General features: G+C 30.6%; 56 protein-coding genes, 1 other RNA gene, 1 pseudogene and 1 riboswitch (1 of these 59 running past the window's edge). Of the genes and pseudogenes, 4 read left to right on the forward strand and 54 right to left on the reverse strand.

The window, feature by feature from the left end; genetic code table 11:
* Positions 1 to 98: 98 nt before the first annotated feature.
* The 5 genes from B3J31_RS05965 to B3J31_RS05985 all read right to left on the reverse strand — a co-directional run bounded on the left by B3J31_RS05965 (position 99) and on the right by B3J31_RS05985 (position 4,770).
* Entirely contained in the window at positions 99 to 593 is a 495-nt protein-coding gene (locus B3J31_RS05965; protein WP_346873766.1) for a S8 family serine peptidase, read from the reverse strand.
* A 40-nt stretch (positions 594 to 633) separates the two neighbouring features.
* Positions 634 to 1,239: a S8 family serine peptidase gene (locus B3J31_RS05970; RefSeq protein ID WP_346873767.1), complete on the reverse strand. Its 606-nt coding sequence runs from the start codon at positions 1,237 to 1,239 to the stop codon at positions 634 to 636.
* 203 nt (positions 1,240 to 1,442) lie between these two features.
* Positions 1,443 to 2,843, reverse strand: a complete 1,401-nt coding sequence (locus tag B3J31_RS05975; protein ID WP_346873768.1) for an AraC family transcriptional regulator — start codon at positions 2,841 to 2,843, stop codon at positions 1,443 to 1,445.
* Between the two features lie 114 nt (positions 2,844 to 2,957).
* A complete protein-coding gene (locus B3J31_RS05980) occupies positions 2,958 to 3,116 on the reverse strand; it encodes a hypothetical protein (protein WP_346873769.1) in 159 nt (52 codons plus the stop codon).
* A 202-nt stretch (positions 3,117 to 3,318) separates the two neighbouring features.
* Positions 3,319 to 4,770 (reverse strand): IS1182 family transposase, encoded by a 1,452-nt coding sequence (locus B3J31_RS05985; RefSeq protein ID WP_346873770.1) that lies wholly within the window; start codon positions 4,768 to 4,770, stop codon positions 3,319 to 3,321.
* A gap of 235 nt (positions 4,771 to 5,005) precedes the next feature.
* Here B3J31_RS05985 and B3J31_RS05990 point away from each other — a divergent pair, with 235 nt between their 5' ends.
* Both B3J31_RS05990 and B3J31_RS16985 read left to right on the forward strand, forming a co-directional pair.
* Positions 5,006 to 5,497, forward strand: coding sequence for a hypothetical protein (locus tag B3J31_RS05990; RefSeq protein ID WP_346873771.1), 492 nt, complete (start codon positions 5,006 to 5,008; stop codon positions 5,495 to 5,497).
* 207 nt (positions 5,498 to 5,704) lie between these two features.
* Positions 5,705 to 6,043: a DUF5658 family protein gene (locus B3J31_RS16985; RefSeq protein WP_414632865.1), complete on the forward strand. Its 339-nt coding sequence runs from the start codon at positions 5,705 to 5,707 to the stop codon at positions 6,041 to 6,043.
* A 102-nt stretch (positions 6,044 to 6,145) separates the two neighbouring features.
* Here B3J31_RS16985 and B3J31_RS06000 read toward each other — a convergent pair whose 3' ends face one another.
* The 22 genes and pseudogenes from B3J31_RS06000 to B3J31_RS06100 form a co-directional block, all read right to left on the reverse strand.
* Positions 6,146 to 6,508: a hypothetical protein gene (locus tag B3J31_RS06000; RefSeq protein WP_035291725.1), complete on the reverse strand. Its 363-nt coding sequence runs from the start codon at positions 6,506 to 6,508 to the stop codon at positions 6,146 to 6,148.
* 13 nt (positions 6,509 to 6,521) lie between these two features.
* Positions 6,522 to 6,653: pseudogene (locus tag B3J31_RS16990) on the reverse strand (UDP-glucose 4-epimerase GalE); the annotation flags it as partial.
* Positions 6,652 to 8,070: a hypothetical protein gene (locus B3J31_RS06005; RefSeq protein ID WP_346873773.1), complete on the reverse strand. Its 1,419-nt coding sequence runs from the start codon at positions 8,068 to 8,070 to the stop codon at positions 6,652 to 6,654. The pseudogene B3J31_RS16990 and the gene B3J31_RS06005, both read right to left, overlap by 2 nt.
* A gap of 49 nt (positions 8,071 to 8,119) precedes the next feature.
* Positions 8,120 to 9,184, reverse strand: a complete 1,065-nt coding sequence (locus tag B3J31_RS06010; protein ID WP_346873774.1) for an NAD/NADP-dependent octopine/nopaline dehydrogenase family protein — start codon at positions 9,182 to 9,184, stop codon at positions 8,120 to 8,122.
* A gap of 87 nt (positions 9,185 to 9,271) precedes the next feature.
* Positions 9,272 to 10,951 (reverse strand): cobalamin B12-binding domain-containing protein, encoded by a 1,680-nt coding sequence (locus tag B3J31_RS06015; protein WP_346873775.1) that lies wholly within the window; start codon positions 10,949 to 10,951, stop codon positions 9,272 to 9,274.
* Complete coding sequence (locus B3J31_RS06020) at positions 10,944 to 12,221, reverse strand: glycosyltransferase (RefSeq protein ID WP_346873776.1); 1,278 nt, start codon at positions 12,219 to 12,221, stop codon at positions 10,944 to 10,946. The genes B3J31_RS06015 and B3J31_RS06020 overlap by 8 nt, the downstream gene beginning before the upstream one ends.
* 17 nt (positions 12,222 to 12,238) lie before the next feature.
* Positions 12,239 to 13,453, reverse strand: coding sequence for a hypothetical protein (locus tag B3J31_RS06025; protein WP_346873777.1), 1,215 nt, complete (start codon positions 13,451 to 13,453; stop codon positions 12,239 to 12,241).
* Between the two features lie 27 nt (positions 13,454 to 13,480).
* Complete coding sequence (locus B3J31_RS06030) at positions 13,481 to 14,269, reverse strand: polysaccharide deacetylase family protein (RefSeq protein ID WP_346873778.1); 789 nt, start codon at positions 14,267 to 14,269, stop codon at positions 13,481 to 13,483.
* A 4-nt stretch (positions 14,270 to 14,273) separates the two neighbouring features.
* Positions 14,274 to 15,776, reverse strand: coding sequence for an O-antigen polysaccharide polymerase Wzy (wzy, locus tag B3J31_RS06035; protein ID WP_346873796.1), 1,503 nt, complete (start codon positions 15,774 to 15,776; stop codon positions 14,274 to 14,276).
* Between the two features lie 97 nt (positions 15,777 to 15,873).
* Positions 15,874 to 16,950, reverse strand: coding sequence for a glycosyltransferase (locus B3J31_RS06040; protein ID WP_346873779.1), 1,077 nt, complete (start codon positions 16,948 to 16,950; stop codon positions 15,874 to 15,876).
* Positions 16,947 to 18,074: a non-hydrolyzing UDP-N-acetylglucosamine 2-epimerase gene (wecB, locus tag B3J31_RS06045; protein ID WP_346873780.1), complete on the reverse strand. Its 1,128-nt coding sequence runs from the start codon at positions 18,072 to 18,074 to the stop codon at positions 16,947 to 16,949. Before wecB ends, B3J31_RS06040 begins: the two co-directional genes overlap by 4 nt.
* Before the next feature lie 15 nt (positions 18,075 to 18,089).
* Entirely contained in the window at positions 18,090 to 18,944 is an 855-nt protein-coding gene (locus B3J31_RS06050) for an SDR family oxidoreductase (protein WP_346873781.1), read from the reverse strand.
* Positions 18,945 to 18,969: 25 nt separating this feature from the next.
* Positions 18,970 to 20,025, reverse strand: a complete 1,056-nt coding sequence (locus tag B3J31_RS06055; protein WP_346873782.1) for a polysaccharide biosynthesis protein — start codon at positions 20,023 to 20,025, stop codon at positions 18,970 to 18,972.
* On the reverse strand, positions 20,001 to 21,227 hold the full coding sequence (locus tag B3J31_RS06060; RefSeq protein WP_346873783.1) for a glycosyltransferase family 4 protein: 1,227 nt from the start codon (positions 21,225 to 21,227) through the stop codon (positions 20,001 to 20,003). The genes B3J31_RS06055 and B3J31_RS06060 overlap by 25 nt, the downstream gene beginning before the upstream one ends.
* Positions 21,228 to 21,248: 21 nt before the next feature.
* Complete coding sequence (locus B3J31_RS06065) at positions 21,249 to 22,196, reverse strand: NAD-dependent epimerase/dehydratase family protein (RefSeq protein ID WP_346873784.1); 948 nt, start codon at positions 22,194 to 22,196, stop codon at positions 21,249 to 21,251.
* A 51-nt stretch (positions 22,197 to 22,247) separates the two neighbouring features.
* On the reverse strand, positions 22,248 to 22,619 hold the full coding sequence (locus tag B3J31_RS06070; protein WP_346873785.1) for a prepilin-type N-terminal cleavage/methylation domain-containing protein: 372 nt from the start codon (positions 22,617 to 22,619) through the stop codon (positions 22,248 to 22,250).
* Between the two features lie 168 nt (positions 22,620 to 22,787).
* Positions 22,788 to 23,426: a sugar transferase gene (locus B3J31_RS06075; RefSeq protein ID WP_346873786.1), complete on the reverse strand. Its 639-nt coding sequence runs from the start codon at positions 23,424 to 23,426 to the stop codon at positions 22,788 to 22,790.
* Between the two features lie 44 nt (positions 23,427 to 23,470).
* A complete protein-coding gene (locus B3J31_RS06080) occupies positions 23,471 to 23,998 on the reverse strand; it encodes a PglB (protein WP_346873787.1) in 528 nt (175 codons plus the stop codon).
* 163 nt (positions 23,999 to 24,161) lie between these two features.
* Positions 24,162 to 24,245: riboswitch (cyclic di-GMP riboswitch) on the reverse strand.
* 120 nt (positions 24,246 to 24,365) lie between these two features.
* Positions 24,366 to 25,136, reverse strand: coding sequence for a tyrosine-protein phosphatase (locus B3J31_RS06085; protein ID WP_346873788.1), 771 nt, complete (start codon positions 25,134 to 25,136; stop codon positions 24,366 to 24,368).
* A gap of 36 nt (positions 25,137 to 25,172) precedes the next feature.
* Positions 25,173 to 25,826, reverse strand: a complete 654-nt coding sequence (locus B3J31_RS06090; RefSeq protein WP_346873789.1) for a CpsD/CapB family tyrosine-protein kinase — start codon at positions 25,824 to 25,826, stop codon at positions 25,173 to 25,175.
* Between the two features lie 50 nt (positions 25,827 to 25,876).
* The gene (locus tag B3J31_RS06095; RefSeq protein ID WP_346873790.1) at positions 25,877 to 26,557 is read right to left on the reverse strand and encodes a YveK family protein; all 681 of its coding nucleotides are present in this window, start codon (positions 26,555 to 26,557) and stop codon (positions 25,877 to 25,879) included.
* A gap of 50 nt (positions 26,558 to 26,607) precedes the next feature.
* Positions 26,608 to 27,282, reverse strand: a complete 675-nt coding sequence (locus B3J31_RS06100) for a YveK family protein (protein ID WP_346873791.1) — start codon at positions 27,280 to 27,282, stop codon at positions 26,608 to 26,610.
* A gap of 431 nt (positions 27,283 to 27,713) precedes the next feature.
* Here B3J31_RS06100 and B3J31_RS06105 point away from each other — a divergent pair, with 431 nt between their 5' ends.
* Positions 27,714 to 28,673 carry an LCP family protein gene (locus tag B3J31_RS06105; RefSeq protein WP_346867920.1) on the forward strand — a complete coding sequence of 320 codons (960 nt, stop codon included), beginning with the start codon at positions 27,714 to 27,716 and terminating at the stop codon, positions 28,671 to 28,673.
* A gap of 67 nt (positions 28,674 to 28,740) precedes the next feature.
* Here the strand turns inward: B3J31_RS06105 and B3J31_RS06110 are convergent, their stop codons facing one another.
* The 11 genes from B3J31_RS06110 to B3J31_RS06160 form a co-directional block, all read right to left on the reverse strand.
* Positions 28,741 to 30,117 (reverse strand): mannose-1-phosphate guanylyltransferase/mannose-6-phosphate isomerase, encoded by a 1,377-nt coding sequence (locus tag B3J31_RS06110; protein ID WP_346867921.1) that lies wholly within the window; start codon positions 30,115 to 30,117, stop codon positions 28,741 to 28,743.
* Between the two features lie 57 nt (positions 30,118 to 30,174).
* Entirely contained in the window at positions 30,175 to 31,500 is a 1,326-nt protein-coding gene (locus B3J31_RS06115; RefSeq protein ID WP_346867922.1) for a nucleotide sugar dehydrogenase, read from the reverse strand.
* Between the two features lie 118 nt (positions 31,501 to 31,618).
* On the reverse strand, positions 31,619 to 32,743 hold the full coding sequence (locus B3J31_RS06120) for a DegT/DnrJ/EryC1/StrS family aminotransferase (RefSeq protein WP_346867923.1): 1,125 nt from the start codon (positions 32,741 to 32,743) through the stop codon (positions 31,619 to 31,621).
* Between the two features lie 417 nt (positions 32,744 to 33,160).
* Entirely contained in the window at positions 33,161 to 33,790 is a 630-nt protein-coding gene (locus B3J31_RS06125; protein WP_346867924.1) for a sugar transferase, read from the reverse strand.
* 385 nt (positions 33,791 to 34,175) lie between these two features.
* Positions 34,176 to 34,515: RNase P RNA component class A (gene rnpB, locus B3J31_RS06130), an RNA gene on the reverse strand.
* A 299-nt stretch (positions 34,516 to 34,814) separates the two neighbouring features.
* Complete coding sequence (locus tag B3J31_RS06135; protein ID WP_150844406.1) at positions 34,815 to 35,609, reverse strand: Nif3-like dinuclear metal center hexameric protein; 795 nt, start codon at positions 35,607 to 35,609, stop codon at positions 34,815 to 34,817.
* Between the two features lie 20 nt (positions 35,610 to 35,629).
* Positions 35,630 to 36,316 carry a class I SAM-dependent methyltransferase gene (locus B3J31_RS06140; protein WP_346867925.1) on the reverse strand — a complete coding sequence of 229 codons (687 nt, stop codon included), beginning with the start codon at positions 36,314 to 36,316 and terminating at the stop codon, positions 35,630 to 35,632.
* A gap of 20 nt (positions 36,317 to 36,336) precedes the next feature.
* Complete coding sequence (locus B3J31_RS06145) at positions 36,337 to 37,224, reverse strand: PH domain-containing protein (protein WP_346867926.1); 888 nt, start codon at positions 37,222 to 37,224, stop codon at positions 36,337 to 36,339.
* 112 nt (positions 37,225 to 37,336) lie between these two features.
* Positions 37,337 to 38,410 carry an RNA polymerase sigma factor RpoD gene (gene rpoD, locus B3J31_RS06150; RefSeq protein WP_150844403.1) on the reverse strand — a complete coding sequence of 358 codons (1,074 nt, stop codon included), beginning with the start codon at positions 38,408 to 38,410 and terminating at the stop codon, positions 37,337 to 37,339.
* Between the two features lie 18 nt (positions 38,411 to 38,428).
* Positions 38,429 to 40,204: a DNA primase gene (gene dnaG, locus B3J31_RS06155; RefSeq protein ID WP_346867927.1), complete on the reverse strand. Its 1,776-nt coding sequence runs from the start codon at positions 40,202 to 40,204 to the stop codon at positions 38,429 to 38,431.
* Positions 40,205 to 40,551: 347 nt separating this feature from the next.
* Entirely contained in the window at positions 40,552 to 41,568 is a 1,017-nt protein-coding gene (locus B3J31_RS06160; RefSeq protein WP_346867935.1) for a deoxyguanosinetriphosphate triphosphohydrolase, read from the reverse strand.
* 367 nt (positions 41,569 to 41,935) lie between these two features.
* On the opposite strand from B3J31_RS06160, the gene B3J31_RS06165 reads away from it, so the two are divergent.
* On the forward strand, positions 41,936 to 43,012 hold the full coding sequence (locus B3J31_RS06165) for a CotS family spore coat protein (RefSeq protein ID WP_150844401.1): 1,077 nt from the start codon (positions 41,936 to 41,938) through the stop codon (positions 43,010 to 43,012).
* Between the two features lie 90 nt (positions 43,013 to 43,102).
* Here B3J31_RS06165 and ppdK read toward each other — a convergent pair whose 3' ends face one another.
* The 16 genes from ppdK to B3J31_RS06245 form a co-directional block, all read right to left on the reverse strand.
* Positions 43,103 to 45,757 (reverse strand): pyruvate, phosphate dikinase, encoded by a 2,655-nt coding sequence (gene ppdK / locus B3J31_RS06170; RefSeq protein WP_346867928.1) that lies wholly within the window; start codon positions 45,755 to 45,757, stop codon positions 43,103 to 43,105.
* Between the two features lie 53 nt (positions 45,758 to 45,810).
* Complete coding sequence (locus B3J31_RS06175; protein WP_346867936.1) at positions 45,811 to 46,443, reverse strand: helix-turn-helix transcriptional regulator; 633 nt, start codon at positions 46,441 to 46,443, stop codon at positions 45,811 to 45,813.
* Between the two features lie 273 nt (positions 46,444 to 46,716).
* The gene (locus tag B3J31_RS06180; protein ID WP_346867929.1) at positions 46,717 to 47,259 is read right to left on the reverse strand and encodes a DUF4342 domain-containing protein; all 543 of its coding nucleotides are present in this window, start codon (positions 47,257 to 47,259) and stop codon (positions 46,717 to 46,719) included.
* Positions 47,260 to 47,314: 55 nt separating this feature from the next.
* The gene (recO, locus tag B3J31_RS06185; RefSeq protein ID WP_346867930.1) at positions 47,315 to 48,046 is read right to left on the reverse strand and encodes a DNA repair protein RecO; all 732 of its coding nucleotides are present in this window, start codon (positions 48,044 to 48,046) and stop codon (positions 47,315 to 47,317) included.
* Positions 48,047 to 48,064: 18 nt separating this feature from the next.
* Positions 48,065 to 48,946 (reverse strand): GTPase Era, encoded by an 882-nt coding sequence (era, locus tag B3J31_RS06190; protein WP_150844396.1) that lies wholly within the window; start codon positions 48,944 to 48,946, stop codon positions 48,065 to 48,067.
* Positions 48,947 to 48,956: 10 nt separating this feature from the next.
* Positions 48,957 to 49,355, reverse strand: coding sequence for a cytidine deaminase (locus tag B3J31_RS06195; RefSeq protein WP_150844395.1), 399 nt, complete (start codon positions 49,353 to 49,355; stop codon positions 48,957 to 48,959).
* A gap of 165 nt (positions 49,356 to 49,520) precedes the next feature.
* Positions 49,521 to 50,219 (reverse strand): diacylglycerol kinase, encoded by a 699-nt coding sequence (locus B3J31_RS06200; RefSeq protein ID WP_035128900.1) that lies wholly within the window; start codon positions 50,217 to 50,219, stop codon positions 49,521 to 49,523.
* Between the two features lie 46 nt (positions 50,220 to 50,265).
* The gene (gene ybeY / locus B3J31_RS06205; RefSeq protein WP_346867931.1) at positions 50,266 to 50,766 is read right to left on the reverse strand and encodes an rRNA maturation RNase YbeY; all 501 of its coding nucleotides are present in this window, start codon (positions 50,764 to 50,766) and stop codon (positions 50,266 to 50,268) included.
* Positions 50,767 to 50,785: 19 nt separating this feature from the next.
* The gene (locus B3J31_RS06210) at positions 50,786 to 53,035 is read right to left on the reverse strand and encodes an HDIG domain-containing metalloprotein (protein ID WP_346867932.1); all 2,250 of its coding nucleotides are present in this window, start codon (positions 53,033 to 53,035) and stop codon (positions 50,786 to 50,788) included.
* A gap of 14 nt (positions 53,036 to 53,049) precedes the next feature.
* Complete coding sequence (gene yqfD / locus B3J31_RS06215; RefSeq protein ID WP_346873792.1) at positions 53,050 to 54,231, reverse strand: sporulation protein YqfD; 1,182 nt, start codon at positions 54,229 to 54,231, stop codon at positions 53,050 to 53,052.
* Positions 54,218 to 54,508: a sporulation protein YqfC gene (gene yqfC, locus B3J31_RS06220; RefSeq protein WP_150844391.1), complete on the reverse strand. Its 291-nt coding sequence runs from the start codon at positions 54,506 to 54,508 to the stop codon at positions 54,218 to 54,220. The genes yqfD and yqfC overlap by 14 nt, the downstream gene beginning before the upstream one ends.
* Positions 54,509 to 54,620: 112 nt before the next feature.
* Positions 54,621 to 55,070, reverse strand: a complete 450-nt coding sequence (locus B3J31_RS06225) for a GatB/YqeY domain-containing protein (RefSeq protein ID WP_150844390.1) — start codon at positions 55,068 to 55,070, stop codon at positions 54,621 to 54,623.
* 21 nt (positions 55,071 to 55,091) lie between these two features.
* Positions 55,092 to 55,268 carry a 30S ribosomal protein S21 gene (gene rpsU, locus B3J31_RS06230; protein WP_035128888.1) on the reverse strand — a complete coding sequence of 59 codons (177 nt, stop codon included), beginning with the start codon at positions 55,266 to 55,268 and terminating at the stop codon, positions 55,092 to 55,094.
* 160 nt (positions 55,269 to 55,428) lie between these two features.
* A complete protein-coding gene (locus tag B3J31_RS06235) occupies positions 55,429 to 55,773 on the reverse strand; it encodes a histidine triad nucleotide-binding protein (protein ID WP_035128885.1) in 345 nt (114 codons plus the stop codon).
* Between the two features lie 121 nt (positions 55,774 to 55,894).
* On the reverse strand, positions 55,895 to 57,196 hold the full coding sequence (mtaB, locus tag B3J31_RS06240; RefSeq protein ID WP_346867875.1) for a tRNA (N(6)-L-threonylcarbamoyladenosine(37)-C(2))-methylthiotransferase MtaB: 1,302 nt from the start codon (positions 57,194 to 57,196) through the stop codon (positions 55,895 to 55,897).
* A gap of 1 nt (position 57,197) precedes the next feature.
* Positions 57,198 to 57,671: the 3' portion of a 16S rRNA (uracil(1498)-N(3))-methyltransferase gene (locus B3J31_RS06245; RefSeq protein ID WP_150844389.1), read on the reverse strand. It continues 279 nt past the right edge of the window; 474 of the gene's 753 nt are visible here — the last part of the coding sequence; its start codon lies off the right edge, out of view; it ends in the stop codon at positions 57,198 to 57,200.

Raw genomic sequence — 57,671 nt, forward strand, 5'->3', positions numbered from 1 at the left:
CATATAATAATTTCAAACCCCGGTGGGGAAACTCAAACCTTTCTCAGCCTACCAACTCACCACAAATGCTGATTGCAGAAAAAAAGAGTTCCTGGAATTTAATGTAATGGGGTCAGACCCCGTGACATACCTGTTCTATCATTAAATAATGTGCCATCCCATGCCCAGTTTTCCTTTAATGTAAATTTATTTTCATTTTTCAATTCACCTAATGCTATTGCTGCACCTCCCTTTTGGTCTACAGCAGAAACGTTAGTTTTAATGGCATCATATATTTGAACGAGGCCTGCACCCTGTCTTCTAGTAAGATATGATAGGTTTGTCTCCTTTTCAATTTGGGGCTTTGCAGTATTTATAAGAAGTGTCTTAGCAAGATTTACAAACTCTCTTCCTTTAAGTTCAACCTTCTTACTCTTTAAATACTGAACTACAAGTGCAACCCCACCAGCTGCATGTGGTGCTGCCATTGATGTACCACTCATTGATTCATATCTATTATCATTTACGGTTGAGTAAATCTGTCCTCCTGGAGCAGTAACTTCTGGCTTAAATCTCAAGTCTGGTGAAGTTCCCCATGAAGTAAAATCAGACATTTCTAAACTATTTGGGTTTACTGATTCTTTTATTTTCCCTCTAAAGAAAAGCTACAACTCCAGCCTCTGTTGCATGTTTTATTACTATTTGTTCAGGATCTTCCTCGTTTGTAAACCCAGCTGAAGAACCTAAACTCATATTTATAACATCGGCACCCATTTTCCATGCCTCTTCAACTGCTGCTGCAACGTCATCGTTAAAAGCTGACCTTTGCTTAGGGTTATTAGAGAAAACCTTCATTGCTAAAAGCTGTGCTTCTGGGGCAACTCCTGAAATCCCTCCATTTGCTGCAACAATTCCTCCAACGTGCATACCATGCATGCTGCCTGATTTATCTATTACTTCTTGATTACGATCTGCAAAGTTGTAACCATAAGGAACTTTATCAGTAAAAAATTTACCCTTAGCTCCTTTATCCACTACTAGTTTATCAACTTTATCTTTACTTAACATTTCCTTAGATGTGTCTGTAATCTTCATATCCTTATGTGTATAGTCTATTCCTGTATCTATTATTGCAACTACAATACCTTCACCTTTTAAACCAGCTTTTTCCCAAACTGTTTTAGTCTGTGTAAGATTAACTGCAGTTTTCATATCAGGATAATACTGTTTTGCTACACTTACATTTTTAACTCCTGGCAACTTCCTTACAACATCAATATCTTTGAATTTAATAACGGCACTGAATCCATTGAAAAGATTTTGATAAATGAGATTATTCGATTCTTTTTCATTCGACTATTTTGACTAATATATTTAATAGTGAGTATGCTAAATTTTGTAGACAAATATAAAAGTAACTATAAATAAAAAAACCTCCTTAGGAGGGTTGACTGGAAGTTTTACTATAAAACATACATTATTACTATTTGTTTAAATATTGAGGTTTTTTCCTTGAACCTATGTATTATATCTTCGGATTCACAATAAGAATAAAACTTTTTAACCAATATGGTACAGTTAAAGGATGACTCCAGTGTTTCGCCCCAAAATTTATTTACTTCCTCTTGGAATTTAATTAGTATATTAAGCCATAAGAATTCTTCCATAATCGCATAATCAATTATAATAGTAATATCAAATTCACATCTTACCATATATTCAATAGAATTATACACGTATTCCCAGTTTACTTTATACTTATCACAATCAAAATAGATTCCCTTATGTTCAAATAGTAAAATAATACCTCTTCTTTGATTGGATTGTGGTACCTTTTGTATGACATATGATTGATTTTTTTGCATTGTTTCAAATAAATTTGATAGTGCTTTTTCTTTCAAGGTTTCTTCTTCAGCTATAGTATTTGGAGGAAGTTCATTATTTACTTTATAGTATTGTATTACATATTGACTAACATATGTTTCTGCCTCTTGTTTAGATAATATCCTATTCTTAAATTCACCTTGTGAATGCTGTAATACTTCCAAATATTTATTACGATACTCTTTAGGGTTAATTTTGAATTGTTCTTTAAAGTATTTGTAAAAATACTTTATATCTGAAAATCCACATATAGTAGATATATTATATATGTTCATATCATTGTTGATAATTAATTCTGCCGCTTTAAATATTCTATAGAGATTTACTGAATTTTGAAGAGATGTTCCAGTTATATCCTTCCAAAAATGAGAAAATCTCGTTTCACTAATATGTTCTTTTTTTGCCACTTCTGAAAGGAGAATGGGTTTCTTGTAATTATTTAATACAAAATCCAATATACGGTTATATCTCTCTAATTTATCCTGTGTAACTTGAATTTTGTTGTTTTTATTGCAATTGTGCTGTGACAGAGTAAGTGTGAAAATTCTGTAAAATTCCTTGAAAAGTTTGAATAGAATTACTTTACTTTCTGCTGCATCCTTGTATGCTAATAATAAAATTCTCACAATTAGATTTCTAAGCTCGTAGGTATAGGGCAAAACCTCATCTGTATTCAAATGTATAGGTACAGTGATGATAAGTCGAATCTTATAAAATTCAAAGTATTTTGGATTAAAGTAAAATTTTGCAACAATACACAGTTCGTTAGCGCTGATAAAGTGATTTTCCATTGGAGCTAAAATTGCGAAATGACGTGCATCAATCTTTACCGAACTATATTTGCCGTTAACATATAATTCACCCTTTACTACATATATAACCTCCGCAACCTCCTCATGAATATGCATTTCCTCTCCATCTAATTCTCTCACTTCTATTTTACAGGGTCCATTATTTTCAAACTTTATGTTTTCAAACATAACATTCCTCCACTTATTTTCTTTCTGCTATAATCAGTCCTTCACTCTACAACCCACAGGTGGCATGGCGAGAGGCTTCCCTCGAGGTGGTTATAGCTTTAATTTGCTAGTCGCTTAATCTATATATTTTAGTGTTTCTCTTATAATTTCTCTTGGACTTTTCAACATATATCCATCAACTTCTAAATAAAAAAGTATGCAAAATATATTTATTCTGCATACAAAGTATTTCCATGATATTTTTATTTCTGGTGAACCTAGTTCATTCCACATATTTCGAGTGGTACCTGGTACCTTAGCGAGGACAGGCTACCGTCCGAGCTTGCTATTCGTTCACAGTTTGTTCACAACCCTCGGCAGGCTGTGCGTTAATTAAATTTTACACTTTTATACGTAGTTATAATATGAATATTAACTTATTGGAATGAATTTGTTAATACTTTTGCCTTATTAGAGACAAAAATGGCCTATCTTACTAGGCTATTTTTGTTATTTTGCCATCAATTAAACATCTTAAGAGTTTATCAACGCCTAAGATGCCTATAGCTCTTTTCAGATTATAGCTAAAAAAGGCAATACTAACTTCACCATTTACCTTATTAAATCCTCTTAACAATAAATGGGTAAAATTCATACTTCTCTTTAGTGTACCAAATACATGTTCAATTATTTCCTGCCTTTGGCTATATTTAGCTTTATTTTCTTTAGTTCTATTATTAACAATTTCAACAATGTCTTCATTTTCTTTTCTTGTTATCGTTCTTCCGTTCTTTGCTGTAGTACATTTGGCTTTACTTTTACATTCAGTGCATGCTTCGTAATTTACATACTTTTTTTCTGTTGCATCTACTTTTTTAGTTATGCAAAATAGACTGTGTCCTTCTGGACAAATATAAGTGTTATCCTGTGGATTATATTTAAATTTATCAGTAAAATAAACAGAGTTTCCTGTGCTATTGGTAAATGAAGGCTTAGATACATAGCAAGTGATCTGATTTTCTTCACATTCTTTTAAATCAGAGGGTTCAAAATATCCTTTGTCAGCTAAAGATTCTATACTTTGTACATTAAATATTGATTTTGCTTTATTACTCATATTGTACAATTGGCCTTGATCTGCGGAATTATTTGTTACTTCAAATGTAGTTATTAATTTGTTTTTAGAATCTACAGCTGCTTGAATATTATAACCGACATCAGTTCCTTGATGAGCTCCAAATTTAACAGTTTTAGCATCTGGATCTGTAAAGTTTATTTCGTTAACACCATTCACTTCTAGCGTATTTTCAAGTTCAGTATACTCTTGGATTTTACTTTGAAGTTTTTGTATAGCATTAAGAATTTCTTCTTTTTTTAACTGTATTTCTTGACTATTTTCTAATAAATCATTCATCTCAATGTCATGCATATATTCATTTATCTTATTTTGAACTAGTTGCTTCATTTTATTTACTTTGTTTTTACTATAATGTTTTCTCTTGGAAGCTGACGCTTCAATTTTTGTGCCATCAACAGCTATAAGCTCTTTTCCATATAACCCAAGCTCAATACAATATTGAACAAAAGATTCAAAAACTTTTGTTAAAGCATCTATGTTATCTTTTCTGAAGTCTGCTATAACCCTATACTTAGGCTGTAATCCGTTGATTAGCCAAATAACTTCTTTATTTATTTTAGCTTGTTTTGCAAGTTTACGTGAAGATCTTATTCCATTGAAATACCCATAAACAAATAGCTTAAGCATATCCTTCGGATCAAACATTGGTCTACCGACAAAATCATTACTTCCAATTTTAAACCCTAAAGATTCTACGTCTAAAACATCTATTATTTTATCTATAACTCTTACTTCACTATCAGTTTCTACATAATCCTCAGAGCATTCAATTCTTACTTGGCTTCTATCGTTCCCTAAAATATAGTTCATAGATAATCTTCTCCTTTGATATAATTTATAGTTTAATTATACCATAATTGGAGTTTTATTGATATTAATTATAGGTTTTCGCACAGCCTGCCGGGGGTCCTTGCGAAAGGCTTGCCTTGAGCTTGATACCGGGGGTCCTTGCGAAAGGCTTGCCTTGAGCTTGATAGTAAACTGTTCTATCTAATTAATTTATTCTTTTCAGAATAAAATATTTAAATTATCTGAAGCTTTAGAAGTGACGCCTAAATATTTTACTGATTTAGACAATGACTATACAGGGGAATATTCACATGATAATAACTCTGTAGTGATGGAGAGTAGATCTAACTACTTAGTTCACATTAATGAATTCAGAGAAAAAGCCTTAAAACTAATAACTCCTTCTTTAATTTCTGATGGATATACAGTAGAACAACGAGATAGAGGGTCTCTTGGAGATTTAGTTGCAATCAAAGGAAGTAAAACATGGCATATAGATTTTATGTGTATAAAAGATGTAAGTAAATATCCTGTAGGTATGGGAATGGGAAGACAACAGCTTCTTCTTAGATTTGGTAGATTGGCAGTTTATGATAAACCTGTTACAAAATATTCTATAGTTATAGATCGTCATGCTATAGCACAACAATTACTAGAAATTAAACCACTACATCTTAATGTTACTACAAGCGTTATACTTCTTAAAAATGATAGTTACGAAGAACTATTTTTTATGCCTGAAAAGTAAAAAAAAAGTCATCACCTCTAAGCTTTATAAGCTTGCAAAGGTAATGACCTTTTCTTTTTAAGATTTAATTACTGCTTCTAGAACTGTTTTTTCTTATATATTCATACTACTAAAAATACTTAGCATAAATAATAATTATTCTTTCTGAACTTAGCTTGACTATTTTTCACCTTATTAGGCCATACTCCTATATGAGGTGATTAAAATATGAATTGCATTTTTAAAAACTTTACAATAAATAAAAAACTATTACTACTCTACACATTAAACATTTCAGATGTTATATTTACCATAATTCTAATTAACTCTAAATACTTTGTTGAAGGGAACCCTTTAATGGCTTCTTTTTTCAAAGTTCCCATATATGCATTTTTAATTAAATTGATATTTCCTGGATTACTTTTATTCTTTGTGTACATAGTAATTAACCATAATCCCCAAAAACAATTCACTTTTTCTAATAGGCTAATTAACCTTGCTCTTATCCCATATATGCTAGTTAATATATTACATTTAGCCTTCCTAAGTTATCTTTTAATATTATAAAAAAGGGCCATCACCTCGCAGCTTTATAAGCTTGCAAAGGTAATGACCTTGTTATTATTCTTTGTAATTCTCCGCTTTTATTATTCTCTGTATTAATATAATCTATATTAAAGTTTCTACGTCAAAACTATATCCACTGTTTTCGCTTATAAACTGCGCAAATTCTCTATTGTTTGTAAACATAAATGTTGTCCCATTATTATCTATCTTTGCTACAGCACACAATTCCATATCACACCATCCATATCGAGGAATTGAAAAATATCTAACCGTATGAGGCTTTTCATGTCCGAGTCTTTCCACCGTTGATACAATAAAGTCATAGTTAGCATTTAAATTTTCTACAAATTCCCCACTGCAACAATATTCATTGCGGTAAGCCTGAATTAAATCTTCTTTTGATAAAGTAGTATAAAAATAATCAATAGGACTTCCATCTATTACGTATTTAAAATCCTTTTCCATTAATTTTCCCCCCTTAATCCCTATAGTTCTTCTCAAATCTCCAAGCATCCCTACACATTTCTAATATACCTCTTTTAGCTGTCCAGCCTAGTTCCCTTTCAGCCTTAGAAACGTCGGCATAGCAGGAAGCTATATCTCCTGGTCTAAGATTTCATTAATACTTTTATATTTTTTATTGAACTAATTATATCTTTTCTTTTTATAATTAAATATATAATGTAAGATAATGCGTATAATAAAACTGTAATCCAAGAATTCACAAACCATCCTGTTAAAATAAATATGGCTGTCATCATTAATTCTAGCACTATATCTTTATACACTGTGAATCCCAAAATTTGTGATAATAATATTTCTGCTAAAACAGCTCTAAAAGCTAAAAGGATTACTATTGATAATACTGCTAAATCCAAATTTTTAAAAACAAAAGCATTTATAAAAGTTATCATTAAACTAAAAACAAATGATATTAAATTAATTCGTAACATTAGCTTTTCTTTTCTCAATGTTTTTAAATATGTGTTTATTAATAAAGCAGTTTTCCCTTCATAGACACACATTGGAAATAACAACGCCATATACTTTAAACTTTGAGCATAATTAGGTAACCATGCTGATAATATAATTTTGCTTGGATAATATATTAAAAGAACACAAAACATCATTACCATTAAGAAATCTCTCATTGTTATATATATACTCATCAATTTTTTTTTATCAGTTCTTCTTAAAATTGGAAACATTATTATTCCTATAGCATTAATAAATAACATCATCATGTTAGATACACTGAATGTTAGAGACACTTTTCCAAAAGTTGCGACGTCCCATGAGCGTTCTATTCCAAATCTAACAGTACCTATAATCAACATACTAGCTACATTCGCAAACATTAATTTTATCCCAGCATTAATATTTTCAAAAGTTTCTTTGAAACTAAGATAAAATTTAGAAAATTTTATAAATACAATATCTTTACATAAATACATAGCAAATAGTAATGAAATTATTTTCCCAATGAGATCTACCGTTATTATCAATTTATATTCTCTTATTCCGATTACCAAAAAAACTATAAGCAAGCTACAATATAATATTCTGTCTATTATTGTAATTTTAGCATAATCCTTGATTCGATTTGTACTCTGTAGAATATACAATAACATCCCTCTAACATTAACAATTAACATACATATAACTGTCATTTTTATAATAATTATTTTACTACTATCTGCAATAAAAATAGTGGAAATAATAAATATACCAGTTGCTATTATCATTTGTAAAATAACTAACATATAAAACTGTGAAAAAAACAATTTTTTATTTAATTCATCATAATCTTTGCCACCATATCTTAAATAAATTCCATCATTCCATCCAAGTTGCATGAATCCTACATAAGATGAATAAAATAAATATAATTGCCAATATCCATATTCTTCAACACCAATGAGTTTGGGCACAATTAATACTACTAATGTAGAAACCAGTAAAGAAACTAGATTTGATGTTAATGTATATGAAAAATTTTTAATAAAATTAATTGCTTTACTGTTCAATGCTTTAACCTCAACATTCTGTTTATTATTTTCAACTTTATTTAATATATTATTTTATAAGATTGTTAATTTCCTCTTGAATATAATTAAACTTTAATATATCTCTTCCTTCTTCTCTAAAATCTATATTTAATACACTTGAAGCTAAATCAATTATCATCCCTGTATATTTCATAGACATTCCATATTTTTTCCCTACTGATTCTAATGGTACTAATCCACATGGAACATCCTCTAATATATATCTATGTTTTAGAGAACTTGGAGCATCAATAGTTTTATACGCTTCATTATTCTGTATACACTCATATATATTTTGACCTTTTACATTATAAGTTCTTTTTAACCATTCCACAGTAGATTCAACTTCAACCCCTAATCTTTTTGAAACTTGAACCCTTTCTTCATCAATTTTCTCAAGTAGGTTACCAATTGAAGGAGATATCCCATCATAATAATATTTATAAGAGCTATTTTTACTCTCTGTCCATCCAGCATTTAATAATAAAGGAGCACAATGTAATATCATTCCCACATTTCCTACTGATGTTTCAATAATAGATTTTGCTGGCTTAAAGTATTTCCTTATACAATTAGGCAATTTATCAATAATTTTCGAATTTTCTTCCGAATTAAATGTAGATATTAAAACATTAGATTTCATAGCGATAATATTCACAGAATCACTCCCAGTTTTTCTACATGTATAAATAATAGTTTGTGTTTCAGCAATTCTTATCTCTTCTCTCCCGCCATTTTTTCTATAAACATCTAAAAATTCATACGCCCCAAAAGTTCTTCCTGGATTAAGTACAATAAGAACTTTCTTTTTAAGATTAAGAGCAATAAACTTAGCTAGATATTTATGAGAATCAGCAGGCGTAGTAATCAAAATAATATCGGGATTAATTAGAGCTTCCTCTATATCACTAGTAACAAGATCTATTTTTATATTTCCTTTTACTACCCCCTCGCATTTAATTACGCTTGTTTCTTTCAATTTTTTAATATGTTCATCCGTTCTATTCCATAAAGTTACTTTATTACCTTCTGAACTCATATGGGCTGCCATAGCAAGTCCAGAATTACCCGCACCAATAACAGTAATATTCATAATAACCTCCAAACATATAGCCTACTATTTTTAGCCCATTTTCTTTGCTTAATAATTTAATATATCTTCTGATAAAACTAACATTAACTAAACTATTTTTATACTTTGTTCATCTTTATTGTTATTTGTAATTTGCTCCATTTCTAATAACCTTTTTAAACGAGTATCTTCATCTAAAATTTCACCAGTTTCTTTATCATAAGCAACACATTTGCCTTCTACAAATTTTGTTGCTAAATTACCATTAAACTTGCTATTTTTCACTATGTGAACTGCATCAATATATCCATTTTTTATACACTGTGAAAGTACTTCTGCATTTGATAATGGATCTCCGTAATTAGAAAACCTATCTTTAATAAAAGATAATAATACTTTTGCTTCTTTTACAAGTTCATCTTTTCTCGCTATAATTTTTTCGTCTTTTTCCATTGAAAAAGTATCTGATATTGTATGCTTAATTACACCTTTTACTATTTTACAACTTGCTATTACATCATTTGCAGAAGCCGCATGGTCAGCTTCACAATAGGCAACTACGTGAATTATATGTGGTTTTATCGCCATTTGCATAAATGTAGAAGCAGCAAGTTGTCCTTTTGCCACATCAATATCAGCACTAAACAAAGGTAATCCTGCTCTTGTTTCACGATAAGTTTTAAAGTTTTCATCTTCTAATGATTCAACTAACTCTATCATAGCTAATATTCGTGCTAAATCCATAGAAAATGATATTCCATTTGGATTATTAAACATATATTGAGATATATAATGTTTTACTCCCAATTTCTTTGCATTATATGCACTAATATAAGCCATAGCAACAGGTATTACATCATGTGCATCTCGTAACCCCCAATGATGAGGTTCATTAATTTCAACCGGAATATTTCTATCAGCATGCCACTTTATTAGTTGCTGAGCTTCTATAATAGACTTCTCAATTGGTCTAGTACCACGTCCATCTAATTCACTATACCAGCTAAGCGGTATAGCAGTCCAAGCATTTTCTATAGTATCAACAAGCATACTTGCATATTTAAAAACATCTTCTGTTCCGCTATAACAACGCATTAACGGATAATTTCCACATTTAGATGCTTTTTTTAAATCAATTAAATCTTCTGTTGTCCTTACAGGCACTCCCCCTGCACCATCAAATTGTTTTTTCATATTCTTCTGATTAAAAAAATACTGCTGTGCATTTTGATCTGGCCCAATTGATATAACATCTAATACTTTTGCTTTAGAAATTTTCTCGATTCCTTTTATAGTTTGCTCTAAATTAGGTAATCCAAAATGATGCCTTATTATTGGGTAAGGATAATTTTCATTAATTCTTTCTACAAGTGTTTGCCCATGATTATCTATACTATTTGTTTGTTTATCTCCTCTTAAAAAACGTATTGAATCATTTATATCATCTATCCCATCAGAAATATAAGAAAACATTTTATATGCTTTAGCTACCTTAGCAACTGGTTTTGTACCTCCAAATATCCAAATAGGTTCATAGTTTAAATTTTTTCTTCTGTTATCGATTTCTAAAAGTAATTCCTTTACATTTTCAGGAGTCAATCGGTATCCAATTGCAACCATGTCCGGTCTGTATTTATTAATATTTTCAAATAAACATTCAATCGAAACTGCTGGTCCTAAAAACTTAATTTCATATCCTTCTTTTTCAGCAAGTGATAAAAAATGAGCCACCCCTGCTACATGTACGCAGTTCCCTATTGATGCTCCAATCAATATTTTCTTACTCATAAGTAAAATTCCTCCTTGCAATCTGTTCTTCAAAATAGGTCATCACAGTATTAGGCGTTGCGTCATTAAAGACCTCTGCTATTTTTTTGTATTCAATTTGTTTTTCTTTATTTTCCTCAATAAATTTTTGTATTTTTTTTGCATTTTCATATATATTTTTTTCATCTTGTTTTATTAACAATGCTAACGGATACTTATCCAAAACATTTAAAACAGGATCTTGATCTATTTCATAGAAATGTATAATAGGTTTTCCAATTGACATATATTCAAATATCTTACTCGCCATATTATGGCTACGAAAATTACCAATACTTATTAATATATCTGTGTTTGCATATGCTATTTCAAGTTCTTCAACAGAAACATATCCATGACTTCTAATTTTACTATTTTTCATTTTTGAATATTCATCAATTACATCTTCACAATTACCAGCACTATAAAAATCAAGTATAAAGTCACCTTTAATTAATTCAAAAATTTTCAGTGCATAATTAGGAGATCGATACTTTTTATATAATGCACCAGCATATATCAATCTTGTTATATTATCCCTACATGTTGGATTCGGTAAGTTTATATTACATAGCAAAGGATGTTCAATAAAACTAAAGCTTTTAATATCTTGAGGAAACATATTTTCAAAATTAGCCTTTAATTGATGCATTGCAAAAATATGATCTGCAGAAATAATCATATTTTTCTCTAATAGTAGATGAGCTTTTCGTTTCAACTTTCTGTTTATGGCATTTCTATGTAGACTTTTGTTGTTTGTAAATCTATCAAATAAAAATGGTAGAATCATTACTTGTGAATTTTTTTCTTTGTAATTACATGCTGCTACAACCGACTCAAATGGAAGACAAACAGGAATAATTACATCAATATCAATTCCATTCATATGTTTTAAATAACACTCAACAATTTCTTGATTAATATTAACCCTTGATATGTTAGCTTTCAAATAACTTTTTGCTCTAATAAACAACATTTCTACTTTGTTAAATATAGATTTTACTTTATTACTATTGCTTACCTTACCTGTACACTTTTTTCTTTGAAAAAAAGTAGATATATATCCTCTTTTAACAGAATGATTATCTATTACTTCCGTTTCTCCTTCTTCTTTATCACCATCTAGTGTTATTACTGTGACATTATATTGGTTTGACATTTCTTTAGCTATATTATAAGCACACTTAGCTACTGGTGAAAATTTAGGGTAATAATTATCCACTAAAAAAACTATATTTAATTTATTTTTCAATTATATTACCTCTTTTTCTATCTTTTTTTTATAGTTTGTATTATAAAAATAATTAATGGTTTTAAATCATTATTACTCCAAATAGCATGAGTTTTTTTTCCTTTAACTGATTTATACCACTTTAATAAAGATATTCTATGTTCCTTATGACCGTATTTATTTGAAAAAACTGCTCTAATTAAGTCCATAAAATCATATATCCATATTATTTCATTTTTCGAACTAATTGTACCTTCATTGACATCTAGTACTGCATTTTTATATGCTATCCAAGATAAATTAACACCTGCAGCAGTTGCTGAATAATTCCAAAGACCTGGACGAGGATTTATTTCTATCAGTTTAAACAATCCGTCTCGTGAATCCAATTTAAATTCTGTATTTTGAATTCCATGAAAATTTAACGCTTTAATGAATCTAATACCTAATTTACTAATGTCTTCTACATCAACTACCTTGCCAGATGTAATAGTACCAGTTTGAGGTGGACTTTGTCTTATTTTATGTCCAATGGAATATCCTTTTACTATCCCTAACTTATCTGAATACGATGAAAATGTATATAAATTACAAATAGGTCCAGGAATTATTTCTTGAATAATTAATTTATATTTTTCCAATCCTAACTCAACAATTTCTTTTTGCGTTATTTTTAATTCATCATCATTGTTCACTATAACTGCTTTCTTATATACTGAAGAAAACCCTACTGTAACAGCCGGTTTAATTAAGATTGGATATTGTAATTTATTTTTGCAGTTAAATATCTCATATGCATTTTCAGCATAAAATGTTTTAGGACATGGTACTCCTATGCTTTCAGCTTCATGATATAAATAAGATTTATCTAGACATTTTTCTACTTGACTCCAGTCAGACATTAGAATCATAAAATAATCATTTAAAATTGAATAGTTCTTCCCTACTGCATATAGATACCCATCAGTACAACAATAAATAATTCCCTTTTTTTTAATATTTTTCAATTCTTTTGCTAATTCTAATAATGAATTAACAAATGATTGTTCATTTTTTGAGTAATCTTCTATAACGTCGTATGTAACATACTTAGAGTAACACGCAATCCCTTTTTCGCTATCTACTACAATACTAGGTACTTTATTTTCTCCCAAACTTCGTACTACTCCAAGTGCATTGGCATTACTACCAAGTACAATAGGTATATATCTGTATTCACATTTCTCTAATTTTTCTAAATATTTCTTTACCATAAAATTCACCAGTCCTTTAGTTTAAATCTAATTAAACTTTGCTTTTAATCGATAATAATAAAACAATATATTATATCTACCATTCAACTTATTTCTAAAATCTTTTAATGAATCATCTGTAGATATTCCAATCCTTCCTCGTTCTTTAGCCTTGCCAATAGTTGTTAATGGCTTACAATCTGATGTATATATTCTTTCATAATAATTTGATAGTAAAGGACTTGTTTTTTTTGTATATTTCCCATACGGATAACAGAAATCCTTTGTACTATATCCTAACCATTCAGATATTTTTTTGTTACAGTTTTGTATTTCACCTAATAGTTCTTCTTCAGTTGATAAACTAGCATCAACATGAGAATATGTATGTGAACCAAACTCTACTAATCCACTTTTATACATTTCATCAAGCATGTCTTTACTTAAATATTCAGGATGCTTATTTTCTATCATTTTAGGACATATAAATATATTAAACTTTAGCCCAAGCTCTTTCATTAATGGAAATGCCAATTCATAATTAGACCTATATCCATCGTCAAATGTAATCATAACATTTTTTTTATTAGCTAATTTTTTATCTGTAAAATTTCCAACTTCACTAAATAATAAAGTATTATAATTATTTTCTGATAGATATATCATCTGTTCCTTAAAAACAGTGAAATTTGTTTTTTGCAAACTGTACCCCTGATCTTCAACTATATCATGATAGTATATAATGGGGAAAGAAAGTTTACTAGATAATGGCGCTCCTATGATAGGAATCAATTTATATATATTTTTTTTAATAAAAGTTTTAAATTTAACTTTCATTTCATTATTCCTTTCTAAATTTAAGTTTTGAAGTTATAGATTTTTTTACTATATAAAACATAACATAAGGGAAAATTCCATAGTAAGCTAAATTTCTCCAAAATGCTACTGTGTCTGTTCGAACAAAAAACAATGTGAAGCAAAAAATATATAACGTTAAGAACCCTTTAGCTCTATCATCACTTTTTGATGCAATTTCCATTTTGTTAAAAAGCTTAAATAATGCGATTCCAATAATCGGCATTAACAATAAAGAACTATATCCAAAATTGTAATATGCTTCCGCTATAAACGATGAACCGATTCCCCCTGAGGATGTTAAAAAAGATTTAAATACACTATCAACACTAACATTTGCTGCAGGATGTGCATCCCAAAATAAATTAGGAAATAATCTTAAAAAACTTGCAAAATACGTTTCTCCATACACATATTGTATAGAACTTGGACAATATACAAAAACAGTCGCTGTAGCAACCATTGTAAATCCCATTTCTTTTATAAATGAAAATAAAATATTATTCTCATATAAATTAATCAATATATCTGAGACTAAGGATAAGTAGTTACTTGTTTTAGATAATTCACTTCTAATTGATGATACTAAACTTATCATAGTAATCAACAATACTCCTCCTACACCTATCTTAAATAATGATTTTCTATTTAATCCTCCAAAATAATACTTTTTAGCAAGTATCAATGTAACTATAAAAAGAACTGCATCATACCTACTTCCACTCAAAAAATAAAGCAATATGTATACTATCGCTAAGAAAGAAATAAATTTAAAACTCTTACTATCCTTAAACGCTAATATTGCCATAATAAGTGCAGGTATTATAAATGTAGACATAAATCCAGGTATATTAGAAAACCCACCTAACTCATAATAGTCACTTAAAAAAACACTCCCATATCCAGAAGATAAAATGATTTTGATATAATTGCTTCGTATAATAACTGTTGGTAAATATGAAATAACTAATAAAAATATGGATACAATTTTCAAAGCTTTAATTTCAATTTTTTTATTAATAGAATCATTAATTTCATAGCTTAACTGCGTATTTAAATTCCTTGTAGTGATAGTTGCTATAAATGCTCCTATATGAATCAATAACATACACAATAATATAAAAAAGGCAACTGTGTTATATTGTTGAACTGAATATGTGTTGGCAATAGTACGACCTCTATCTAACGGTATCCCAATTACATATAGAAAATGCTGACCAAAGTAAAACATATAAGTACAAGCAACGAATATTAAATATGAATTTATACATGAATTAAATACTTTATACCACGATATAAATATCCATATATAAATCAAATTTGCTATTAATAACATTTTATCATAATTAATTTTGCTAACATCTTGCCATGCAACATAGAATATTATTATTGATATTACAATATTTAATAGTAATATCAATATCGCTTTGCTTTTTGTATTTTCTTTTGATATTTTACTCCTGTAACTATTATTCAAATCTAATATCATTCCTTTCACTGTTAATAGGTTTTATTGAAAATTGTCCACATCAGTGAAGCATGAATCGTATTTTCTGCTATTAATATTAAACCATTTATCACTTTTCCTATCTCATTATCATTTTAAGAATAGTATTATGTTCAACATTTAAATATTCCAGATTACATTTCTCATTGTATACTATTTTTCCTTTAATAACTAAGTTCATCAATTCAAAAAGCTCATTTTCATTAAATGGGTCAAAAAAATATGCATTCTCATATCCATTTAATATTTCATGAGAAAATGGACAATCAGAAGCTAATATCATACCTTTATGTAACCTAGCTTCATGCATTGGAAGTCCATAAGTTTCGATATATGAAGGAAACACTAAAATCGATTTTGTGTATAATTTAAAAACCTTCTCTCTTGAAATACTACCAACGAACTCTATTGAGAGTTCGTTCCCTTTCACATCATTATATAGTTTATCAATATGATTATTTTCGTTGCCTTTTAATGTGAAAATAACCTTATAATCTTTGATACCCTCTTTTTTTAGTCTTTTGCAAGCATCTACTATTACTTTATGATTTTTATACTCAAATTCACTAGCTGGATAAAAAAATGTATTAAATACTTCTTTTTGGGGTTCAAAATAATTATCTATAATAATATTTACTCGTGGTGATATTACATTAATCTTATCCCTATATATTTTTGCTTTCTCAATGCATGCGTTCTTTATCCATTCAGACTGAACAATAACCCTATTTGCTTTCTTAATAGATTTGACAATATTCCTTCCAATTAAATTTTGATATATCCACAAATGTTTATTTTCTTTAAAAGTAAATTTATAATCAACAAAAGGTAATGAATTATGCATATATAAAACTTGTTCTACCTTTGTGTGTGGAATAATAATATTTTGAAAAGATAACACCTTCTCTACATTAAACTTTTTAATTAATTTGGGTGCTATTACATTATCAAAATATAATCTATGAAACCAACTTTTCTTAATCCAAGGAAAATTTAAAACTCTTATATTCTCTGTTTCTTCTAATTTAGGTCTACTTAGAACAAAAATCCAATTAATATTTTTATCTGGCTTTTGTTTTATTTCATTGTAAAAATCATTTAATATGGATAATGCACCAACTGTTTCTGCTGGAACATTAAAAACCATTATATTCATGATTTTCTCCACACCATTCTATTAACAATCCCAGTATAACTCTGAATTATCTTAACAATCTTTACACTAACATTTTCATCAACATAATTCGGTACATCTATGCCTAAGTCATTATTTTTATTCATTTCAACTGCCATATCTACAGCTTGTAGTACTTGTTCAGTAGTAATGCTTCCAATTACAAAGTTACCTTTATCAACTGCCTCTGGTCTTTCTGTACTTGTTCTTACTGATACTGCTGGAAATTTAAAGTATGAAGCTTCTTCAGGCACTGTCCCACTATCTGATACTACACAAAAAGCGTTAAGCTGCAAATTATTATAATCTGAAAAACCAAAAGGTTGTAAGCTTCTTACATTTGGATGGAATTTAAATCCACGTTGTTCAATAAACTTTTTACTTCTTGGATGAGTACTATATATTACAGGCATATTGTAATTCTCAGCCATTGCATTAACAGCATTCATTAATGCTAGAAAGTTTTGCTCGTTATCAATATTTTCCTCACGATGAGCTGAAAGTAGAATGTATTTCCCTTTTTCCAAGCATAAAGTTTCAAGTACTTTACTATTTTTTATCTTTTTAATATTTGATGTAAGAATCTCTGCCATAGGTGAACCTATAACATATGTTCTTTCTTTTGGTACACCTTCATAGTTTAAATATCTCCTTGCATGTTCTGTATAGCATAAATTTACATCACTTGTATGATCAACAATTCTTCTATTAATTTCTTCAGGTAAATTCTCATCAAAACACCTATTACCAGCTTCCATATGGAATATTGGAATTTTTAATCTCTTAGCAGATATCACACTAAGACATGAGTTTGTATCTCCAAGTACAAGTATTGCATCTGGCTTTACCTTTGTCATTAACTCGTAAGACTTAGCTATAACATTACCCATAGTTTGTCCAAGATTATCACCTACAACTCCAAGGTAATAGTCTGGTTCTCTAAGTCCTAATTCCTCAAAAAACACTTCATTTAAGGTATAGTCATAGTTCTGACCTGTATGTACCAATATATGTTCAAAGTACTTATCGCATTTTTTTATAGTCTCTGATAATTTAATAATTTCTGGACGTGTGCCCACTATTGTCATTACTTTTAATTTACTCAACGCTGCCACTCCTCTTTATTTAAAATAATGTGGATAAAGCTCTTTATGATTATTAATCCATTCTTTCATCTCTATCACCATTTGTTCATAGCTAGGTACCTCAAATGAAAAATCTTTTCTCTTATTAACAAGAGATTTATTTAAATTCACTGCATTACTTGGTAAAATATTAATCTTTCCATATCTCATATGCTTATTAAATAAACCAAGCAAATTAAACTTGCTTATGCTTTCATTGTTCACAAGATTATATATACCTGTTAGATTTTCCATTACCGCTCTTTCCATTGCTTTAGCAAGTGTTAAGGTTGTAACACCTGTCCATATAGCTTTGGAATATCCATTGATAGTACCACTTTGCTTCATAAACCAATTAAATAGTCCAATTCCATTCTCTTTCATATCAGGACCAACAATTGAATTTCTAAATGTCAAATTCTTATCATCTTTTACTTCACCAAGTGCCTTTGTTCTATCATAAAAAGTTTCACCATCTGGAAAACTATCCTCACTATAAGAACCCTGCTTTCCTGAAAATACACAATCAGTACTCATATGAATAAATTTTGTTTTTGTTTCACTAAGTGCATCTGCAATTAAGTGAGGCAAGTAACTGTTAAGATATACGGCTTTTGATGGATCTCTATCGCAATCTTTGTTTAAAACACCTATGCAATTTATAACTACATCATAGTTACCTTCTTTCAGCATTGATGTTACAAAAGCTTTATCCATAGCATCTCCATTTATATTCTTACAATAAGGAAATGGACTTTTAGAAAAAGCTGTTACATCATGACCTTGCTCATGTAAATATATTGATATAGTATGTCCCGCCATACCAGTTGCACCTAATACAAGAAATTTCATATATTATTCCTACCTTTCACTTATCTTAATTATGTTCTTCTTTAGTAACAGCAGCTTCTTTCATAGTATGCCATAGCTCTAATTCTTCTTTTATATAATCAAGTGCTAATAATTTTTCTTTAATTTGTTCTACAGTTAAAATTTCTGTGTTATGAGAGTTATACTCTTTTTCTATAGATAACTTTTCATTTCCTATTTCAAAATATTTATCATAGTTTAAATCTCTTTTATCAGCTGGAACTCTAAAAAATCCTCCCATATCTTCTGCATGAAGATATTCTTCTTTAGTTAATAGCGTTTCATAAAGTTTTTCTCCATGACGTGTACCTATTATTTTAATTTCATTATCAGCATCAAATAATTCTTTAACTGCCTGTGCTAAATCTCTAATAGTTGATGCTGGTGACTTTTGAACCATGATATCTCCTGGTTCTGCATTTTGAAATGCAAACACCACAAGTTCTACTGCTTCATCTAAACTCATTAAAAACCTTGTCATATCTGGATTCGTTATTGTTAATGGCTGTCCATTTTTTATTTGCTCTACAAATAAAGGAATTACAGAACCACGTGAAGCCATAACATTTCCGTATCTTGTTCCACAGATAACAGTTTTATTTGGAGAAACAGTTTTTGATTTTGCTACAAATACCTTTTCCATCATAGCCTTTGATATTCCCATAGCATTGATAGGATAAGCAGCTTTGTCTGTTGAAAGACATATTACCTTTTTTACTCCATATTCTATAGCCGCTGTTAGTACATTATCAGTTCCAAGAACATTAGTTTTTACAGCTTCTAATGGAAAAAATTCACAAGAAGGAACTTGTTTTAATGCTGCTGCGTGGAATATATAATCAACTCCATGCATAGCATTTTTCACAGAAGCTAAGTCTCTAACATCACCTATATAAAATTTTATCTTGTCGTTTTTATATAGCTTTCTCATATCATCTTGTTTTTTCTCATCCCTTGAGAAAATACGAATTTCACCAATATCTGTATTTAGAAAGCGATCAAGTACTGCATTTCCAAAACTTCCTGTACCACCTGTTATTAACAATGTTTTTCCTTTAAACATATTTCTTTCTCCTTTACTAAATTACTCAATATTTTTTTAAGTTCATCCATATACTTTTCTTTGGTGAAATGATTAATAAAATATCTTCTCCCATTTTCACCACAATCCTTATATTTATTAAAATTCTCTATAAAATCTTTCATGGCTTCTGCCAAAGCTTTAGAATCACTAGCTTTAACACAAATACCACATTGAGACTCATTAATTACATCTTGGGCAGCCCCATTAATCGCTCCGATTACAGCTTTCCCTGCTGCCATATACCCCTGCAATTTTGAAGGCATTGTTAGACCTATTAAATTATCTGCTTTTAATGTTAGAAGGCAAGCATCTGCCATTTTATAAAACTCCGGCATTTCATCTAATGGATGTCTTCCATGAAAAACTACTATATTCTCAAGTCCCTTTTGTTTAACTATAGACTTGCTATTTTCTAAATATGATCCGTCTCCTACAAAATGTACTTTAAACTTAGGAATATGCTTGATTTTTTCAGCAGCATCTAAAATACATTCAATATCTTGAGCTATTCCTATATTCCCCATAAAAACAAAGTCAGTTATATCATCTACTGGTGTAAAGTCCATTTTTGAATAAATATCTTCTGCATGTTGAGGAATATATGATATTCTTTCAATTGGTATTGAGTGTTCTTTATTAAAATACTCAACAAAAGGTTTTGACGTAACCGTGATAGCATCACACTTTGAATAAAGATATCTACTAAATTTCTTAACACTTCTATAAATAACATTATTTTCGTCTGATATGATATTTTTTATTGATTCAGGCCAAATATCACAACAATATAAATACAAAGGCTTCCTAGAACGTTTTTTCATAATAACGGCTGGAAACACCATTGTAACAGGTGAAAGTTGGTAAGAAAAAATAATATCAAATTCTTTTTTTAGAAACAGTGTCTTTAAAGAAGCTGACATCATATAGCTCATATAATTTAATGCCATTCCAACTGCACCTTTTCTTCTACCTATTTCAAAACAACGGATTATTTCAACTCCATTGATATTTTCTTTTCTATTTTTACCCCATCGATATTCACTTGGTATTTTTCCAGTTGGATAGTTTGGTAAGCCCGTCAGTACTGTCACTGAATGACCATCTTGTACCAATTGTTCACTTATATCGTTTATTCTAAATTGTTCAGGGTAGTAATATTGGCAAATAACTAATATTCTCATACTAAAATAGACTCCCACATATTATTTGACAGTTTTTAAATACTCTTCAATTTCTATTTTTAATCCTTCACTAAAAGGCATAGGTCTATATCCAAAATCTCTTTTTGCAGCAACATGTGGAAAACTTCTGTCTTCTCCCATTCGCTGAACTTTCTCTATGTAATCAATTTTTCCAAAAGTAACCAATTTAAGACATCTTGCCATAAATACACCCACCCCTAAAGGCACACTAATAAAGGTTGTTTTTTTATTTAGATTATCACTTATTAATTTAAACATTTCTAACATACAGATTGGTTTTTCCCCTGATAAAATATAATCTCCACTCATAATATCTTCATTACTTAATACTTGGTAATATGCCTTACCAAGATCTCTTCCATTCACCGGTTGTAGCAAGTTTTTGCCGTGAGAAATAACTGGAAATAATCTAAGCTTGTCTACCATCTTTATAAATACAATCATATTTCTATCATTTAAGTAACCGTAAATCATAGTAGGTCTTAAATATATAAGACCTATTTTAGAGTTACTCTCTGTGATAATTTTTTGTATAGACATTTCAATATTTTTATACTCTTCTGATGCACTTTTATATTTTGAATAAATTCCAGTTGTATGAACAACTATTGCTCGTCTAACATTGTTTTTGACAGATGCTTTCATCAACGTAACCGAATAAAAAATTGAACCTATATGGACAACAGTATCTACTCCAACCATTGCTTTATTCATAAGTTCTTCATCCGTCAAATCACCAGCAACTTTATCTATCTTAAGTCCACTATTATCCAACATTGAAGTGTCAGATGTTTCTCTAACAATACAACGAACAGTTCCTTCATATTTATTATCAATAAGTTCCTGCAGAAAGTATCTTCCGCTATGCCCTGTAATTCCTGTAACTAATAACATCTTTTCACCTCTAATCCCTTCCCCATTCTCACTTCGCCCTAACCATTCAATCATTATGCATTTAAAACACTTACAAATCAATGCTTAATTCTCAATTCATCATAATTACAAAAACGGAACATCCTCATCGTCGTTATCATTAATAACATCATTCTTTAAATGAATACTACACTTAACTTCTCCATCCATATAATTAACTTCGCTATGTTTAGGGCATATATCATTACCATAGTCTTGTAAAAACTTTTCAAATACTATATCTGAATGTCTTATATTTTTTTCATATAAATAAATCTTATATAATCTCTCCAACTGCTTACAATTACTAAAACAAATTTTTTCTTCTGCCTTTTCAACCTGCTCTATATAATATGGAACTGCTATTGCAGCTAATATAGCAATAATTGCTATTACTATAATAACCTCTACCAATGTAAATCCTTTATTTTTATGCTTTATCCTATCTTTATAAGTCATAATCATAACTCCTTGTATATGTTGTTTAAGAAAAATACTATTTAACTATTTCCAATTAAATACTTACCATATTTATATTTTTTAAACAAACATTACACATTCTTGTGACTACAAAGATACAAAGTAGCTTAAATAATCAATTATATATCTATTTTATGAATATTTCCATCAAAAGGACACCGAATCCCTCTGAACCTCAACTTCATTCCCTTTCACTACTTCCTTAACTCCACCTTCTAGTACTCCATCTCTCTTCAGTACAATAACAACAGTTCCAATGAAGCATTTCACGTCCATTTTTACTCCCAAATTTTCAACATAATCTCCGTCATACCTAGCCTTGTCTTCAATGGTTACTGTATCTCTTCCATTGATTTGTGCCCATCCTGTGAGACCTGGACGTATGTTATTAGCTCCATACTTATCCCTTTCTGCTATTAAATCATATTGATTCCATAGAGCAGGTCTAGGTCCAACTATTGCCATGGAGCCAGCTATTATATTCAAAATTTGTGGCAATTCATCTAAACTAGTCTTTCTTAAAAACTTACCAACCTTAGTTATATACTGCTCTGGATTTTTAAGGAGATGGGTTGGCATGTCCTTAGGTGTATCTATTCTCATAGTGCGAAACTTCAAAATATTAAAATGAGTTTTATTAACCCCGACTCTCTTTTGTTTAAAGAAAACTGGACCTTTTGAGTCAAGTTTTATAGCTATAATAATTATTAAAAATAATGGTGATAATAAAATTAATCCTATAAGTGCAAGTATAAAATCAAATAATCTTTTAACTTTTAAATACAAATAAATCTCCCCCTTAAATTAAAATAATATTATGACCTATTACTTCATCCCTTTGTATTATTATATTCTATAACCTGACCACTATTAATTTTAGATAATTCAGCAATGCTGCAATTAGATTTTATCACTGCTCCACAGTCTATATGGCATCCATAACCAATGGTGGCATCATGATCAATAATAGTTCCAATGCTTATAATAGAACCTTTTCCAATCTTTGAGTTTGTATTTACCACAGCTTTAGCTTCTACTACTGTACCTAAAGATACTGTAGCTGATGGACTAATATATGCCCTAGGATGAATTAAAGTTGGAATTTGAAATTTATTCTCCTCAAGTTCTTCAATCCACTCCATACGTAGTTTATTATTTCCAAAGGCTGGTATTGCATAGGAGTATTCTTCTATAAATTTCGAATTTTCAGAGCATAACCCTATGGCTTCATTAGAGTAATCATCTAAAAAGTCTATTTTATTAAATATCCCCATAGCTTCTGCTACTTCCTTAACAACATGACCATGGCCCCCAGCTCCTAAAATTATTAAATTCTTATTTGAGTTATGATTTGCCATATAATAACCCCCTAAAACTTCATTTTCATCTTTATATTTTTCTTAATTAAGACTGCCCACCAATTCTTAATTTATAAAACCAGATAAAAATAACCCACCGCTATCTTTTACTAACTCATATACCATAAATTTCCCCTTCAAACTTATAGTTTTCCTGAATTAGCAAGATAAAGGTGGGTTGCGCTACTAACTCCCTGTAGTCCAAGCGCCCAAGTACAGACTACATTTCATAATTCCCTTTAAATTTAAGTTATTTATGTCGAATTTTATTTAACCCCTATCAGCTGTAAAAAGTTCCCCCAATTTCCCGACCTTTATACAACCGATACACCCAGTTTAAATTTATGTACATTGAACAAAGTTTACATTATTTTCTAAATATATTGAAAATCCCACTTTGTTTTTTAATTTTTTCTCCTTGAAAGTTCACCTTATTATTCATTATGATTTCCTGAGAAATGTTCTCCATCTGCCTTACATATCCAGGGTTTATTCTTTCTATAGCCCTTATCCCCCTTGTCATATCTGTTGTTCTAACATCAGACCTATGACCATCGGAACCAACAGTGCTATATATTTTATGCTTTACAAATAATTTAGCAGTCTTTTTAACTCCACCACCAAAGTCTCCTGCTATGCTACCTGTGTTTAGTTGAAATAAAAACCCCTCTTCAATAAACTTATTTATTAATTCCGGGGCTTCTATAAACTTTTTATACCGCTCAGGATGAGCAATGATAGGTACAACTCCCTTTAATTGAAGTTCATAGATATCATTTATAACTTCATCCACAGAAAACTCTCTTAAAGGAAATTCTATTAACATATATCTACTATTTTCTATGGTACCTATATCACCACAGTTATAGCTTTCTAGGATTCTACTAGTATAGTAAACTTCTTGCCCACAATATATTTCTATATCTATGTCCTTATTTTTAGCTAAAGTTTTTAATTTAGCTACTTCTTTTTTTATTTCTTCATAAGGTACTTGAAACCTACCCCTAAAAAAATGGGGAGTGGCAACAATTCCTGTGGTTCCTGACTTTTTTGCTAATTTAAGCATGTCTACAGTCATATCTTCATCTTTAGATCCATCATCCACTCCATGAAGTATATGGCTATGAAAATCTATCATAAGCACTCCTCCAACCTTTAAGTGAAATTTTATATATTATTTATCACCATAATAGTAATAGTAATTATTTCTCTTTGTATCTACTCCATTTAATACTGTACCGATGATGTTAGCGTTAACCTTTTTTAAAAGGTTTATAGAATTTACAACAGAATCTTTTTTTGTTTTTTCTGACCTTATAACAAGTAATGTTCCATCGGCTCTATTAGATAGTATTTGAGCATCAGTAACGGCTTGTACTGGTGGAGTATCTAATATTACATAATCAAAAATCTTTTTTAAGGCCTCTAGGAGCGCCTTCATTGATTTTGAACCTAACATCTCAGATGGGTTAGGTGGGATTTTACCCGAAGTTAATATTGTAAGATTTTTATTATGTCTATGTCCTACTACAGAAATACTTTCTTTTCCAACTATTACATCAGAAAGTCCTGTTGTATTAGATATTTCAAACTTTTTATGTAATGATGGTTTTCTTAAGTCACAATCTATAAGTACCACCTTTTTATCTCCTTCAGCTATAGATAATGCCAAGTTTCCTGCTGTTGTACTCTTCCCTTCTCCTGGTTCTGCACTAGTTACTACTATTACTTTATATTCCTCATCAAAGGATGAATATTGCAAATTTGTCCTTAGTGTTCTATAGCTTTCTGCAGCTATAGACTTAGGATCTTTTTCTACTATAAACATTAATTTCTCTCCTTAAGTAAAAATTTAATAAGTTTATCTTCTGTAATCTTCTACTGCTCAATGTTGGGTATAGTTCCTATTACAGGAATATCTAATTCTTTTTCTATTTGTTCCCTATTTTTATATGTATTATCTAAAAATTCTAGTAAAAAGCTTATTCCTACACTTACCATTAATCCTAGTAAGAAAGCTATAGCTATATTCATTTTTTTATTAGGACTCACTGGAATTTCAGGAATTTTTACTGATTCTATAACTTTTATATTACCATTTGGCACCAAAATCTTAGATGTAGTTACAAACTCATTTGTTATAGCTTGTACCATGGTAGCTGCCTTATCCGGATTATTATCATTAATTTTAATTTGAAGGATTTGAGTATCAGCTACAGTTACCACTGTAAGCTTCTTAAGAACTTCATCTTCTGTTAGATTGCTATTAGCAACCTTTATAGCTCTACCTACTAAATCTCTAGTTTTTATGGCTTCAGAGTAAGTCTTCATTAACTTTTGATACATGGCTATCTCACTTTGATCATAACCCGCTACTGCTCCAGCTCCTGCTTCCTTACCTATAAATAACTTAGTACTCGCTTCATACTTAGGACTTATTAAAAAAAAGCTCACCAAACCTGATAATAAAGTAGTAAACATAGTTACTATCAGTATCATCTTCCACCTTTTCTTTAACATTTCTATAATTTCTCCAAGGCTAATTACTTGTTCTTCCAAAATTATTATTCCTCCGTTTCCATCTTGTGTTCATCATCCTAGGTAAGATTTTATAGGTCTATCTTTGGTATTATTCCTAAAACTGATATGTTTAATTCTTGTTCTAATATATCTTTATTTTTATAGGTGCTATCCATAAATTCTATAAGGAAGATAACTCCTATTCCCATAAATATTCCTAATACCATAGCAATTATAAGTCCCATACTCTTATTAGGACTTACTGCACTTAATGGAAATCTAGGTTCTTCTATAACTTGTACATTTCCATTAGGAACTAGCTCTGTGGATAATTTAACAAACTCATCTTTTATAGAAGATATTAACTTCACAGCTTCTTCTGGGGAGCTGCTTTTATACTTTATTTCTATAATTTGTGTATCAGCTAAGGATACCACTGTTAAATTTTCAACTGCTTCTTTAGGCTTTATTTCTAATCCTGTTTTATCTATAGCACTTTTAACTAAATCTTCAGTTCTAATAATTTCAGCATAGGTCTTTAATAATTTTTGATACATTTGTATATCTAAAATATTATATCCTTCTTGCTGACTTTCATCTTTACCTATAAATACCTTAGTGGTTGATTCATATTGTGGAGTTATTAGTAAAAATAATGCTATTGATGCTACTAAGGTAGAAGTCAAAGCAAATACTAATATAATTTTCCACTTTCTTTTTAAAATTTCGAAGATGTCATTTAAACTAATAATATTTTCTTCCAAATTAACTCTCCTTATAAAATCAATTTATACATATTACAACACATTATGTATATTGGAACTATATATTAAAATATAATTTGAATATCTAGTTGTAACACCCGTATAATAGTACATATTTCTTTATATTTCAATTACATACATAACTGTAACATTTATATAATACCATATTTCCAGTAACTTTACCAGTAAAAAACCAACGTTACTAGTAATATTATGTATAATTATGAATAATAACCTAATGTATTCTACAATATCCTTGATTTTGCGCCTATATATACTATTATTTTTATTATTAGTTGATAATTATATCATCGTATCAAGTTCATAAAAATTTATAATAAATTTCATGGAATAATTACCCATTGAGTATTTGTTTATATTTACACCTACAAAATATGGTGATAGAATTAGGTATAGAGAGGAGTGTAACTATGTCACAAAACAAATTTGTTCCTAATCAAAAAAGAAAAAAGAAGAAACGCTCCCTGGGATTTAAAATTTCTATGGGAATTCTAGGAGTATTCATATTTATAATAGCTATTGGAGCAGGATATTTTTATTTCTTATATAATAAGATGGATACTGTAAAGATAGACAAATCTCATCTTAGTATTACTCCAAAGGAAGAACTTAAAGAATATGAAAGTCATGAATCTATAAAAAATATAGTTTTATATGGTATAGATGCAGAAGAGGGACAAGCGGGACGTTCTGACTCCATAATGATAGCTACCATTGATCCAATTCATAACAAAGTTAAAGTAACTTCAATTATGAGGGACTCCTATGTTAACATTCCAGACCATGGTATGGATAAAATAAATCACGCCTATGCCTATGGAGGTGCTCCCTTAGCTATTAGGACCTTAAATGAAAATTTTGGACTTAATATAGAAGATTTTGTATCAGTAAACTTTTCTTCACTACCACAAATAATTGATATACTAGGTGGAATTACTATTGATATCACAGAAGAAGAAATATCACATATACCCGGTGTATCTTCTACTGGGCCTACATTATTAACAGGTAAGCAAGCTTTGGCCTATTCTAGAATAAGATATGCTAGTGGTGGTGATTATGAAAGAACTCACAGGCATAGAAATGTAATGTCTGCAGTGTTTACTAAAGCTCTTGCTGCACCTCCGAAATCTTACCCTAATATTCTAAACAATATTCTCCCTCTAGTTCAAACTAATCTAAGTTCTGGTGATTTTGTATCTCTAGCAACTAAGGTAGTTGGTTTAGGAAGTGGAAATTTAGAACAAGAAAGATTCCCAAGGGACGGAGACGGAACAGGGGATATGAGCACTGGAATATACTACCTAAAGTTTGATATTGAAACTGTTAAAAAACAAATGAGAGATTATATATTTAATGATAAGAAATAATAAAGAAAACACCAACCATTTAAAATAGTTGGTGTTTTTTTTATTTACATCCATAATGTTAATGATATTATCTTCCATACTCATCATCAAATCTTATAATATCATCTTCTTCTAAATATTCTCCCATCTGTACTTCAATTATCTCTAGAGGCACTTTTCCTGGGTTTTCAAGTCTATGCTTTTGTCTTGGTTTTATAAAAATACTCTCTCCAGCTGGCACTAGTTTCTCTACGTCATCTATAGTTACCCTTGCTATACCTTTTACAACAATCCAATGTTCGCTTCTATGATGATGCATCTGATAACTTAACTTTTTCCCTTGACTTACTTTAATTCTTTTTATTTTATATGAATTTTTTTCCTCTTCCAGAACTTTATAGTTCCCCCAAGGTCTATAATCTTCAATAGGGTATTCTATTCTGCTATCATCCTTAGATTTTAAAATTTCCACAACTTCTTTTACTCTTTGAGACTGCTCTTTTTTACATATTAACAATGCATCTCTATTATCTACTACAATTAGATTATCAACTCCAACAATAGATACTAGTTTTCCTTTTTCTGAATAAACATAATTATTCTTTGAATCAATAAGTATATTGTTACTATCACAAATATTATTATTTTCATCTTTTTTAAAAATATCATAGAAAGAATCGAAACTACCCAAATCATTCCACCCAATATCTACAGGTGCTACAGTAACATTTTTACTTTTTTCCATGATGGCATAATCAATTGAAATCTTTTCATCAATCTTACTAAAAGCCTCTTTAATATTATTACTAGTTTTAAAGGCATTATAAATATTTTTTGCATAGAGTTTTACTTCATTTATAAAAAATTCAGTGTTAAACATAAATATGCCAGCATTCCAATAATAACCCTCTTCCACGTATGTAACTGCCACTTCATACTCTGGTTTTTCCTTAAAAGCTTTTACTTCATAACCATTTAATTTCTCACTTCCAGGTGCAATATATCCATATCCAGTATTAGGCCCGTCTGGTTTAATACCAAAGGTTATTATAGAATCTTTAGTTAACTCCTCAGAATTTTTAATAATCTTTACAAACTCTTGACTTTTTAAAATCATATGGTCTGAAGGGAATACTATAACATTATCATTCTCTTTTTTAACTATCTCATTAACTCCAGCATAAATGGCTGGCAAAGTATTTTTAGATTCTGGTTCAATGATAATATTAGATTCATTACATTTATAACCTAATTCTTCTACTGCACCCATAACTAAAAATTTATACTTTTCATTTGTAACTACATATATTTCATCTAAATTTACTAATAATAAACTTCTTTTAAATGTATCTTGAAATAAGGATGAACTATCTCCTTGCAACTTTATAAATTGTTTTGGATATCTATCACGACTTAGTGGCCAAAGTCTTGATCCACTTCCACCTGCTAAAATTATTACTTTCATACCTTAATCTCCTAACTGAGTACTTTAAATTTAATCGGAGTAAATAATTTCAATATATTACAATCTCCAGTAAACCATAGTATCTGTATCTACACTATGTTTATCCATAATGCCTTTTACATCTATGAATACATCTTTTTCTACTTCATCTTTAGCTGCTGCTACTTCATCTAAAGCTTCGCTTCTATATAGTGGAGTAAAATCTTTTATGGTCATTTCTCTGTAATTATGATGAGATACAGCAAGGATAATAGCATCTACATCTTTAATATCTTCCATAGAAACCATATCTATTCCATACTCATGTTTAATTTCTTCCTTACCTGCTACAGGGTCTGTGGCTAATACATTTACTCCATAGTCTTTAAGTTCATCTATGATATCCACTACCTTTGTATTTCTTGTATCTGGACAATCTTCCTTAAAGGTAAGTCCAAGAACTGCTACCTTAGCATTTTTAACTCGCTTATTAGCTTTTATCAAACTTTTTACTGTGTTCTCTGCGATATACTTAGCCATTCCATCATTTATGTTTCTTCCAGCAGCTATAACCTTTGATTCAACACCAACCTCTTTAGCTCTGTGGATTAGGTAATATGGATCTACTCCAATACAGTGTCCTCCTACTAAACCTGGGTTTAGCTTTATAAAGTTCCACTTACTACCTGCAGCATCTATTACAGCTTTAGTATCTATACCCATTCTATCAAAGATCATAGCAAGTTCATTAACGAAGGCTATGTTAACATCTCTTTGACAGTTTTCTATTAATTTAGCTGCTTCTGCAACCTTTATGCTTTCAGCTCTATATACTCCAGCTTCTATAACTAGTTCATAAGCTTTAGCAACTGTATCTAGAGTTTCTTCATCCATACCAGATACTATCTTCATTATGTTTTCTAATCTATGAACCTTATCACCTGGGTTTATTCTCTCTGGAGAATATCCTATTTTAAAATCTTGTCCGCAAATAAGTCCAGATTCTCTTTCTAGGATTGGTACACAGATTTCCTCTGTTACCCCTGGATATACTGTAGATTCATATACTACTATAGAACCTTTAGTTAAGTTTCTTCCTAAAATTTCACTAGCACCTATAACTGGTCTTAGATCTGGAGTTTTATCTTCATTAGTTGGAGTAGGTACTGCAACTATGTGGAAATTACATCCTCTTAATTTTGTCTCATCACTTGTAAAATCTACAGCAGATGCTTTAATAGCTTCATCTCCAACTTCATTAGTTACATCTACTCCACTTAAGTACTTATTTATCTTTTCCTTGTTTACATCAAATCCAACTACAGGAGCCTTTTTAGCAAAAGCTACTGCTAAAGGCATTCCTACATAGCCAAGTCCTACTAAGGATATTTTTAAATCTTTCATTATATCGTCTCCTACTGTTCAAATTAGCAATTATTATTTTAAGAAATATTGATATATTTTTAACAATTAATTAGATTTATCCAACAACCTGGTTGTTGTTGGATAAACAAAGCCTTTATTAATTATAAAATTCTTTTATACATCCACATATATATTCAACTTCTTCATTAGTAAGCTCAGGATATATAGGTAATGCAAGAATTTGCTTACACATCTTTTCAGTTACTGGGAACTGACCTTCTTTGTATCCTAGGTACTGAAAACACTTTTGTAGGTGTAATGGCTTTGGATAGTATATACTAGTTGCCACACCCTTAGATTTCAAGAACTCTGCAAGACCATCTCTGTTTTCAGCAAAGATATTAAATACATAATAAACATTTTTTTGGTTTGCTGCCTTAATGCCTTGAACTTTTACACCTTCTACATTTTTTAATCCTTCAGTGTAAAGCTTAGCAACTCTTCCTCTATTTTCAATGGCATTGTTTATATATTTAAGTTTAACTCTAAGCACAGCTGCTTGCATAGCATCTAATCTTGAGTTATAGCCTATATAGTCATAGTGATATTTCTTTGATGCTCCATGAACTCTAAACATACGGCACATATCTGCTAGTTCATCACTATTAGTAACTATCATTCCCCCGTCACCATATCCACCTAAGGTTTTAGTAGGGAAGAATGAAAACACACCCATATCTCCTATGGTTCCTGCATGTCTATACCTCTCTTCACCTTCCATTTGCCATCTCATTCCAAAGGCTTCAGCTGCATCTTCTAACACCTTTAAATCATGTTTCTTAGCAATTTCCATTATCTTATCCATATCACACATTTGATTGAATAAATGTATCGGAAGTACTCCTACAGTATTATCATTAATAGCCGCCTCTAATTGACCTACATCCATACCACAAGACTCTTCATCTATATCAACAAACACAGGTTTTCCACCATGCTTTGCAAGACAAGATGTAGAAGCTAAAAATGTAAAAGGTGTAGTTACTATTTCTTTATCATCACTAAAACCAAGGATATCTGATGCAATAACTAAAGCATCTGTTCCTGATGCCACTCCTATGGCATGTTTAGCCCCAGTAAAATCTTTTATTTCTTCCTCAAAGGTTTTAACTTCATTTCCTAATATAAAAGCTCCACTATCTATTATATTTTTTATAGCTCCATCAAATTCATGTTTTTTTTCTTTATATTCTCTTTGTGATTCGTAAAAATTGATTTTCAAAAAAATCCCTCCTAATTTACATATACAAATTGTACACCAACTTGCAAAAAAATAAAATATCTTTTCTTATGTTTAATAAAATTTCAAAATTTCATATTTATCAAATATAACACAAATTAGGTATTATACCATCTAGTAATATATTATCAGTCTTTTTCTTTGAGATTATGATATATTTCTTAATTATTTTAAGATACATAAGTATATTATTAAATTTTCTTGTTTTAAAACCATTTGCTAACATAAGTTTAGTAAGTATACGCAAACTTAATATTTTTTTATACATATAAAGATAAAAATATAACACCAAATTCACTTTAAAATTATTTCATCTAAAAATATCTTTAAAATAAACCTGGTGAGCAATTTGCATTAAAATATTATATTCTATTTTAAACTATATAATCTCTTTAATTATTACATAACATCTTTTGATTCAAAGGTGTGATAATTTGCTTGTACCACATTCTCTTTTCCATTAACTATGTCTTCTTGCTTAAAAACCTTAAAAAATGTAATAAAAAGTATTTTCATGTCAAATATAAAGCTTTGTCTGTCCATATATTCAATTTCTAAATTGATTTTCTTATATATGGATATACTATCTCTACCATTAATTTGAGCCCATCCCGTAAGTCCCGGTGTTAATTTATGAATACCATATTTAGTTCTTAATACAAGCAATTTTTTTTCACTTTTATTAATATCATTAATTACAGGTCTTGGACCCACTAAACTCATATCACCTTTAATAATATTAATTAGCTGTGGTAATTCATCCAAACTAGTCTTTCGTAAAAATTTCCCTATAGAAGTTATATATTCATCAGGATTTTCTAAAGCTGTTGTTGCTACCTCTGGTGCATCTTCTACCATTGATCTAAATTTATAAATTATAAATTCTTTATTATCTTTTCCCACTCTATATTGTTTAAATATTATAGAACCATGATTGTCTAATTTAATTAGTATAGAAATAACTAGAATTACAGGTGACAATAGTATTAAGGCTATAATACTCACCACTAAATCAAACGCCCTCTTCACTTTATTTCCTCCAATCAAAGATATAAAACTATTACTATCCATTTTTTCCATGGATAACTATCAATAAGCCTGTCTTATTTTTAAATCCTATATTTTTGTTATACTTAATATTTTAATCACATTATTAACAAAATTTTATTTCTATCATTACTCAAGAATTATATCACAATATCTATCATTTTACCATAGATTTTAGCCTTATACCTAATAATATCATCCATATATTACCTTATATTATATTCACTGTGTAGCTTTAAAATGTTTTCCTTCTGTTATTTTCTAGTTGAAATAAATTGTTTGTAAAGCAAAGGACTAGGATTGATGACATCCTAGTCTTGTTTATGGTAAATAAAAACACCAGGTTATAAAACCTAGTGTTTTTAATGGATCGAGTAAGTCTATAAGCCGAGTTCTGTGTTAGACAATCATCTATCTAGGCCCATTATTACTAATGGGCTCAAGCGATACACCCGGGAACGGGACGGGCAGCCCCATAATGTTCCACTTTCGATCTTGCTCCAGATGGGGTTTACATAGCCGCAAAGTCGCCATTGCGCTGGTGAGCTCTTACCTCGCCTTTCCACCCTTACCCACATTACATGGGCGGTATATCTCTGTTGCACTTTCCTTAAAGTCGCCTTCACTGGGAGTTACCCAGCACCCTGCCCTATGGAGCTCGGACTTTCCTCTCCTGATTTCTCAGCAGCGATTGTCTGGCTTACTCGCAAAATTAATATTAACATAAATCTTTTATCATTGCAACGCCTTTAAATTTTCTATTTTTAGTTATAATACCCATATATGAAACTATTTAACTAGATTAATAGATAAATATAACGCTATATAACTATGTTTATATTTACCTATGAAACTATAGAAAATTTTAACTATATACCTAGTTAAATATATAAAATTTAAACTAGTTAACTATTTAAATAGTTAACTAGTTGTTGGCGTAGTGCGGGTTTCAGCGTTTTTCCCTCTATTCAGACTGTTTTTATGGGAGTATTAGAGCTTGTATTAATTAAATAAAATTATAGGGATCCCTAGTAGCCTTTGATATAATAACCTCCACACCCCTAGGCTCTAATATTTTTTTAATCTTTTCTGATAAACTCATTACAAGGGGCCATTCTGAATTAAAATGTCCTATATCTATTACAGAGAGTCCCATCTCTTCATAGTCAGATACAAAGTGATAGGTAGTATCACCTGTGATTAATAGTTCAGCACCTAGGTCATAGGATTGCTGCAAGTAATCTTCTCCACTTCCATTGACTAAAGCTATGGTTCTTACTTTTTTATTTAACTCACCAGAGTATCTTAAATTTTGTAATTTTAGTTTATCTTTAATACTTTTTATAATTTCCTCTAGGGTAGTTTCTTCCTTTAGCTGAACTATTCTTCCCACTCCTGCTGTAGGCTCTGATGGAGCTACTTCAATGATTTTACTTTCTTCAAAGCCAAGAAGCTTTACAAATTCATCATTTAAGCCACCCTTTACAGTATCCCAATTAGTATGACTAGAATACAGTGCTATACCATTTTCTATTAACTTCATTAGCTTTCTACCTTGGAGACTATCTGTAGTTATTGTTTTAGGCTTTATAAACAGCAGTGGATGATGAGTTAGAATAAGCTGAGCTCCTAGTTCCTTTGCTTCCTCTATGACCTTTATGGTGCAATCTAGCGCAACTAGGACCTTTGTTACTTCCCTTTCTCTATGTCCAACCATAAACCCAACGTTATCGTAGCTTTCTTTTAGGTTTAAGGGTGCAAGGTTCTCCATTATATCAATGATTTCATTTATTTTTACCATAAAAATATACCTCCAACCATTTACTCAAGTAAAAAGCCCTTTATCCTTTGAATTTTATCCCATAATTCCAGCTTTCTTTTTCTTGAATTTTCTGTATCACCCTTAAGTTCTTCATGGATTCTCAAATACTTTTCTAACTTATAATTTAAATATTCCCTATAGGTATTATCTTTCTTACCTAAAAGCAGCTTACTTATTTCATAAAAAATAGGCTCAATAACTTCAGGCTTATCTCCCCAGGATATCTTCATAATTTCATAGTATTTTTCTTCATCATATATTATCCACTCATCTAGAATGTTGCATCCTGAGGTATAAAGATATTCCCTTAAGACTTCTGGATTTTGTACTGGCTGGACTATAACATAGTTTAACTCTTTAAAGACATCCCTACTTTCCTCTAGGATATCTCTTATCAAGTTTCCTCCCATACCGGCAATTACAGCTGCTTCTACCTCTCTAGGAGTTACAGTTGTAAGTCCTCCTCCAAGTCTACATTGTATCTTATGTTGCAAATTATTATCTCTAACATTCTTTTTAGCCTTTTCCACGGGACCTTTATTAATATCACTGGCTATGGCAAAGTCTATTTTATTTCTTTTTAAAAGTTCTATGGGTACATATCCATGATCCGTTCCTACATCTACCATAGATTTAACTCCTGTGATTAAATCACTTATTAACTTTAATCTTTTGCTAATTATCATATTTTCACCTAACACCTTATTTATATAACAGACATAATAAGTCTCATTTGAAGATATAGGAATACTATTGCCACTAAAAGTGAAATATAGATATATCTATAAGCAGACTTTTTATCATATTTTGCACAAAAGTGAGCTGCATAATACATACAGAACATCACTGCCATATTTAATAGACCATAGAACATCTGGGCAAAAGCAAATTGCTTGTCTGTACCCACTTCTCCAACTTCTTTGGACACGTTAATAACTAAGGGCATTACATCTGGAAGTTTATTTAGTATATATAAAACCATTGGAAAAAAAGTTGTAAATAAAATTATTGCACTAGTTAAAATCAATGGATGCATAAACTTTTTATCCTTATGTAGTCTACTTACCTTATTATATTTCTTTGTCCAAGTCTTTTCTTCAATACCTAGTTTATTTAAAACTTCTAGGAATTTTTCAGAGTTTTTAGGTGACACAGCATAGCTTATATCTTGAGTTTTTAAATATATGACACTATTTCCGCTGGTCACAAACATTCTAGCGGTTCCTAAATTTTTTACTGCAATTCTTCCTATGGCAAATTTATTAGAGGATATACCTGAAAGGCTTATACCTCTTATTTTTCCCTTTTCCACAGTGTAGCATTCTATATCACTTAAGGGTAAAATTACTTTTTTAAGTCCTCCCAGTGCATTTATTCTCACTTCACTATTTGTTATTTCATACTTTACAGTTAACCATATTCCAATATGATATAAGTAGAATATATTACAAATCACTAACATTACTCTTATTAAACTAAGCATAAGATAGGAATCTAGAATATAGGCAGACCAAACCCCTATTACATTAAACATAACAAATGTGAATATAGTTGGAATTATTTCTAGTTTCTTATTGCTATTGAAACTATTCATGGATTACCTCCTTATAAATTGTATATACCTTTATTTTATATTATACTAAGGGATTTTGTCTATTACAAATTTTGTATATATAACAAAAGAGCTGCCCAAAGGCAGCCCCTCACTAATCTAAATAATCCTTAAGTTTTTTACTTCTACTTGGATGTCTTAACTTTCTTAATGCCTTTGCCTCAATTTGTCTAATTCTTTCTCTTGTTACATTGAACTCTTTTCCAACTTCCTCAAGGGTTCTAGCTCTTCCGTCATCAAGACCAAATCTAAGTCTTAAAACCTTTTCTTCCCTTGGAGTTAAAGTTCTAAGTTGACTTATTAATTGTTCCTTTAACATGGTGAAAGCTGCTGCTTCTGCTGGAGCAAGAGCATCATCATCAGGAATAAAATCTCCAAGATGAGAATCTTCTTCTTCACCTATAGGTGTTTCTAAAGATACAGGTTCTTGAGCAATCTTCATTATTTCTCTAACTTTATCTACGCTCATATCCATATGTTTAGCAATTTCTTCTGGTAATGGCTCTCTTCCTAATTCTTGAAGAAGCTGTCTTGATACTCTAATTAACTTATTAATAGTTTCTACCATGTGTACTGGTATTCTAATAGTTCTAGCCTGGTCTGCAATAGCTCTTGTAATCGCCTGTCTAATCCACCATGTAGCATAGGTACTGAATTTAAACCCCTTACTATAGTCAAACTTTTCTACAGCTTTTATAAGTCCTAAATTACCTTCTTGAATCAAGTCTAAAAATAACATACCACGACCTACATATCTTTTAGCAATACTTACAACTAATCTAAGGTTTGCTTCTGCTAATTTCTTTTTAGCATATTCATCACCATTTTCTATAAGCTTAGCAAGTCTCATCTCTTCTTCTGCTGATAGTAGAGGAACCTTACCAATTTCTTTAAGGTACATTCTAACTGGATCATCTATGGCAATTCCTTCTGGAATTGTTATTTCAACTTCTACTTCAACTTCTTCTTCATCCTCAACTTCTGGCTCTATACCTATAACGTCTATGCCCATAGATTCTAGAACTTCATAAATCTTTTCTATTTGCTCGGGAGTTAGTTCTACACCTTCTACTTCTTCCATTATCTCTTTATAAGTTAAATTTCCTTTTTTCTTACCCTTTTCTACTAATTTCTTTACTATAGCAACTTTTCCTGCTTTATCCTTCATTCCATTACCTCCTCTCATCTATAGTTTTCCCATTTCCTTTTGTATATCCATAAGCTCTCTAGCTAACATCAACGTTTCCTCAACCAACCCTTCAGACTCACACTTTCTAATCTTATCCATAATTTTCTTTCTTGACTCCTCTAACTTGTATTTTTTTATGTTATTCACGCAGTCACTTACCATTTTGTCTATGGATCCTTCATCTATATCAACTTTATATTCTTGAATTTTTATCCATTCCTTTGTGAATTCACTATCCTGCATAGTTTGCAGGTTAATAATCTTTATCAATTCTTCCTTAGAGCACATATTGTTTTCTTTAATGATTTTATAAATTACTTTATGTGCCTTTAATATAAGGTCATCTTCACTTATATTACTAAATATTTTATCACTTAGCCTTTTATCAAGGGCAAGGCTTAATACCGTTCTTTCAGCCCTAACAAACCCAGGCTCTAAATATAATTTTTGCCCAAATTTCCTATTTATATTATGATTTTTGTTATTTTCTATAGATTTATTGGGATTTTTATCTAAGGACTCCATTATAGCTTCTTCACCTATGCCACTTTTCTCTGAAACCTGCTTAATATATACAGCTTTTTCCAGTGGATCAAGGTCCTTTAGCACGCTAACTACTCTCTTTAGATATTTTATCACCATTTCCTGTTTTGAAAAGTCAATTCCCTTTTCTGCCATCCTTAGTTTAAAATCTATAATTGGTAGAGCCCCGTCTACTAGATTTAGAAATTTTTCCCTGCCAAAGGATCTAATAAATTCATCGGGGTCTTTTCCACTAGGGATTTGAAGAATTTTAAGGTCAAATCCAGATTTTTGTAATATTTCTAATCCTCTTATAGTAGCATTTTGACCTGCTACATCTGAATCAAAGGATACTATTACAGTATCAATATATCTCTTTAATAATTTACATTGACCTTCTGTTAATGCAGTTCCTAGGGTTGCAACTACATTTGTTACTCCTTGTTGAGATAGGGAGATTACATCCATATAACCTTCAACCATGATAACTGTTCTAGCTTGATTATTCTTTATTGCTAAATTTAATCCATAAAGATTTGTTCCTTTATGAAATATTGGGGTTTCGGGAGAGTTTAAATATTTGGGTTTAGAATCATCTAAAACCCTTCCACCAAAGCCTATTACCCTACCACTGACATTAAATACAGGAAATATAATTCTATTTCTAAATCTATCGTATATATTTCCCTTTTCATTTTTTGTAGTAAGTCCTAGTTCTAATATTTCTTCTTCACTAAAGCCTCTTTGTTTTAAATAGGAACGTATTCCCTGCCAATTGTCTAGTGAAAAACCAATACCAAACTTTTTAATAGTTTCATCTGTTATACCTCTTCCCTTTAGGTATTCATAAGGAGCCTTAAATCTTTTTAAATTAGTATAAAAATATCTGGCTGCTTGTATGTTTATATCATACATTCGCTTAAATTTTTCATTAGCTGCTGAACTTTTACCTGGTGAATCTGCATCATCTACTACAATGCCTACCTTTTCTCCAAGAAGTTTTACTGCTTCTGGGAAAGCCATGTTCCTAGTTTTCATAACAAAACTTATTACATTGCCAGCCTCTCCACATCCAAAGCATTTATATATTTGTTTTTCACTTGATACAGTAAATGAAGGTGTTTTTTCACTGTGAAATGGACATCTTCCTAAATAATTTTTCCCCGTTTTTTTTAAGGTTACTACCTCTGAAACGATATCCACTATATCATTTTCTTCTTTTATTTTTTGTATTACTTCTTCAGAAAACATTATTAACTCACCTCACTCTCAAGTGATTCTAAACTTAAAGAAACCTACTAAATATGTTATCCATTAAGTCTAAAAGAATTTAACTCATTCTTTAACTTTACCTACTTTACCTACTTTTAATAATAAAATAACTGTTTATTATTAAACAGAGCAGGTAGTAGTGAGATAAATTCCTAGCTCTTATAATTCGACATATATTTCTTAAATCCTTTTTTTTAAAAAAGTTTTTTGTAATATAATTGTATTGTATGTTATATATATATTCTTTATAAGATATAGTTTTCCTTCATAAAGAATTACTTTATTTAAATAAATATTTATATAGTAATTACTTTAAATAAATATCCTTAACTAGGTATATATATGTCCTTAAACAGATCTATACAGTATTCATCACTCATTCCTGCTATGTAATCAGCAACACCTTGATTAAGTCCTTCTTCTTTGGCTATGGACTTGTAAAATTCAGGTAGTTTTTCTTCATGAAAATAAAAATATTTATAAAGCTGAACAAGAATAAACCTAGCTTTATCCCTTTCTTCTTTTAGAAATTCACCATTATAGACTTCTTTAAACATAAAATCTCTAAGCTTTTTAAAGTTATAATCTATATCTTTAGATAATGATACTTGAATATCATTGGAATCTATATTGCTTTTTGTTCTATAGATACAATCCTTAACTAAGGTATCTACTCTCTCTCCATGAGTATTCCCTAAAATCTCAAGTATATCCTTTGGTATATCCTCCATAGATAAAATTCCTGCTCTTAGGGAGTCATCAATATCATGATTTACATAAGCTATTTTATCGCTATACTTTACTACTTGCCCCTCTAAGGTAAAAGCCTTGGTACTGTTATTAGAAAAACCACTATGATATAGTATTCCGTCCAGTACCTCCTTTGATAAATTTAACCCTTGTCCATTATTTTCTATATATGTTAATACCCTAACACTATTTTGGTTATGGCTAAAACCATTGGTAAGTAATTCATTAAGCACTTCTTCTCCACTGTGAGCAAAGGCAACATGGCCGATATCATGACCTAGGGCTATGGCTTCTATTAAGTCTTCATTTAGTCCTATGCCTCTACCTATAGTTCTAGCAATTTGCGCCACTTCCAAGGTATGGGTAAGCCTTGTTCTATAGTGATCACTCCAGGTTTTAATATATACTTGAGTCTTTCTCTTTAGCCTCCTGAAGGATTTACAGTGTATTATCCTATCTCGGTCAATCATATAGGCAGTTCTAACTTCATCTAATTCTTCCCTTCTAGCCCTACCCCTAGAGTTTTTAGATTTTGAGCCCTGTGGTATTATACTATATTCTTCACTCTTTTCTATGTTTTCCCTAATATTCATCATTGCACCTACCTTTATTTCTTATTGAATACTTAAAGTTATGCTTAGATGTTTTATTTTAGCTTATAAAAACTTTTATATTATAACATAAATTATAGTTTTATTTCTATAGCCTTTAAGTATTCTTTATATTTAAAATATTAAATTTAATCCCTTCTTAGTATATTTAATAACTATATTTTGTATGTATATAATTTCTTTATTATGTATATAGTTTCTTTACTATCCATGAATATTCCTTTAATGATCCATAAAAATTTTTTCAATATTTCAAGGAATTGATATATTTATCATAAATTCTTCATAAACATAATTATAGTAGAGATATTTAATATTATCTTATAGTATTTTTAAGGAGAGAAGTACAATGAGTAACGCAATAGCAGATAGTTCTAACTCAAATTTACTATCGCCAAGTAATATTAAGAAAAATGTATTACCTTATTATAGTTTATCTAATAACTGCAGTATATATCAGGTGAAGTTTAAGGATACAGATAAGCAAAGAGCTGTTTATAAAATTGAAAGTGGTTCCCATGAGTATTGTTTAAAAAAAGTATATTATGATGTAGATGAACTGCTTTTTATTTATTCAGCTATAGAATGGTTATATCGTAATAATATAAATGTGCCTAGAATACTATCTACTACTAATCATGGAAGATATGTAAGGTATAATGATATGTTATTTATTCTCACAGATTGGGTTAAAGGAGACAAATGCGATTTTGATGATATAAATGATGTGAATATGGCAAGTAGAAATTTAGGACAAATTCATGAGACTTCTTTAGGATTCTCCCCAATTTTAGGTAGTAAACATAAGGAAGGTTTTAACAATCTTACAGACTCTTTAAATAAACATACTCATGAACTTGTTAAAAATGAAAAGCTAGCATTAAAATATAAAGATTATTTTTCTAAAATATATAGGGTTAGCTTTACTAATAGCATGTGCCTAGCAAATTTATCAACTAATGTAGCCAATACTATAGACTATGACAACTTATCTGTTTCCATTTGTCACAATGATTATGTAAGTAAAAATCTTATTGTAAACCAGGGTAAAATTTATGTTATCGACTTTGATAAATGTAGATACGACTATTCAGCCTTTGATATTTCTTATTGTTTAAGGAGACTGATGAGAAGAGAAAACACTTGCTGGAATGGAGATTTAGCCATAAACTTTTTACAGGAATATGAGAGCAATCACCCTTTGACCTTTGACGATTATAAGTATATACTGGCCTACTTAGCCTTCCCACAGAAATATTGGAAATTATCTAGGGATTACTATAAAAATATATCAAAATGCAATAAAAAAGCCTTTATTAATCTTCTTAATAAGGCTGTAATCCACAATGATATTCATATTGATTTCAGTTATAAACTACTGGATTATATTGAAAATAAATTCAGCACTAAAATTTCCTTTAAATAAAGCTCTTAAAGATATATAAAGAGGTTATCTGAAAATACTTTAATTCTTTTCAGATAGCCTCTTTGTTAATTATTATTTTTTATTTTATTACTATTTGCATCCACAGCAACATTTTTTTCTTGGATTTTTAACTTCAGCTTGAGCAGCTGCAAGTCTTGCTACTGGAACTCTGAATGGTGAGCATGATACATAGTTTAATCCTACTTCGTGGCAGAATTCAACGGAAGATGGATCTCCACCGTGCTCTCCACATATTCCAAGTTTGATGTCTGGTCTAGTAGATTTTCCTAGGTCTGCAGCCATCTTAACAAGTTTTCCAACTCCAACTTGGTCTAATCTTGCAAATGGATCAGATTCATATATGCTCTTGTCATAGTAGTGTTTTAAGAAGTTTCCAGCGTCATCTCTTGAGAATCCAAAGGTCATTTGTGTTAAGTCATTAGTTCCAAAAGAGAAGAACTCAGCTTCTTTAGCTATTTCATCAGCAGTTAAAGCAGCTCTTGGAATTTCTATCATTGTTCCTACCATGTACTTCATATCTATGCCTGATTCTTTTATGATTTTATCAGCTGTTTCTGTAACTATGTTTTTAACATACTTAAGCTCTTTTACTTCTCCAACTAATGGTATCATGATTTCAGGTACTATATCATAACCTTTTCTAGTTTTAACATCTATAGCAGCTTCTATTACTGCTCTTGTTTGCATTTCAGCTATTTCTGGGTAAGAAACTGCAAGTCTGCAACCTCTGTGACCCATCATTGGGTTGAACTCATGTAATGATTCAACAGTATTTTTTAGCTCTTCAAAGGTAATTCCAAGTTCTTTAGCTAAATCTACTATTTCATCATCTTCATGAGGAAGGAACTCGTGTAGTGGTGGATCTAAGAATCTTATAGTAGCCGGTCTATCTTGTAACTCCTCGTAGATTCCTATAAAGTCACCCTTTTGCATTGGTAATAATTTTTCTAGAGCTGCTCTTCTTGTAGCTTCATCCTTAGCAACGATCATTTGTCTTATAGCCATGATTCTTTCGCCTTCAAAGAACATGTGCTCTGTTCTACAAAGTCCTATTCCTTCTGCTCCAAATTTAACTGCTTGAGCTGTATCTCTTGGATTATCAGCATTAGTTCTTACTTTTAAGCTTCTTATTTCATCAGCCCATGCCATGAAGGTTCCAAAGTATCCACTTATTTCAGGATCTACAGTTTTAATTTGTCCTGCATATACATTTCCTGTACTTCCATCTATTGAGATGTAGTCTCCTTCTTTATAAGTAACTCCACCTACTGCAAAGGTTCTATTACCTTCATTTACTGTTAAGTCACCACAACCAGCAACACAGCATGTTCCCATTCCTCTAGCAACAACAGCTGCGTGAGAAGTCATTCCACCTCTTACTGTTAATATACCTTCAGAAGCAATCATACCTTCAATGTCTTCTGGTGAAGTTTCAAGTCTAACTAAAACTACCTTTTCACCACTTTCATGGGCAGCTTTTGCATCTTCTGCAGTAAAGTAAACCTTACCACAAGCAGCACCAGGAGATGCTGGAAGTCCTTTAGCTATAACTGCTGCAGCCTTAAGTGATGCTGAGTCAAAGGCAGGGTGTAATAATGTATCTAATTGTTTTGGTTCAACTTTAAGAATTGCTTCTTCCTTAGTAAGCATTTTCTCTTCTACAAGGTCAACGGCTATTTTAAGTGCAGCTTGAGCTGTTCTCTTACCGTTTCTTGTTTGTAGGAAGTAAAGCTTGCCTTCTTCTATAGTGAACTCCATATCTTGCATATCTCTGTAATGGTTTTCTAAAGTGTTTACAATATCCATAAATTGTTTATATACTTCTGGATTTTCTTGTTCTAATTGCTCTATTTTTTGAGGTGTTCTGATACCAGCAACAACATCTTCTCCTTGAGCATTCATTAAGTATTCAGCAAATATTTTCTTTTCTCCTGTAGATGGGTTTCTTGAGAATGCAACCCCTGTACCAGAAGTATTTCCTTTATTACCAAATACCATTTCTTGAACGTTTACTGCAGTTCCCCAACTACCAGGAATATCGTTCATTCTTCTGTATACTATAGCTCTAGGATTGTTCCAAGATCTAAATACAGCAGTGATAGAAGCTATTAATTGCTGTGTAGGGTCGCTTGGGAATTCTTCTCCCTTAGCTTTTTTGTAGTAAGCTTTAAATTTAGCTACTAATTCTTTTAAGTCTTCTGCATTTAATTCTGTATCAAGTTTTACGCCTCTAGCAGCCTTCATTTCATCCATGATATCTTCAAAGTTTCTCTTTTCTACTTCCATAACTACATCAGCAAACATTTGAATGAATCTTCTGTATGAATCGTATGCAAATCTAGGATTGTTTGTTTTTTTAGCCATTACTTCAACGGTTTCATCGTTTAATCCTAAATTAAGGATAGTATCCATCATTCCAGGCATAGATGCTCTAGCACCAGATCTTACTGAAACCAATAACGGATTTTCTAAACTTCCAAACTTTTTCCCTGTAAGTTTTTCAAGTTCAGTCATTTTTTCATGAATTTCGCCAACGATTTCTTCTGCAATTTTCTTTCCATCATCATAGTATTTATTACAAGCTTCAGTTGTTACTGTGAAGCCTTGTGGCACTGGAATTCCTATGCTTGTCATTTCTGCAAGGTTTGCACCCTTTCCACCTAGTAAATTTCTCATGCCGCCGTTGCCTTCATTAAAAAGGTACACATATTTTTTCTTTTCCATGTTATACAACCCCTTAACTCTTAAATTATAGTTATATAGTCAAATGAATAAAATTATTCATTTTCACCCAGTTTTACAAATACCATAGAAATTGTTGTCTTAGATATTTTTCCTACAATTTTTGGAACTTCTTTTCCCCTTAAAAGTTCTAGTCTTACAACAGGTAATGAATCTACCTGATGCTCAATTATTTTTTTTGCAGCATCAAAGGCTGAATCTTCCTCTGATACACTAACAATATTCGGCATTCTAGTCATGATAATTCCAACGGGTACTCTATGCATATCAGCTGTTCCCATAGCCATCTTTATAAAGTCTTTTCTAGATACAGCTCCTAATAGCACTCCTTCATTTTCAATGAATAAAGTTCCTGTGTCATTTAAAAAAAGTGTTAGAATGGCCTCATAAACAGGAGTGTCTTCCTTTACTAAAACAGGTTCAGACATTACATCCACAACCTTTATATTTCTAATTTCACTGTTTTTAGGTCCTTTATTTGAATTTTTAACATACACATATCCAACTTTAGGTCTTGCTTGAAGTATACCGGTCATAGTCAATATAGATAAATCTGGTCTTATGGCGGATCGCGTAAGCCCTAACTCTTTTGCGATAGCTTCACTGGTTATTGGTTCATTTTCTTTAACTAATTCTATTATTTGTTCCTGTCTAAGCGAGAGTTTAATGACAATTCGCCACCTTTCAAAATTCTATTATTCACTCCAAATTCTATGATTTTAATTATATCACACATTGGGGTGAGTAAGTGTTATTTTTAAGTTATTTTCTATTATATTGTATAAGAGATTTATTTAATTTGCAACTTTCTCTAAAAATTTTTAAAATATTTCGTTAATTCTTGGGTAAATTTTATTCTAAATAAAAAAAGATGAGCATATACCCATCTTTGAATTATTTCCAAATATACAAAATTTATAATTGAAATAACTATGTTTGCTTTATTTTTTCATACTATTCTTTGCTTCAGAAATTTTTTCTTTAATCTTTCCTGAGGTTTCAGAGAAGATCTCTTTTAGATCATGGGTTACTTCTGTAGCTTTCTTTGCAGTTGTTTCCATGGTGCTCTTTACAATTTTATTTACTACTTCTACAGTTCCATCTTCTTTAATTATATCTATTTCTAAATCAATAAATACTGCAGTAGCAGCTCCTAAGACAATTAAAACTGGTTGCAATAATAATGCTATACCCACCACAATTCCTGCATTTACAGGAATATTCACTAGGATAGAATCATCCTTTCTGATGATAATTCTAGAAACATTGCCAGCCTTTATCAGCTCTTTTATATAGGTTACAAATTCACTTTGAGAAATTTTCTCATTGAAATTTCTATTATCCTTTTGTTTTTCTCTTTCACAATGAATTAATGCTTCGATTAAGTCCCCATTGAATCTTTCTAATAAGTCCTCAGCTTCTTCTTCAGATAGATTAGCTCTTTCTTTTAATATATTTATCTTTTTTAATGTAGCTTCATCCATAAATATTTCCTCCCTAGCAATATTTAATACTTAAGTATATTATATCACTTATATACTAAAACTTTTTAAGTAAGGATAGGCTATTAGGTTTTTTTCTATAATTTAGACTTATAAAGGTTTCTAGAATCTTTCCTATTTGTCCCTTTGTATTCATATCTAAATTAAGTCTTCCTACCTTCTCCAGCTCCACTTTACTTAGAAACTTTATTCCATTATATGTGGCAGCAGATACTTTCGTACCATATTGTTTTTCACATTGGTTACAAATTCCTCCATAGAACTGAAAAGAAATATAGTCTGTGGTATTTATCTTATTTCCACATAGGGCACAGTTTTCTAAAGATATGCCATAGCCTGTAGCCTTTAAAACCTTAACTTCAAAGGCTCTTGCTAAAAGATCTAAGTCTATAGCCTTGTTTCTCATAAGATAAAAGCATTTCACTAAATCTATAAATATGGGATGACTCTCACCTTCTTCTATGGCAATATCTATGAGTTCATTAAAATAAGAACCATATATTAAGGTATCATAGTCATTTAATATATCCTGAAAGGAATCTATAATTCTCCCTTCATTTAAGGTATATAAAGTTCTTCCTTTATATAGTACATACTCACCAAAGGAGAAAGGTAGGGTATTTGAAAAATTTTTATTTTTACTTTTTCTAGCTCCCTTTGCAATGACAGTTACCTTTCCAAACTCCTCTGTAAATATCCATAGTAATTTATCATTTTCTTTGTATTCTTGGGTTTTTAAAACTATCCCTCTAGTCTTGATAGTATTCAATGAATAACACCTGCAATTCTACTTATAACCAAGTTCCTTTAATACAAATGCACTATCTCTCCACTCTGATTTAACCTTAACCCAAATCTTTAGGTTTACTTTACAGCCTAAGAACTTTTCAATATCTTGTCTTGCATAGGTAGATATCTTCTTCATCATAGCTCCATTTTTACCAATTATTATACCCTTGTGGGAGTTCTTCTCACATAGCATATTTGCCTCAATAAGATAACTTCCATTTTCATTCTTCTTCATAGTTAAAATTTCTACAGCAATACCATGAGGTACTTCTTGAGATAAAAGTCTTAGAGCTTTTTCTCTTATGGTCTCCATTACTATAAATCTTTCTTGCTGATCTGTTATCATGTCTTCTGGGTAATACATTGGTCCCTCTGGTAACTGATCAACTACTAATTCTAATAATTTATCAGCGTTCTTTCCGTTAATAGCTGAAATAGGTATTATTTCTTTAAAATCTAAAACTTTAGTGTATTCTTCTAGAGTTTTAGCTACTCTATCAGCAGGGTTTTCATCTATTTTATTTACCACTAAAAATACTTTAGTATTGCACTGCTTTAGTTGTTCTAAAATATGAAGGTCTGCCTTGTTTATCTCCCCTTCTGGTGTTGTTAAAAATAGCACCACATCCACATCCTGCATGGAATCTTTAGCTATTTTCACCATGTACTCACCTAACTTATGTTTAGGTTTATGCATACCTGGCGTGTCTACAAATACTATTTGAAAGTTATCCCTTGTAAGTATTGTTTGTATATTGTTTCTTGTAGTTTGTGGTCTACTTGATACTATGGATAATTTTTCTCCCATTAAATAATTTAAAAGGGTTGATTTACCCACATTTGGTCTTCCTATTATAGTTATAAATCCTGATTTAAACATATATCTCTCCTTATTTAAGTAAGTCCTCTTTAGTAAAAGCTCCTGGTAGTATTTCTTCTAAAGTTTTTACTATATACTCATCTTGATTTTTAATTAATACTATTTCTATATCTTTAGCTGCAAACTCAGCAATAACCTGTCTACATATTCCACATGGAGCTGTAAATGCTAACATATCTCCTACTATGGCAATTTTTTTCATTATAGTATGACCTTCAGATACAGCCTTAAATATAGCTGTTCTTTCAGCACAGTTAGTAGCGCCATAAGAAGCATTTTCTATGTTACAGCCTGTAAATACACTGCCATCTTCCATTTCAATTGCTGCTCCAACTTTAAACTTAGAATATGGTACATAAGCTTTTTCTCTAGCCTCTATAGCAAGTTTTACCAATCCTTTTATCTCCATTTTATCTTCCTCCAACCTAATTACTCAAATCTATTCATGGTTTAAAATAATCACACATTTTTTAAGTTACTTTAGTTTCTTAGTTATATTAGTTTACCATAGAATACGAATTTTATCACATTATTTTTATTGCTTGTATTTTATTTAGCTTCATTCATTTAGTAATTATCCAATAAGCTGGTATAACAGTAAGGTTAGTAGGGATCCAAAGGCTCCTCCAAGGACTACTTCAAGGATGGAGTGTACGTTAGAATCTACTCTGCTTTGGGCTACTATGAAGGCTAATAAAAATGCCAATATCATTATTAGCGGCTCTGTGGTTAATAGTGTAATGGTAGTTGCCACAGCAAAGGCTATGGAACTATGACCACTTGGCATTCCGCCTCTTAAAGGTGTACCTTCATCATATACAGCCTTTACTACTACAGTGGCAATGCTAACTATTACTAACATTAAAAATATCATGTGAGGGTCAGAATTTTTAATTTTTAAAAGAATAATTATAGAAAAGGGTAGAACTTTATCACCAAAAATTATATATGCTACTAAAACTGCATTTATTGCAGTGACTAATACTGCTCCTGCAGCTACATTTTTAGCAATCTTTGCTAGAGGATGATAAAAGTTGGTGGTGGCATCTATGGCACATTCCACTGCTGTATTTATCATCTCTGCAACCACAACCATGGTTATTGTAATGGCAATTACTAAAAGTTCCATCTTTGTCATGTCAAAGAAAAAACAAGCTGTTAGTATTAACATAGCTATTATCATATGTATTCTCATATTTCTTTGAGTTCGTATTGAATAAATTATTCCCTCTATAGCATAGTTAAAACTATCCACTAGCTTCTTTACCTTCATAAATACCCCACCTTAATTAAAGCTGATATAACCTATATATAATCTATTATCTTTCAATGTTAAACTTACTTAGAATTTCTTCTTCTCTAGCTCTCATTATTACTTTATCATCCTCTTTCATGTGATCATATCCAAGCAAGTGAAGAATGGAGTGAGTTACTAGATAGCACACTTCTCTTATAAAGGAGTGTCCAAACTCTTCACTCTGCTCCTTTGCTCTCTCTAAGGATAATACAATATCTCCAAGGACTAAATTTCCTTCATTTAAATCAATAAATGAAAATTCATGATCTAAATAACACTCCTTGAATACTTTTTTCTCAGTATAGTCTAGCATGGGAAAAGATAGTACATCTGTAGCCCTATCTATCCCTCTTGTATCTGAATTTATTTCTCTTATGGCTTCATTATCTACAAAAATTAAACTTACTTCATAGGGAATCAGCACCTGTTCCTCTTTTAAAGCATAATCTATTATTTCTTTAATGTTTTTTTCTAAGTCTTTTTCAACGGAAATAAGACTTTGTCTATCGTCCATATAAATCATATTCTATCTCCTATTTATCCTATATATGCTTTTCTTTTTCAACCTCTTTAGTTTGTATAGCTGCTTCTGGCTCTTTTAACTTAAGCTGTTCTTCCTTTGTTGATACCACTTCTTTATCTTCTTCAAGGTTTTTTTCATTGTTTTCATTTGTTAAATTAATCTTGTCTTTAGGATATTCAATTCTTTCATGGTAAATTCCAGATAGAACCTTTAGAAAACTCTCTCTTATTTTCTCCAAGTCTTTAAAGGTTAGGTCAGAGTTGACAAACTGATTTTCATCAATTCTACTCTTAATTATGTTATTTACCATTTCTTCTATCTTCTTTTTGCTAGGCTTATTAATGGACCTTACAGAGGCTTCAACTCCATCTGCTAACATTATAATGGTAGATTCCTTTGTTCTTGGTGGTGGTCCACCATATCTATAATCCGCCTCATTTACCTCATCGGGATTGTCACTTTTATTTCTCATAGTTATATAAAAATACTTAGCAAGGGAATCTCCATGATGCTCTCTCACAACATCAGTGATGCCTTCAGGTAAGTTATATTTTTCTGCTAATTTAACCCCATCTTCCACATGGGATAGTATTATGGCAGAGCTCATAGCTGGTGACATATCATCATGAGGATTTGCTATACCTATTTGATTTTCCTTAAAATAATATGGCCTTTCTAGCTTTCCAACATCATGATAATAGGAGGCTACCCTAGCAAATATCGGATTGGCTCCCACACTTTCTGCAGCCATCTCTGCTAAGTTTGCAACTAACACACAGTGGTGATAAGTGCCTGGTGCTTCTAAAAGTAATCTCCTCATTAAGGGATGATTAGGGTTAGCCAGCTCCAGAAGTTTAATATTAGTTAATACATCAAATATATTTTCTAAAACTGGTAGTATTCCTATGGCTAATATTCCTGAAACTATAGCAGATACTCCTGTAAGCATAGCCTTATTGATTATACTAGTCACATTAGTGCTTAGGAAATATCCCATGGCACCAGTGAATACTACATTTATAGCCCCAATTAGCAAGGAAGAATACAATATGTCATTTCTTTGCTGAACCCTTTTTAATACCATTGGAACTATTACTGCATTTACCATAGCTATAAGCGTTAAATCCACTGAAAATTTAACAATAAAAGATAAAAATATTACGTTTAGGATTCCTATGGTTACAGAGGTTTTACTATCAATTAGTACAGATAATAAAATTGAAATACAAGCAAAGGGTATAACATAAGGAGATATGAGAATAGATATCCTAGCTAATACTACAGTTAGCACTGTCAGTAGGTTTATCAGGATAACCTTACTATTATCTTCATATATGTCTCTGCGCTTTTCTTTTATATATCTCCACTGTAATCCTAATACGCCTGCCACAACTAGAAGTAAAACTAGGTTCATATAAATCCCTGTAGATTTATCATTACCTAGAAGTCCTAAGTCATTTAGAAGCTCAATTTGTGATTCAGTAATAGGTTGACCTTCTGCTATTATAGTTTGATCCTTTTTATAGATTACAGGTGTTACATTTTTAGTTATGTTTTGTCTTGCTTCTTCTGTCTTTTCATGATCTACAAAATAGGTAGCCTTAGTTTGTGAATAACCTATGGCCATGGCTAAATCCTTAATATTTTTAGCATAGCTAGTATTATTAAAGAAGGCGGTTATATATCCTTGTGCTGAAACTATATCCTGAGGTTTATTCTCGTATATAGGGGTAGTATCATATAAATTATTCATACATTCTACTATCTCTTCATTTAGGCTATTTAATCCAGTATCATTTAAGGATAAAAGTAATCCATAGTTTTCAGTAGAAAGATTTTTTATAACACTTTCTTCTTTTAATTTTTTCAGCTTTATCCCATTGATTTTATCCTGTTCTGACTTAATTTTTTCATCATCATCTTCACTGGAAGGATTATAAGGAGGATTTTCAGAATTTATCTTTTTAACTAATTCAAAAAGTTTATTTATATTATCTAAAGCACCTTTTCTTATATTAGCATCATAGGTATAGGTTTCTTGTACATGTTTTAGCTCTTCTTCAATACTCTTTTGAGTTGCTACCTTATCTTCCACATCTCTTGGTGCTTTAATATCAAATTTAGCTATTTCACCTACTTGAAGGTTATATTTTTTACTTACTACTACAGTGCTTAAAATCAAATAAACTATTAAAGTTGTAATTATAAAAGTAATATAGGGTTTTACTCTTGGAAATCTTATCCTTGATAATCTTTTTTTATGTCCCATATTTACACCTCTTTTTAAGTCTCAGGGGATTCATCTTCCTTTTCTCTTTCTGTTTCTGTTTCTGTTTCTGTAGCTACAACTTGGCTTTCTGCTATGTCTTCTTCTACAGTAACTAATACTCTAATTTCATATTCCTTCTCTTGCTTTTTAACTTCTGGAGTTATATCTAGTATTTTAACTCCTCTATCTAAATTTAAGGTAATTTTGTTTTGTAGTTCCTTTATTACAGTGTCAGTGTCAGTAGCTTCTTCCACCTCTTCTGTTTCATAATAAGTCTCTTTTATAAAGATGCCCCAGTTTTCTTCTATTTTATCATAAGTTGTATAGTTATTTAATGATTTCTTAATATAAATTTTATTATTGTTTACATTTACTCCATATCGTACCTGCTTATTTCCCGTTCTTCTTTTTGAGGTAATAGATATAGGTACCTTTGTAAATTCTTCGTAAAAAGTAGTAGCATATATTTTCCCTTCAGCCTTTACAGAGAACTCCATGCCTTCTTTTCCTTCTTGACCTTTTACAATTAACTCACCTTTATCAACTACTGTGCCAAGTTGTTTCACAGGAGTTCCAGCGCTAGTATATATTCTATTTATAACTCCACTTTTTTTAGCTACTAAATCTCCTGTGTACTCCTTTTCTTTTATCTTTGGTGGTTCTTGCCTCTCTACTATATCTACACTGAGCATAGACCCTTCAATTCTAACTTTAACCCACATTATTTCATCTATATCAGCAACTAACTTTTCTTCAACTTTTAGAACATCTATTGAACCCTTTTTACTTCCAACCATTATTCCATAGCTTTTCAGTATATTTCTAACTTCAAGGGGAGCTAGATATTTATCTGTATTTATATCCACACTCCAAATAAAGCTACTCAAATAGTATAAAATAAGGAAAAATGCAGCAATACCAGCAATTAAAAGTTTCCTAGTACTTAATCTAAGATAAAAAAAGTTTATCCCTTTACGATTCAAAATCTTCACTTTTCCCTTTACTTTTTTAACAGCTTCTTTTAAATGAAGATAATCTGATACTGATATTTCTAGTGTAATAGAAAAGGCATTGTTTCTTTTTATATTTTTCACACTTACATTTTTATTCCAGAGATAATTGAGAATTTTTTCTCCTTCAAGGGAATCTACTTGAACAGTTATATAACTTTTATTAAAATTATTAATCTTCTTCATAGTTTTCATACACCATAGAGCTAAAATATCCACTTAAAGTTATGGTGGTACCTCCTACAAAAATAATTTCAAAATCCTCACCTAAAATTTTCAAAGGTCCAATACTTGTATTTATAACTAATTCACTGTCACTAAATTTTATTATCCCTTTATGATTCTCTACCGTTACCTCTTTTCTTGCTATCACTATTATTTTAGGTAAACTAAGGGCTACATCTACTGGTAAGTCTAATCCATAAACGACCTTTTCCTTTACCCTCACTAATTTATCACTCAATTTCATCACCTCTAAATCATAATTTTTACTTACAAAGTTTCTCTTTTAAATTTTATGATTTCTTTTCATGATAAATTACTTAAAATAAAAAGAACTCAGTAAACTGAGTTCTTTATTTATTCAAATATTCTTTTACTATTTGACTAACTACTTTGCCATCTGCTCGACCATTTACCTTAGGTCTAACATCTGCCATAAGTTTTCCCATATCTTTAATGCTACTAGTACCAAGTTTTTCGGCTGACTCCAGAACAATTTTTCGGATTTCATCTTCCGTTAACTGCTGAGGAAGGTATTGTAATAAGATTTCGATTTCAGCTTTTGTTTGATCAACCAAATCTTGTCTATTTCCTTTATCAAACTCAACCAAAGAATCTCTTCTTTGTTTAACTTCCTTTGCTAAAATTTCGATGACTTTACTATCATCAATTTCTCCTGCCCCTGATTTTTCAACCATTAAAACAGCAGCTTTAGCCATGCTTATTACATTTGCTTTAAACTTATCTCTTTGTTTAATAGCATTTTTCCAGTCGTCCTGTAATGTTTCCTTAATGGATGACATTAATAAACCTTCTTTCAAATTCTACTTAAATTTTCTTTTTCTAGCAGCTTCTGATTTTTTCTTTCTCTTTACGCTTGGTTTTTCGTAATGTTCTCTCTTTCTAACTTCTGAAAGCACACCTGATCTTGCACATTTCTTTTTAAATCTTCTTAATGCATTCTCTAATGATTCATTTTCTCCAACTTTTATCTCTGACATTTATATCCCTCCCTCCGCTAGCTCAATTTAATTTTAATTAAAAGTAGCCAATGCGAGGCCTAAATAGCACATTTTCAATTATACAATTCACATTAACTTATGTCAAGATTTTCATTAGTTTTATTTACATATTTTTAGCCCTTATTTTTAGTTCTTATTTTTAGCCTGGTGGCCATTTTAAATTTCTTCCACCTAACAAATGAAAATGTAAATGTGGAACAGTCTGACCTCCATGGTCTAAGGTGTTAGTTACAACTCTATATCCACTTTTATCTATCCCTAATTTTTTTACTAGTTCTGGTATGGTGGCGAAAATATGAGCTATAATGCTACTATTCTCATGATTTATATCATTAACGCAGCTTATGTGCTCCTTTGGTATTATAAGAATATGCACAGGTGCTTCAGGACTTATGTCATGAAATGCTAATATCTTATCATCTTCATAGACCTTATTTGAAGGAATTTCACCCTTTGCAATTTTACAAAATAAACAATCTGACATTTTTTCACCTCCATTCTCAGTAGTAAAAACCTACATTTATAGTTTCCTATAATGTATAATATGATATCTCATATCTTATATTATACTCTAAAACTCCATGTTAGTGTATCTATATTTTGTATTATTCTATGATTCCTTCCATGTTTTCCTGTTTTACAGCTACCAGTTTTGTAGGCACTATTTTGCCCTCTAGGTTTTCATCACTTTCTGTTATTACTTTTATATAGTTCTCTGTATAGCCTACATAAGTGTTTTCTTTTCCACTTATAGCTTCCTCATAAAGTACTCTCATTTCTCTTCCTAGGAATTTCTCCATGAATTCTACTTCTAAAGCATTATTTAGTTCTATTAACTTTTTACTTCTTTCTTCCTTTATAAGACCATCTACTTGGAAAGGCATTTCCGCTGCCTTAGTTCCTGTTCTTTTACTATACTTAAAGATATGCATTTTGCTTAGTTTTATCCCTTTTAAAAACTCATAGGTAGCTTCAAATTCAACATTAGACTCCCCTGGGAAACCTACAATTATATCTGTAGTTATAGACACGTCCTTCATATACCTTCTAAGGTTTTCTACTACATCCTTATATTCCTGTGCTGTATACTTTCTATTCATTCTTCTAATAGTTGCATCACAGCCACTTTGAAGGGATAGGTGGAAATGTGGACACATCTTTTCTAGGTTACAGATTCTTTCTATTACCCCTTCAGTGAAGAAGGTTGGATCTATAGAACCTATTCTAATTCTTTCTATTCCTTCTATTTTATTTATCTCTTCTAGGATTTTAACTAAATCCCAGTTACCTTCTAAATCCACTCCATAGGAAGCAGTATGAACTCCAGATAAAATTATTTCTTTAAAACCATTTTTGCTTAGTTCTTTTACTTCCTTTAATATTTTCTCAGGCTCTTTACTACAAACTCCCCCTCTAGCAAAGGGAATTAGGCAGTATGAACAAAATCTATTACATCCATCCTGTATCTTTAAAAAGGCTCTAGTTTTATCCTGATATTCACTTATAGCTAGCTGTTCAAATTCATTGTTTTTAAGTACATCTTTAACTTCTACTACTTGCTTACTTTCTTCTCTTGCTCTATTAACCCAGTAAACAATGTCTCCCTTATTTCTACTTCCCAAGACTACATCTACACCTTCAATTTGTGCTATTTCATCGGAAGCTATTTGTGAATAGCATCCAACTACTGCTATTATAGCCTCTGGATTATGACGTCTTGCTCTTCCTATCATCTGTCTTGACTTTTTATCTCCCATGTTAGTTACTGTACAGGTATTTATAACATAAACATCTGAAAATTCATCAAAACTTACAACTTCATATCCCTCTTTTATGAATTTTTCTGCCATGGCTTCTGATTCATAAGAGTTAACCCTACATCCTAGTGTATATAGTGCTACTTTCATTTTAATTTCCTCCTAAGTCACCAAGCTCATACATAATTAAGCTAAGAGCTACAAAGCCAGCAGTCTCCGTTCTTAGTATTCTAGGCCCTAAGGTTACTATAAATGCTCCAGCATCCTTTAATGCCTGAATTTCATCCTCTTCAAAGCCACCCTCAGGTCCTATGATAATGGCTGCTGTTTCTATATTTTTATCTGATACTTGGTTTTTTACATATTTTATTCCTTGATTTTCTTGATTTTCATAGGGTACTATAACTAAATCAAAGTTCTTTATCTCTTCCTTTAGTTTATTAAATTCTATAGGTTGGTTTATAGTTGGAATTATACTTCTTTTGCTTTGTTTACAAGCTTCTAAGGCTATTCTGTTCCATCTATCTACCTTTTTAAATTCTGAGGACTCATTGCCCTTAACTACAACTCTCTCTGTAATTATAGGGGTGATTTCACTAACTCCTAGCTCAGTACACTTTTGAGC

The organism is Clostridium sp. UBA5988 (genome assembly GCF_002435615.1).
GTDB classification, from domain to species: domain Bacteria; phylum Bacillota; class Clostridia; order Clostridiales; family Clostridiaceae; genus Clostridium_J; species Clostridium_J sulfidigenes.

Bases quoted from the DNA above. Each gene is read 5' to 3' on its own strand.
- B3J31_RS05985 (WP_346873770.1), bottom strand. From the start codon at position 4,770: ATGAACTATATTTTAGGGAACGATAGAAGCCAAGTAAGAATTGAATGC.
- B3J31_RS16985 (WP_414632865.1), top strand. From the start codon at position 5,705: ATGAATTGCATTTTTAAAAACTTTACAATAAATAAAAAACTATTACTA.
- B3J31_RS06055 (WP_346873782.1), bottom strand. From the start codon at position 20,025: ATGTTTAAAGGAAAAACATTGTTAATAACAGGTGGTACAGGAAGTTTT.
- B3J31_RS06060 (WP_346873783.1), bottom strand. From the start codon at position 21,227: ATGAGAATATTAGTTATTTGCCAATATTACTACCCTGAACAATTTAGA.
- dnaG (WP_346867927.1), bottom strand. From the start codon at position 40,204: ATGTTTTCTGAAGAAGTAATACAAAAAATAAAAGAAGAAAATGATATA.
- B3J31_RS06180 (WP_346867929.1), bottom strand. From the start codon at position 47,259: ATGGATGAAGCTACATTAAAAAAGATAAATATATTAAAAGAAAGAGCT.
- B3J31_RS06080 (WP_346873787.1), bottom strand. From the start codon at position 23,998: ATGGCAAATCATAACTCAAATAAGAATTTAATAATTTTAGGAGCTGGG.
- rpoD (WP_150844403.1), bottom strand. From the start codon at position 38,410: ATGAAGGATAAAGCAGGAAAAGTTGCTATAGTAAAGAAATTAGTAGAA.
- B3J31_RS06195 (WP_150844395.1), bottom strand. From the start codon at position 49,355: ATGGAGATAAAAGGATTGGTAAAACTTGCTATAGAGGCTAGAGAAAAA.
- B3J31_RS06010 (WP_346873774.1), bottom strand. From the start codon at position 9,184: ATGAATATTACTGTTATTGGTGCGGGTAATTCTGGACTTGCTATGGCA.
- B3J31_RS06115 (WP_346867922.1), bottom strand. From the start codon at position 31,500: ATGAAAGATTTAAAAATATCCTTAGTAGGACTTGGCTATGTAGGAATG.
- B3J31_RS06050 (WP_346873781.1), bottom strand. From the start codon at position 18,944: ATGAAATTTCTTGTATTAGGTGCAACTGGTATGGCGGGACATACTATA.
- B3J31_RS06025 (WP_346873777.1), bottom strand. From the start codon at position 13,453: ATGGTAAAGAAATATTTAGAAAAATTAGAGAAATGTGAATACAGATAT.
- B3J31_RS06140 (WP_346867925.1), bottom strand. From the start codon at position 36,316: ATGATAATTAGCAAAAGATTAAAGTTAATAAGTGATTTAATCACAGGA.
- rpsU (WP_035128888.1), bottom strand. From the start codon at position 55,268: ATGTCAGAGATAAAAGTTGGAGAAAATGAATCATTAGAGAATGCATTA.
- B3J31_RS06210 (WP_346867932.1), bottom strand. From the start codon at position 53,035: ATGGGACATAAAAAAAGATTATCAAGGATAAGATTTCCAAGAGTAAAA.
- B3J31_RS06105 (WP_346867920.1), top strand. From the start codon at position 27,714: ATGTCACAAAACAAATTTGTTCCTAATCAAAAAAGAAAAAAGAAGAAA.
- B3J31_RS06065 (WP_346873784.1), bottom strand. From the start codon at position 22,196: ATGATTGAATGGTTAGGGCGAAGTGAGAATGGGGAAGGGATTAGAGGT.
- B3J31_RS06040 (WP_346873779.1), bottom strand. From the start codon at position 16,950: ATGAATATAATGGTTTTTAATGTTCCAGCAGAAACAGTTGGTGCATTA.
- B3J31_RS06090 (WP_346873789.1), bottom strand. From the start codon at position 25,826: ATGTTTATAGTAGAAAAAGATCCTAAGTCTATAGCTGCAGAAAGCTAT.
- ppdK (WP_346867928.1), bottom strand. From the start codon at position 45,757: ATGGAAAAGAAAAAATATGTGTACCTTTTTAATGAAGGCAACGGCGGC.
- ybeY (WP_346867931.1), bottom strand. From the start codon at position 50,766: ATGATTTATATGGACGATAGACAAAGTCTTATTTCCGTTGAAAAAGAC.
- wzy (WP_346873796.1), bottom strand. From the start codon at position 15,776: ATGATATTAGATTTGAATAATAGTTACAGGAGTAAAATATCAAAAGAA.
- B3J31_RS06200 (WP_035128900.1), bottom strand. From the start codon at position 50,219: ATGAAGGTAAAGAAGCTAGTGGATAGTTTTAACTATGCTATAGAGGGA.
- mtaB (WP_346867875.1), bottom strand. From the start codon at position 57,196: ATGAAAGTAGCACTATATACACTAGGATGTAGGGTTAACTCTTATGAA.
- era (WP_150844396.1), bottom strand. From the start codon at position 48,946: ATGTTTAAATCAGGATTTATAACTATAATAGGAAGACCAAATGTGGGT.
- B3J31_RS06165 (WP_150844401.1), top strand. From the start codon at position 41,936: ATGAGTAACGCAATAGCAGATAGTTCTAACTCAAATTTACTATCGCCA.
- B3J31_RS06070 (WP_346873785.1), bottom strand. From the start codon at position 22,619: ATGACTTATAAAGATAGGATAAAGCATAAAAATAAAGGATTTACATTG.
- B3J31_RS06110 (WP_346867921.1), bottom strand. From the start codon at position 30,117: ATGAAAGTAATAATTTTAGCAGGTGGAAGTGGATCAAGACTTTGGCCA.
- B3J31_RS06235 (WP_035128885.1), bottom strand. From the start codon at position 55,773: ATGTCAGATTGTTTATTTTGTAAAATTGCAAAGGGTGAAATTCCTTCA.
- B3J31_RS05965 (WP_346873766.1), bottom strand. From the start codon at position 593: ATGTCTGATTTTACTTCATGGGGAACTTCACCAGACTTGAGATTTAAG.
- B3J31_RS06135 (WP_150844406.1), bottom strand. From the start codon at position 35,609: ATGGTAAAAATAAATGAAATCATTGATATAATGGAGAACCTTGCACCC.
- B3J31_RS06160 (WP_346867935.1), bottom strand. From the start codon at position 41,568: ATGAATATTAGGGAAAACATAGAAAAGAGTGAAGAATATAGTATAATA.
- B3J31_RS06225 (WP_150844390.1), bottom strand. From the start codon at position 55,070: ATGTCATCCATTAAGGAAACATTACAGGACGACTGGAAAAATGCTATT.
- B3J31_RS06030 (WP_346873778.1), bottom strand. From the start codon at position 14,269: ATGAAAGTTAAATTTAAAACTTTTATTAAAAAAAATATATATAAATTG.
- yqfD (WP_346873792.1), bottom strand. From the start codon at position 54,231: ATGAAGAAGATTAATAATTTTAATAAAAGTTATATAACTGTTCAAGTA.
- B3J31_RS06000 (WP_035291725.1), bottom strand. From the start codon at position 6,508: ATGGAAAAGGATTTTAAATACGTAATAGATGGAAGTCCTATTGATTAT.
- B3J31_RS06085 (WP_346873788.1), bottom strand. From the start codon at position 25,136: ATGATAGATTTTCATAGCCATATACTTCATGGAGTGGATGATGGATCT.
- B3J31_RS05975 (WP_346873768.1), bottom strand. From the start codon at position 2,843: ATGTTTGAAAACATAAAGTTTGAAAATAATGGACCCTGTAAAATAGAA.
- B3J31_RS05980 (WP_346873769.1), bottom strand. From the start codon at position 3,116: ATGTGGAATGAACTAGGTTCACCAGAAATAAAAATATCATGGAAATAC.
- B3J31_RS06145 (WP_346867926.1), bottom strand. From the start codon at position 37,224: ATGAATAGTTTCAATAGCAATAAGAAACTAGAAATAATTCCAACTATA.
- B3J31_RS06015 (WP_346873775.1), bottom strand. From the start codon at position 10,951: ATGAGTAAGAAAATATTGATTGGAGCATCAATAGGGAACTGCGTACAT.